52 protein-coding genes and 12 pseudogenes (1 of these 64 cut by a window edge) are annotated in these 55420 nt (G+C 68.1%); 34 read left to right on the top strand and 30 right to left on the bottom strand.

Annotated features, from left to right (window positions below):
* Nucleotides 1-835 precede the first annotated feature (835 nt).
* Nucleotides 836-1480, top strand: coding sequence for a carbonic anhydrase (locus ACIBBH_RS31245; RefSeq protein WP_399410375.1), 645 nt, complete (start codon nucleotides 836-838; stop codon nucleotides 1478-1480).
* Between the two features lie 197 nt (nucleotides 1481-1677).
* Here ACIBBH_RS31245 and ACIBBH_RS31250 read toward each other — a convergent pair.
* A pseudogene (locus tag ACIBBH_RS31250) lies at nucleotides 1678-1830 on the bottom strand (IS5/IS1182 family transposase); the annotation flags it as partial.
* Nucleotides 1831-2605: 775 nt separating this feature from the next.
* Between ACIBBH_RS31250 and ACIBBH_RS31255 the strand changes: the two are divergent.
* Nucleotides 2606-3033: pseudogene (locus ACIBBH_RS31255) on the top strand (transposase); the annotation flags it as partial.
* 36 nt (nucleotides 3034-3069) lie between these two features.
* On the opposite strand, the gene ACIBBH_RS31260 reads toward ACIBBH_RS31255, so the two are convergent.
* Nucleotides 3070-4002 carry a VOC family protein gene (locus tag ACIBBH_RS31260; RefSeq protein WP_399410377.1) on the bottom strand — a complete coding sequence of 311 codons (933 nt, stop codon included), beginning with the start codon at nucleotides 4000-4002 and terminating at the stop codon, nucleotides 3070-3072.
* A gap of 286 nt (nucleotides 4003-4288) precedes the next feature.
* Nucleotides 4289-5284, bottom strand: coding sequence for a fumarylacetoacetate hydrolase family protein (locus ACIBBH_RS31265; RefSeq protein ID WP_399410379.1), 996 nt, complete (start codon nucleotides 5282-5284; stop codon nucleotides 4289-4291).
* A 121-nt stretch (nucleotides 5285-5405) separates the two neighbouring features.
* On the opposite strand from ACIBBH_RS31265, the gene ACIBBH_RS31270 reads away from it, so the two are divergent.
* Together ACIBBH_RS31270 and ACIBBH_RS31275 are read left to right on the top strand one after the other, a co-directional pair.
* Nucleotides 5406-6311, top strand: coding sequence for a LysR family transcriptional regulator (locus ACIBBH_RS31270; RefSeq protein ID WP_399410381.1), 906 nt, complete (start codon nucleotides 5406-5408; stop codon nucleotides 6309-6311).
* Nucleotides 6312-6361: 50 nt separating this feature from the next.
* Complete coding sequence (locus ACIBBH_RS31275; protein ID WP_399410383.1) at nucleotides 6362-6868, top strand: MarR family winged helix-turn-helix transcriptional regulator; 507 nt, start codon at nucleotides 6362-6364, stop codon at nucleotides 6866-6868.
* Here ACIBBH_RS31275 and ACIBBH_RS31280 read toward each other — a convergent pair.
* Both ACIBBH_RS31280 and ACIBBH_RS31285 read right to left on the bottom strand, forming a co-directional pair.
* Complete coding sequence (locus ACIBBH_RS31280; protein ID WP_399410385.1) at nucleotides 6857-7708, bottom strand: NAD-dependent epimerase/dehydratase family protein; 852 nt, start codon at nucleotides 7706-7708, stop codon at nucleotides 6857-6859. The genes ACIBBH_RS31275 and ACIBBH_RS31280 overlap by 12 nt on opposite strands.
* Before the next feature lie 391 nt (nucleotides 7709-8099).
* A complete protein-coding gene (locus tag ACIBBH_RS31285; RefSeq protein WP_399410591.1) occupies nucleotides 8100-8810 on the bottom strand; it encodes a DUF6192 family protein in 711 nt (236 codons plus the stop codon).
* A 529-nt stretch (nucleotides 8811-9339) separates the two neighbouring features.
* Here ACIBBH_RS31285 and ACIBBH_RS31290 point away from each other — a divergent pair.
* From ACIBBH_RS31290 to ACIBBH_RS31300, 3 genes and pseudogenes are all read left to right on the top strand, one after another.
* Nucleotides 9340-9786, top strand: coding sequence for a PaaI family thioesterase (locus ACIBBH_RS31290; protein ID WP_399410387.1), 447 nt, complete (start codon nucleotides 9340-9342; stop codon nucleotides 9784-9786).
* 56 nt (nucleotides 9787-9842) lie between these two features.
* Nucleotides 9843-10181, top strand: a pseudogene (locus ACIBBH_RS31295) (zeta toxin family protein); the annotation flags it as partial.
* Between the two features lie 201 nt (nucleotides 10182-10382).
* Entirely contained in the window at nucleotides 10383-10619 is a 237-nt protein-coding gene (locus ACIBBH_RS31300) for a hypothetical protein (protein WP_399410610.1), read from the top strand.
* Nucleotides 10620-10699: 80 nt separating this feature from the next.
* Here ACIBBH_RS31300 and ACIBBH_RS31305 read toward each other — a convergent pair whose 3' ends face one another.
* The 3 genes from ACIBBH_RS31305 to ACIBBH_RS31315 all read right to left on the bottom strand — a co-directional run bounded on the left by ACIBBH_RS31305 (nucleotide 10700) and on the right by ACIBBH_RS31315 (nucleotide 12101).
* Nucleotides 10700-11074 (bottom strand): PIN domain-containing protein, encoded by a 375-nt coding sequence (locus ACIBBH_RS31305; protein WP_399410389.1) that lies wholly within the window; start codon nucleotides 11072-11074, stop codon nucleotides 10700-10702.
* The gene (locus tag ACIBBH_RS31310) at nucleotides 11071-11322 is read right to left on the bottom strand and encodes a hypothetical protein (RefSeq protein WP_399410391.1); all 252 of its coding nucleotides are present in this window, start codon (nucleotides 11320-11322) and stop codon (nucleotides 11071-11073) included. The genes ACIBBH_RS31305 and ACIBBH_RS31310 overlap by 4 nt, the downstream gene beginning before the upstream one ends.
* Nucleotides 11323-11879: 557 nt before the next feature.
* On the bottom strand, nucleotides 11880-12101 hold the full coding sequence (locus ACIBBH_RS31315; protein ID WP_399410393.1) for a zinc ribbon domain-containing protein: 222 nt from the start codon (nucleotides 12099-12101) through the stop codon (nucleotides 11880-11882).
* A gap of 55 nt (nucleotides 12102-12156) precedes the next feature.
* On the opposite strand from ACIBBH_RS31315, the pseudogene ACIBBH_RS31320 reads away from it, so the two are divergent.
* Nucleotides 12157-12343, top strand: a pseudogene (locus ACIBBH_RS31320) (IS5/IS1182 family transposase); the annotation flags it as partial.
* A 288-nt stretch (nucleotides 12344-12631) separates the two neighbouring features.
* On the opposite strand, the gene ACIBBH_RS31325 reads toward ACIBBH_RS31320, so the two are convergent.
* Nucleotides 12632-12991, bottom strand: coding sequence for a DoxX family protein (locus ACIBBH_RS31325; protein ID WP_399410395.1), 360 nt, complete (start codon nucleotides 12989-12991; stop codon nucleotides 12632-12634).
* Nucleotides 12988-13602: a TetR/AcrR family transcriptional regulator gene (locus tag ACIBBH_RS31330; protein ID WP_399410397.1), complete on the bottom strand. Its 615-nt coding sequence runs from the start codon at nucleotides 13600-13602 to the stop codon at nucleotides 12988-12990. Before ACIBBH_RS31330 ends, ACIBBH_RS31325 begins: the two co-directional genes overlap by 4 nt.
* 125 nt (nucleotides 13603-13727) lie before the next feature.
* On the opposite strand from ACIBBH_RS31330, the pseudogene ACIBBH_RS31335 reads away from it, so the two are divergent.
* The 4 genes and pseudogenes from ACIBBH_RS31335 to ACIBBH_RS31350 all read left to right on the top strand — a co-directional run bounded on the left by ACIBBH_RS31335 (nucleotide 13728) and on the right by ACIBBH_RS31350 (nucleotide 15793).
* A pseudogene (locus tag ACIBBH_RS31335) lies at nucleotides 13728-14263 on the top strand (winged helix-turn-helix domain-containing protein).
* Nucleotides 14260-14748 carry an IS630 family transposase gene (locus ACIBBH_RS31340; RefSeq protein ID WP_399410593.1) on the top strand — a complete coding sequence of 163 codons (489 nt, stop codon included), beginning with the start codon at nucleotides 14260-14262 and terminating at the stop codon, nucleotides 14746-14748. Before ACIBBH_RS31335 ends, ACIBBH_RS31340 begins: the two are co-directional and overlap by 4 nt.
* Nucleotides 14745-15518, top strand: coding sequence for a PspA/IM30 family protein (locus ACIBBH_RS31345; RefSeq protein WP_399410399.1), 774 nt, complete (start codon nucleotides 14745-14747; stop codon nucleotides 15516-15518). Before ACIBBH_RS31340 ends, ACIBBH_RS31345 begins: the two co-directional genes overlap by 4 nt.
* Nucleotides 15515-15793 carry a hypothetical protein gene (locus ACIBBH_RS31350; protein WP_399410401.1) on the top strand — a complete coding sequence of 93 codons (279 nt, stop codon included), beginning with the start codon at nucleotides 15515-15517 and terminating at the stop codon, nucleotides 15791-15793. The genes ACIBBH_RS31345 and ACIBBH_RS31350 overlap by 4 nt, the downstream gene beginning before the upstream one ends.
* A gap of 297 nt (nucleotides 15794-16090) precedes the next feature.
* On the opposite strand, the pseudogene ACIBBH_RS31355 reads toward ACIBBH_RS31350, so the two are convergent.
* The 4 genes and pseudogenes from ACIBBH_RS31355 to ACIBBH_RS31370 all read right to left on the bottom strand — a co-directional run.
* Nucleotides 16091-16912 (bottom strand): annotated as a pseudogene (locus tag ACIBBH_RS31355) (hypothetical protein); the annotation flags it as partial.
* Between the two features lie 145 nt (nucleotides 16913-17057).
* On the bottom strand, nucleotides 17058-17813 hold the full coding sequence (locus ACIBBH_RS31360; protein ID WP_399410403.1) for a hypothetical protein: 756 nt from the start codon (nucleotides 17811-17813) through the stop codon (nucleotides 17058-17060).
* Nucleotides 17814-17900: 87 nt separating this feature from the next.
* Nucleotides 17901-18149: a hypothetical protein gene (locus ACIBBH_RS31365; protein ID WP_399410405.1), complete on the bottom strand. Its 249-nt coding sequence runs from the start codon at nucleotides 18147-18149 to the stop codon at nucleotides 17901-17903.
* Between the two features lie 16 nt (nucleotides 18150-18165).
* A complete protein-coding gene (locus ACIBBH_RS31370) occupies nucleotides 18166-18297 on the bottom strand; it encodes a hypothetical protein (RefSeq protein ID WP_399410407.1) in 132 nt (43 codons plus the stop codon).
* A 1087-nt stretch (nucleotides 18298-19384) separates the two neighbouring features.
* Here ACIBBH_RS31370 and ACIBBH_RS31375 point away from each other — a divergent pair.
* Nucleotides 19385-20029 carry a CBS domain-containing protein gene (locus ACIBBH_RS31375; RefSeq protein WP_399410408.1) on the top strand — a complete coding sequence of 215 codons (645 nt, stop codon included), beginning with the start codon at nucleotides 19385-19387 and terminating at the stop codon, nucleotides 20027-20029.
* A 503-nt stretch (nucleotides 20030-20532) separates the two neighbouring features.
* On the opposite strand, the gene ACIBBH_RS31380 is transcribed toward ACIBBH_RS31375, so the two are convergent.
* Nucleotides 20533-21231, bottom strand: coding sequence for a hypothetical protein (locus tag ACIBBH_RS31380; RefSeq protein ID WP_399410410.1), 699 nt, complete (start codon nucleotides 21229-21231; stop codon nucleotides 20533-20535).
* A gap of 5 nt (nucleotides 21232-21236) precedes the next feature.
* Entirely contained in the window at nucleotides 21237-21398 is a 162-nt protein-coding gene (locus ACIBBH_RS31385; RefSeq protein ID WP_399410412.1) for a CHAT domain-containing protein, read from the bottom strand.
* A gap of 392 nt (nucleotides 21399-21790) precedes the next feature.
* Here ACIBBH_RS31385 and ACIBBH_RS31390 point away from each other — a divergent pair, with 392 nt between their 5' ends.
* Nucleotides 21791-22765 (top strand): L-threonylcarbamoyladenylate synthase, encoded by a 975-nt coding sequence (locus ACIBBH_RS31390; RefSeq protein ID WP_399410414.1) that lies wholly within the window; start codon nucleotides 21791-21793, stop codon nucleotides 22763-22765.
* A 338-nt stretch (nucleotides 22766-23103) separates the two neighbouring features.
* On the opposite strand, the gene ACIBBH_RS31395 is transcribed toward ACIBBH_RS31390, so the two are convergent.
* Nucleotides 23104-23745 carry a carbonic anhydrase gene (locus ACIBBH_RS31395; protein ID WP_399410416.1) on the bottom strand — a complete coding sequence of 214 codons (642 nt, stop codon included), beginning with the start codon at nucleotides 23743-23745 and terminating at the stop codon, nucleotides 23104-23106.
* A 311-nt stretch (nucleotides 23746-24056) separates the two neighbouring features.
* On the opposite strand from ACIBBH_RS31395, the gene ACIBBH_RS31400 reads away from it, so the two are divergent.
* Nucleotides 24057-24611 carry a hypothetical protein gene (locus tag ACIBBH_RS31400; protein ID WP_399410418.1) on the top strand — a complete coding sequence of 185 codons (555 nt, stop codon included), beginning with the start codon at nucleotides 24057-24059 and terminating at the stop codon, nucleotides 24609-24611.
* Nucleotides 24612-24795: 184 nt separating this feature from the next.
* Here ACIBBH_RS31400 and ACIBBH_RS31405 read toward each other — a convergent pair whose 3' ends face one another.
* Nucleotides 24796-25593, bottom strand: a complete 798-nt coding sequence (locus tag ACIBBH_RS31405; RefSeq protein WP_399410420.1) for an SAM-dependent methyltransferase — start codon at nucleotides 25591-25593, stop codon at nucleotides 24796-24798.
* Nucleotides 25594-26584: 991 nt separating this feature from the next.
* Here ACIBBH_RS31405 and ACIBBH_RS31410 point away from each other — a divergent pair.
* From ACIBBH_RS31410 to ACIBBH_RS31435, 6 genes are all read left to right on the top strand, one after another.
* Entirely contained in the window at nucleotides 26585-27385 is an 801-nt protein-coding gene (locus tag ACIBBH_RS31410) for a helix-turn-helix domain-containing protein (protein WP_399410422.1), read from the top strand.
* Between the two features lie 171 nt (nucleotides 27386-27556).
* Nucleotides 27557-28096, top strand: coding sequence for a ParH-like protein (locus ACIBBH_RS31415; protein ID WP_399410424.1), 540 nt, complete (start codon nucleotides 27557-27559; stop codon nucleotides 28094-28096).
* A complete protein-coding gene (locus ACIBBH_RS31420; RefSeq protein ID WP_399410426.1) occupies nucleotides 28097-29428 on the top strand; it encodes an MAB_1171c family putative transporter in 1332 nt (443 codons plus the stop codon).
* Entirely contained in the window at nucleotides 29425-30603 is a 1179-nt protein-coding gene (locus ACIBBH_RS31425; protein ID WP_399410428.1) for a cytochrome P450, read from the top strand. The genes ACIBBH_RS31420 and ACIBBH_RS31425 overlap by 4 nt, the downstream gene beginning before the upstream one ends.
* A 159-nt stretch (nucleotides 30604-30762) precedes the next feature.
* On the top strand, nucleotides 30763-31020 hold the full coding sequence (locus ACIBBH_RS31430; RefSeq protein ID WP_399410430.1) for a DUF664 domain-containing protein: 258 nt from the start codon (nucleotides 30763-30765) through the stop codon (nucleotides 31018-31020).
* Nucleotides 31017-31268, top strand: a complete 252-nt coding sequence (locus ACIBBH_RS31435) for a DUF664 domain-containing protein (protein WP_399410432.1) — start codon at nucleotides 31017-31019, stop codon at nucleotides 31266-31268. The genes ACIBBH_RS31430 and ACIBBH_RS31435 overlap by 4 nt, the downstream gene beginning before the upstream one ends.
* An 84-nt stretch (nucleotides 31269-31352) precedes the next feature.
* On the opposite strand, the gene ACIBBH_RS31440 is transcribed toward ACIBBH_RS31435, so the two are convergent.
* The gene (locus ACIBBH_RS31440; RefSeq protein ID WP_399410434.1) at nucleotides 31353-31760 is read right to left on the bottom strand and encodes a group II intron maturase-specific domain-containing protein; all 408 of its coding nucleotides are present in this window, start codon (nucleotides 31758-31760) and stop codon (nucleotides 31353-31355) included.
* Nucleotides 31761-31903: 143 nt separating this feature from the next.
* Between ACIBBH_RS31440 and ACIBBH_RS31445 the strand changes: the two genes are divergently transcribed.
* Nucleotides 31904-32218, top strand: coding sequence for a transposase family protein (locus ACIBBH_RS31445; RefSeq protein WP_399410595.1), 315 nt, complete (start codon nucleotides 31904-31906; stop codon nucleotides 32216-32218).
* 158 nt (nucleotides 32219-32376) lie between these two features.
* On the opposite strand, the gene ACIBBH_RS31450 is transcribed toward ACIBBH_RS31445, so the two are convergent.
* On the bottom strand, nucleotides 32377-36117 hold the full coding sequence (locus ACIBBH_RS31450) for a S8 family serine peptidase (RefSeq protein ID WP_399410436.1): 3741 nt from the start codon (nucleotides 36115-36117) through the stop codon (nucleotides 32377-32379).
* A 584-nt stretch (nucleotides 36118-36701) separates the two neighbouring features.
* Here ACIBBH_RS31450 and ACIBBH_RS31455 point away from each other — a divergent pair.
* The 4 genes and pseudogenes from ACIBBH_RS31455 to ACIBBH_RS31470 all read left to right on the top strand — a co-directional run bounded on the left by ACIBBH_RS31455 (nucleotide 36702) and on the right by ACIBBH_RS31470 (nucleotide 41192).
* Entirely contained in the window at nucleotides 36702-40055 is a 3354-nt protein-coding gene (locus tag ACIBBH_RS31455; protein WP_399410438.1) for a S8 family serine peptidase, read from the top strand.
* A gap of 91 nt (nucleotides 40056-40146) precedes the next feature.
* A pseudogene (locus ACIBBH_RS31460) lies at nucleotides 40147-40299 on the top strand (helix-turn-helix domain-containing protein); the annotation flags it as partial.
* Nucleotides 40300-40377: 78 nt separating this feature from the next.
* Nucleotides 40378-40665: a winged helix-turn-helix domain-containing protein gene (locus ACIBBH_RS31465; RefSeq protein WP_399410597.1), complete on the top strand. Its 288-nt coding sequence runs from the start codon at nucleotides 40378-40380 to the stop codon at nucleotides 40663-40665.
* A complete protein-coding gene (locus ACIBBH_RS31470; protein ID WP_399410599.1) occupies nucleotides 40662-41192 on the top strand; it encodes a transposase in 531 nt (176 codons plus the stop codon). Before ACIBBH_RS31465 ends, ACIBBH_RS31470 begins: the two co-directional genes overlap by 4 nt.
* A gap of 2 nt (nucleotides 41193-41194) precedes the next feature.
* On the opposite strand, the gene ACIBBH_RS31475 is transcribed toward ACIBBH_RS31470, so the two are convergent.
* On the bottom strand, nucleotides 41195-41803 hold the full coding sequence (locus ACIBBH_RS31475) for a hypothetical protein (RefSeq protein ID WP_399410440.1): 609 nt from the start codon (nucleotides 41801-41803) through the stop codon (nucleotides 41195-41197).
* Nucleotides 41804-42339: 536 nt separating this feature from the next.
* Complete coding sequence (locus tag ACIBBH_RS31480; protein WP_399410601.1) at nucleotides 42340-42915, bottom strand: M15 family metallopeptidase; 576 nt, start codon at nucleotides 42913-42915, stop codon at nucleotides 42340-42342.
* Between ACIBBH_RS31480 and ACIBBH_RS31485 the strand changes: the two are divergent.
* Nucleotides 42895-43101 (top strand): annotated as a pseudogene (locus ACIBBH_RS31485) (transposase); the annotation flags it as partial. The gene ACIBBH_RS31480 and the pseudogene ACIBBH_RS31485 overlap by 21 nt on opposite strands.
* A gap of 707 nt (nucleotides 43102-43808) precedes the next feature.
* On the opposite strand, the gene ACIBBH_RS31490 reads toward ACIBBH_RS31485, so the two are convergent.
* Complete coding sequence (locus ACIBBH_RS31490) at nucleotides 43809-44357, bottom strand: dihydrofolate reductase family protein (protein ID WP_399410442.1); 549 nt, start codon at nucleotides 44355-44357, stop codon at nucleotides 43809-43811.
* A 177-nt stretch (nucleotides 44358-44534) separates the two neighbouring features.
* Between ACIBBH_RS31490 and ACIBBH_RS31495 the strand changes: the two genes are divergently transcribed.
* Together ACIBBH_RS31495 and ACIBBH_RS31500 are read left to right on the top strand one after the other, a co-directional pair.
* Nucleotides 44535-45449 carry a LysR family transcriptional regulator gene (locus tag ACIBBH_RS31495; protein WP_399410444.1) on the top strand — a complete coding sequence of 305 codons (915 nt, stop codon included), beginning with the start codon at nucleotides 44535-44537 and terminating at the stop codon, nucleotides 45447-45449.
* A gap of 608 nt (nucleotides 45450-46057) precedes the next feature.
* On the top strand, nucleotides 46058-46696 hold the full coding sequence (locus tag ACIBBH_RS31500; RefSeq protein ID WP_399410446.1) for a Tn3 family transposase: 639 nt from the start codon (nucleotides 46058-46060) through the stop codon (nucleotides 46694-46696).
* A gap of 371 nt (nucleotides 46697-47067) precedes the next feature.
* Here the strand turns inward: ACIBBH_RS31500 and ACIBBH_RS31505 are convergent.
* A pseudogene (locus tag ACIBBH_RS31505) lies at nucleotides 47068-47184 on the bottom strand (IS630 family transposase); the annotation flags it as partial.
* 113 nt (nucleotides 47185-47297) lie between these two features.
* Complete coding sequence (locus ACIBBH_RS31510) at nucleotides 47298-47705, bottom strand: winged helix-turn-helix transcriptional regulator (RefSeq protein ID WP_399410448.1); 408 nt, start codon at nucleotides 47703-47705, stop codon at nucleotides 47298-47300.
* 100 nt (nucleotides 47706-47805) lie between these two features.
* On the opposite strand from ACIBBH_RS31510, the gene ACIBBH_RS31515 reads away from it, so the two are divergent.
* Entirely contained in the window at nucleotides 47806-48714 is a 909-nt protein-coding gene (locus tag ACIBBH_RS31515; protein WP_399410450.1) for an alpha/beta fold hydrolase, read from the top strand.
* A gap of 122 nt (nucleotides 48715-48836) precedes the next feature.
* Here ACIBBH_RS31515 and ACIBBH_RS31520 read toward each other — a convergent pair.
* The 5 genes and pseudogenes from ACIBBH_RS31520 to ACIBBH_RS31540 form a co-directional block, all read right to left on the bottom strand.
* A pseudogene (locus tag ACIBBH_RS31520) lies at nucleotides 48837-49286 on the bottom strand (alpha/beta fold hydrolase); the annotation flags it as partial.
* Nucleotides 49287-49311: 25 nt separating this feature from the next.
* Nucleotides 49312-49802 (bottom strand): annotated as a pseudogene (locus ACIBBH_RS31525) (transposase); the annotation flags it as partial.
* Between the two features lie 163 nt (nucleotides 49803-49965).
* Nucleotides 49966-50406 (bottom strand): SRPBCC family protein, encoded by a 441-nt coding sequence (locus tag ACIBBH_RS31530; RefSeq protein WP_399410452.1) that lies wholly within the window; start codon nucleotides 50404-50406, stop codon nucleotides 49966-49968.
* Nucleotides 50407-50480: 74 nt separating this feature from the next.
* Complete coding sequence (locus tag ACIBBH_RS31535) at nucleotides 50481-50645, bottom strand: hypothetical protein (RefSeq protein ID WP_399410454.1); 165 nt, start codon at nucleotides 50643-50645, stop codon at nucleotides 50481-50483.
* 279 nt (nucleotides 50646-50924) lie between these two features.
* Nucleotides 50925-52190 (bottom strand): IS701 family transposase, encoded by a 1266-nt coding sequence (locus tag ACIBBH_RS31540; protein ID WP_399410456.1) that lies wholly within the window; start codon nucleotides 52188-52190, stop codon nucleotides 50925-50927.
* 304 nt (nucleotides 52191-52494) lie between these two features.
* On the opposite strand from ACIBBH_RS31540, the gene ACIBBH_RS31545 reads away from it, so the two are divergent.
* The 4 genes and pseudogenes from ACIBBH_RS31545 to ACIBBH_RS31560 form a co-directional block, all read left to right on the top strand.
* Nucleotides 52495-53073: a hypothetical protein gene (locus tag ACIBBH_RS31545; protein WP_399410458.1), complete on the top strand. Its 579-nt coding sequence runs from the start codon at nucleotides 52495-52497 to the stop codon at nucleotides 53071-53073.
* Between the two features lie 31 nt (nucleotides 53074-53104).
* The gene (locus tag ACIBBH_RS31550) at nucleotides 53105-53551 is read left to right on the top strand and encodes a hypothetical protein (RefSeq protein ID WP_399410460.1); all 447 of its coding nucleotides are present in this window, start codon (nucleotides 53105-53107) and stop codon (nucleotides 53549-53551) included.
* Between the two features lie 14 nt (nucleotides 53552-53565).
* Nucleotides 53566-54156: a hypothetical protein gene (locus ACIBBH_RS31555; RefSeq protein WP_399410462.1), complete on the top strand. Its 591-nt coding sequence runs from the start codon at nucleotides 53566-53568 to the stop codon at nucleotides 54154-54156.
* A gap of 120 nt (nucleotides 54157-54276) precedes the next feature.
* A pseudogene (locus ACIBBH_RS31560) lies at nucleotides 54277-55420 on the top strand (IS1380 family transposase) (it continues 263 nt past the right edge of the window).

Here is a 55420-nt window from a genome sequence, read left to right on the forward strand (position 1 = left end):
GGTCCGGGAGCAACGGCTCGATCCGCGCCCACTGCGCATCAGTCAACGGCACACCCGGACCAACGACCGACTGATCCAAACGAAACTGCCTAGTCGCTCCCCGGGAGCGACTCCGTGCACAAGCTCACTCCTATGTCGGCCAGCTGCGTGCTGTTGCCGACGCGCTTGAAGCACAGTCGGAGTCGCAAGGTGATCCGCTTGCCCCCATCCGGACACCTGAAGGTCATCAATAGTCGGCACACCAAGCGCGGGCAGCTGAACTACGCCGTCCCTGATTCCTTCAGCTACAACGGCGTATCCGTCGCTGCAATGCCGACACCGAGATACCCCACGGCGACATCGTCGCCCTGGCCCTCGACGCCTGGCTCCGGGCCAAGGGTTACCCGCCTGATCCCAAGCACCTCGGTAACAATGCGCCATGACGGAACACACCGGTCAACCCTGGCTTTGTTCGCGAGTTTCGACAGCGGTTGTTCATCGTTTCGGGAGGCACCCGGATCGCGTCGAGGTTGATGTTCACGAAGATGGACAGCACCCCGCCGTCGAGATTCCAGTCGGGCAGGGCGGGTCTCGGCATCAGGGGTTCACGCCGCCGCCCGAGCCGGTTCTGTGGGCTGTCCGGGGCAATGTAGCCCGCTCCCGCTTGTGCCTGCTGCGAGGGCACCCACACCGCGCTGGACCATTGGTCTCGTCAAGACGCAGGAAGCGTGGCTGAGTGCTGAGTGGTATCGAGGGGAACCGACCGATGGACAGAGCCGGACGTCCGGATCGTAGATCGCTGCTTACCGGCGGACTTGCGGTCGCCACGGTCGCGCTCGCGGGGTGCTCATCGACGATGGCCGCCTCGTCGGCGACCAGCGCCTCGCCGGAAGCGCGGCCCACCACGCCCGCCACGGCATTCGCGCGGCTGATGGAAGGCAACAAGCGCTGGGTTACCGGAAACCTTCAACACCCAGACCGGGATCCGAACCGGCGACAGCTCGTGGCCCAGGAGCAGGAGCCTTTTGGGGCGGTCCTCTCGTGTATCGACTCCCGAGTGCCGCCCGAGCTCCTCTTCGATACCGGCCTGGGTGACCTTTACGTGATGCGCACGGGCGGGGAGGCGGTCGGCCCGGTGGTCACTGGCTCTGTCGAGTACGGGCCTATGACGAGTGGCACCCCTCTCATCGTGGTCCTCGGGCATCAGCGCTGCGGCGCCGTCAAGGCGGCGTACAAGTCCCTCCGTGACGGCAAACCACTGCCCGGCAACCTGCAGGCGATCGTCAAGGCCCTGCAGCCGGCGTACGAGCAGGCAGCCCGGGAGGGTGGCGCCGACCCGGTCGAGACCATGGCCCGCGCCCAGGTCAAGTTGACCGCGGCCGATCTGCGCTCCAACCAGGACCTGGCCCCACTCGTGAGAAAGGGCGCCCTTGCCGTCGTCGGCGCCTACTACTCGCTCGACACCGGCAAGGTGGAAGTCGTGGGCGGCGCGCCCTCCTGACCGGTCGGACGAGTCGAACGGCCGACGAGGCACTGACGGACGCGGACTGCGAGTACGGCACGATGCTGTCGAAACTCATGAACACTCCGTCCCGCTGGCGGCGGCCGAGTGCCTCCCGAGCCGCTGTTGAAGTGCGGTCCGTTCTCGTGGACAAAGCCAGGTCAACTCCCGCTGCCGGACATCGGCGAGGGCCGACCGACTGCGCCGAATACGTCGCGCAGGTCGACCTTGGCCGGCTGCCCGGTTGGTCTGCGGTCGAGCCGGGCCTTTCTCCAGGCTGTCAACGTCGGCTCGATTAAGGCCCATCGGGCGTCGGACAGGTCGCTGGGGTACGGCTTCCGCTGGCTCACGCCGTAGCGTGATCATGGATGCGGCGGACGGTGCTGTTCCGCTACCGCTGGGCGTTTCTGTCTGATCTTCAAACCAGACGGACTTCGTGCACGAGAACCGGAGCAAACGGGCGGCCAAGTTCGCAGCCTGATGGACGCAAGGGTGCAGGTATAGGGCAAACGCCTCAAGCCTGACGTTCATGAAAGTTACTTACCGACGTAGACCATCCCTAAATGCCCACTTAGAGGTCGTTTTCACCTGATTTGCATCGCTTCAGTGGCCACAAGGAGATGCTCACGCCTCTTGGGTATCGGGTTGCTAAGCGACGCGGCGAGAGGAATCGCCGATACGAACACCCTTTGGATCGAAACGGGCTTCAGGGGATGAGAGTGTCAATTCGGACTCCCGTCGAACCTCACCGGTCATGTGGGTGCACCAGCGCCTCAGGGGGACCTCTTGACGCTGGGGCGTGTTGGGATCAAACAGACTTCATCGATGAAAACGACCTCTTAGAGGGCGTTTATGCAGGTCCGTACCCATATGCGACTCTCGCCCCTGTCCTGCCCTGAGAGCTTTTATCCCGTAGGCGTCGAAGGACGCTCCCTGGGACGGAGGCTTGGTCATCCGTCTCGTTCGCTTCAACACCTGGAAGTCTGTCTGGTCTGAAGATGCGACGGAATCGCCTGATGGGCAGCGGAACCGTGCCCTCCGGCTCATCGTGATCACGCTACGCCGTGAGCGAGCGCAAGCCGTACCCCAGCGACCTGTCCGACGCCCGAAGGGCTTTGATCGAGCGGGAGGAAGCGCGGCATCCTCACCGACACGATCGGCCTCACCCTTGCCGTGACCGTCACCGCCGCCCGGCCTATCAGAGAACGCCCTGGGAATACGCCTCCTCGACCAGGCGAAGGAGAAGTACCCGACCATCTCCAAGAGTTGGGTCGACACCGGTTTCAAGAACGCCGTAGTCGAGCACGGCGCCCGCCTCGGAATCGATGTCGAAGTCGCCAACAGGAACCCGGGTACCCGCGGGTTTCACGTCGTGAAAAGACGCTGGGTGGTCGAGCGGAGTATCGGTTGGATCATGATGCACCGCCGTCCGGTCCGCGACTACGAGACCCTCACCGCCAGCTCCGAAGCCCGTGATCCACATCGCTTCGGTCGACAACCTCACCAGGCGCATATCGGACGAGACCACCCCCACCTGGCGAGGCACGTACTAGGGCATCAAGGGCAATCTGCCTACTTCAAACGCCCTCTTAGGCCGGCGGAGCGACGAAGCAGCCGCGGTCGGGATCGTTGAACATCTCCTTGAAGATGTGTTCGCTCACCGGGGCGGCCGTGCCCCACTGGTCGGTGACATCCGGATTGGAGACGTCGTACACGTGGGGATGCCAGAGGTCCTCGTCGATGGTCTCCAGCTCCGTGGTGTACTCGACGACGTTGCCGTGCGGGTCCTGGAAGTACGTGAAGGTGTTGTCGCCCGCCGTGTGCCGTCCCGGGCCCCAGATCGAGCGGTGCCCGGCGCGGATCATCCGGCCCGAGCCGCGCAGGTACTCGTCGATGCCGCGCATCTCGAAGGAGATGTGGTTGACCGAGGTGTGCGGGCCCTGGGCGATGGCCATCGAATGGTGCAGATTGCTGATCCGCAAGAAATGCAGCGCCTCGCCCATACGCGGATGCATGAGCGTGTCGGACAGGCGGAAACCGAGGTGGCGCTCGTACCACCGCAGGGTCCGGTTGATATCCGGCGAGTTGAACACCACGTGCGACAGCTTGACTGGGATCGCCTCCTTTTCCTCGATCTTCCGGTGCTGCCGCACCGCGACGTCGGCGGAGACCTCGACGGTGCGGCCGTCGACGTCGAAGAAGCGGAAGCCGTAGCCCCCGCCAGGGGTGTCGACCTTGCCCGGCTGTGAGATCAACTGCACCCTGCTCGCGAGGAGTTGTTCGGCGAGCGCGTCGACGTCCGCCGCGCTCGCGGCGCCGTACGAGACCAGGTCGAGCCGCTTCGCGTGGGCCTTGCGCAACCGGACCACGTACTGCTCGGGCGAGCCCTCGGCGGCGAGAAAGGAGATGCCCGAGTCCTCGGCGACCTGGGTCAGGCCCCAGACGCCGGAGTAGAACTCGAGCTGCTTGTCGTAGTCGGGCACGGCGAGGTCGACGTGCCGCAGATGGGTGAGCAGGCGCATGGCGTTTCTTCTTTCGCAGGAGAGAGGAGGCGCAGCGGCCTCACCTGGTGTTGGGTTCGGCGTCGGAGGAGGGTGGCGCGCGGCATGCCCGCCATGTCCCCGATACCGACGAGGCGCCGATCTGGACCTGGGGCGTGGTCGAGCGCGGCAGAGGCGATACGACGAGGACGAGCAGTCGGGCCGCGCGCGGAGGCCGCCTGTGTTGCGCGCGTCTCCGTGCCGCCGGCACTCGTGCGCCCGGTCAGGTCGAGGCACCGTGAAGACGACGACCGGGCGTGCCGGCGGCTCAGGACGGGCGTTCCGCGACGCACCGGGTGCGCTGGACTCCGAGCCCACCGATCGTCGACTCCATGACGTCGCCGTCGCGCAGCAGGATGCCCCGCAGAACGCCGTTGCCGGTCGGGCTGCCCGTCAGAATCAGGTCACCGGGGACAAGTTGGGCGGTCTGGGAGATGTGCGACACGATCCGTGCGATGGTGAAGATCATGTCCTTGGTGGACTCGTCCTGCATGGTCTCGCCGTTCAACTTCAGCGTGAGATGCAGGTCCTGGGGGTCGGCTATCGACTCGGACGGGACGATCCACGGGCCCAGCGGGGTGAAGCCGGGCGCGTTCTTGCAGCGCAGCCAGTCGGTGCCGATCGCGGGTACGTCCTTGCGGAAGATGCCGGCGCGGTCGGTGAGGTCGTTCGCGATGGTGTACCCGGCGACGTAATCCAGGGCCTCCTCGGGGGACAGCCGGTGAGCCGGCCGTCCGATGACGGCGGCCAACTCCAGTTCCCAGTCCGGTTTTTCGGCCCAGGCAGGGAGTACGACGTCGTCGTACGGACCCGTCACGGCGCTGGGCAGACCGATAAAGACGTAGGGCTGCTCCTCGGCCGCCCGCCTGTCCATCTCGGCGGCGAGATCGGCCCGGGCCTGCTCGGCGGTGCGCGGGTCGTCGGCTGGACGGTAGATGATCTCCATCTCGATCGCGTGCTGCCGGTAGTTGGCACCGGCCTGGAAGACCTGGAGGGGGTCGATGGGGGCATGCACGCGCAGCCCTTCCAGCGGGAGCCACGACTCGGAGGCGTCCGTCGCCAGAGCGCGCAGCCGGGGCAGTACCTCGTCCCAGCGCTCGAAGAGGCCACGGGTGGTCAGGCGTGGTTCGCCGAGTGCGGTGCAAAGGTCCAGCACCTGTCCCGCGGGGACCACGAGGCCGGGGAAGGGCGCTTGGTCCGGGGCGGAGAGCGTGCCGAGGGCGAAGGTACCGGCGATGGTCACCGGCGGGGTCACAGGCTTCATTGGCGTGTCTTCCTGGTCTGCCATGTGACTAATCTGGCCCGACACATTCCCATCAGGGAAATCGATTCTTCATATAGGGTCCATTGGTTCAACCAATTCCTTCGGTGTCCAGGACCGTGCCATGAACCTCGCCAACCTCGACCTCAACCTCGTCGTCGCCCTGCGTGCCCTGCTGGAGGAACGCAACGTCACCCGTGCGGGACAGCGCATCGGCCTCAGTCAGCCCGCGATGAGCGGATCCCTGGCCCGGCTCCGGCGTCACTTCGACGACGAGCTGCTCGTCCGCGTCGGCGGCCAGTACGAACTGACCGCCCTCGGTCGAGTCCTCCTCGACCGCACGGCGGCGGTCTGCGACATGACGGAACGCCTCTTCAGCAGCAAGGTCGGATTCGACCCGGAGACCGAGTCCCGCGAATTCCACCTCGTGTGCTCCGACTACGCCGTGACCGTGCTTGGCACCGCACTCGTCCGCGCACTCCGCCAGGAGGCGCCGCGCGTTCGAGTGCGGTTCACGCAGACGCCGGCCGACATCGTCGGCACCGCCGCAACCGTGCTGAGCGCGGTCGATGGCGTGCTCATGCCGCACGGCATCATCAGCGGGTTCCCCGCCGTCGAACTCTACGAGGACGAGTGGGTCTTCGTCGTCGCCGAGGACAACACCGAGGTCGGCGACCATCTCACCCGGGACGACCTGGCACGGCTCCCCTGGGTGACGTATCAGCGTGTCTACGACGCTCCGCCCGTCCACCAACTCGGCCTGCTCGGGATCGAGCCGCAGGTCGAGATCTCGGTCGACAGCTTCCAGGTACTGCCGTTCCTGGTCGCGGGCACCCACCGTATCGCTCTTACTCAAAGGCGCCTGGTCGAACGCCTGCTCGCCAGTGCCCCCGTTCGGATCATGCCGGCCCCCTATGAGGCCGCACCCCTGCGGGAGGCGCTGTGGTGGCATCCGGTCCACAGTCATGACGCGGCACACACCTGGCTGCGTGAGACGGCCGCGCGGGTCGCACGCTCCGTGATGGGGTAAGGCCCGATGTATTGCACAGCACATATTCGCACCACACGTAACATCGCGGCATGGATGCTATCGAGGAGTTCGGACTGCTGCTCAAGGCGCTTACCCGCGAATCGGACCGACGGATCAACGAGCTGCTCCGGCCGCTGGAGATCACCGCGAGCCAAGCCGAGGCGCTGCAGCTGCTCGACCGGTACGGTCCGCTGTCCCTCGGCGAGTTGGGCACCCTCCTGATCGCCGAGGGCGGCCACCCGAGCCGGTTGGTCGACCGGATGGTCGCCTCAGGACTGCTCCGACGCGAATCCGCCAGCGACGACCGCCGCCGCGTCGAAATCTCCTGCACCGACCGCGGCAGCGAACTCGCCCAGGCCGCGCGCGAACGCAAAGAGATTTTCCGCTCCTGGGTGCGCGACCAGTTGTCCGGCCAGGACCTGGCCTCCACCACCGCACTGCTGGAGAGCTGCCTGCGCGGCACCCAGTTGGCGGAGACCGTACGTACCCGCCGCGAGCACGCTCTGGCCGAGGAGACGGCGGATCCGTCCCCCGGCCGGCAGGCGTCAGAGATCTGAGGGCTCGACGATCGGCCAGTTCGTCTCCGGACGGGTGAGGGAGAGGTCGAAGACCTTGGTCACGGCGTCGGGATCACCCGGCGTCATGGGGTGCGCGAGCAGGTCGACGACGGTCTGTGGCGGCCCCGGCACGGACGCGGGCCGCTGAACCGGCATGTGCTCGATCGGCACTCGATGCCCGTTGATCAGCTCGGGCAGGTCCGCGAGCGCGAACTCGCTGGGGCCGACCAGGTCGTAGGTGCCGGCCTCGCCGCGCCCCAGGGCGGCCTGGGTCAGTGCGTCGAGGATGTCGGCGGAGTGGGTGGGCCGGAAGCGCTGGGTACCGTCACCGACGACGCGCACCGGGGCGCCCGGCGCACTCTGGCGGAACATCAGCTCGAAGGGGGCGGGCGCCTGACGTCCGCCGACGACTGCGTGGATACGGAAGATCACATGGCCCGCGACGGTCCGCACCAGCTCTTCGGCCTGACCCTTGGCCTTGACGTACCAGTTGTCGTGCGCGGGGTCCGCGCCGACGTACGACAGGTAGACGAGCCGCGCCGCGGGGTTGACCGAGTCCAACACCCTGCGGGTGGTGGCGACGGTGCCGGCTTCGTAGCTGTCCCAGTCACCGGCCGCGAACACCCCGCAAAGGTGGACCACCGTCGACGCGTTCGCCAGTACGTCGACGGCTCGCTGGGACCGCATCCAGTCGTCGACGACCTCGCGGACGGGCAGGTCCTGCGCTCTCCGGACGAGCGCTACGACATCGGCGTCCTGCTCGGCCAAGCGCGACAACATCTCACGTCCGGTGCGGCTGTTGGCTCCGGTCACGACAACGGGGCCGGTGGATTTCGACACGGGCTACCCCTCTCGATCTTCGTCGGCGGAAATTATATTGTACAGCATATATTCGCACAGCACACATCGACCCGCTAGGCCAACCTGTCGTCCTGGCTCAGCCCAGCCCGAGGAGGTCGTCGGTGTCGGCGTGGGCGACGCGTGCGCGGACGTACGGTTCGACGGAAGGGGGTCGCTGCGGCCGCGACCTGGCGCAGATGGGCCGGCCCGGTGTGGATCTGCGCACGGGTGCGTTCGGTGGCGGCCATGAGCTGGGTGATGGTCAGTCCGGCGGGGCGGGCCTCCTGCAGGGCAGCAAGGATCGCTTCGGCGTGGACGTGAGCGGGGCAGCCCCACCCCTATCGCCTACTCACCCGATCCCTTCAGATGCTGCTGGAGCTGCTCGTCGAGGTCACCTCGCGCGGGTGACGGCGTTCTCGGTCAAGTCGGCCGTGGCGCTTACCCGGGCAAGTCCCCGGCCGATCGCGTCGCGTTCGGCGTCGTTGTAGTGCTCGCCGCGCCGGTTCGGCACGATCCTGCCGGCCGTCGTGACCAACTGCGCGCAGGCCGCGACGAGGTCCATGAACTGGGCACTGAGCTCCATGCGCTGCAACTGCGGGGCAGCCTCCTCCTGCACGAACTGGGCCTCGTTAACTGCGGGCCTGGCGGTGTCGTCGGCCATGGCCTTTGAGGCGACGGCCGAACGGCGCAGGAAGTCGGTAGTCACCGCCGTCACCGAGTCATCGGCGGCCAGGTCGTGGATCGCCTCCACCTCCTTCTGGACGCTTAGAGGGGCGTCGACCTTCCAGTCCACCATCCGCTTCACACCGTCGCGCGTCCACCGCGGCTGTCCGCCGCGCGGATTGGGCGGGGCGTTGGTGACCGTCTCGAAACGCTCCTGCTCATCGTGATGCTGGCCAGGAGCTTGTGGATCGTGTGCGAGACGTCCGCCCTCGGAGCTCCTTCGGCCGGTGCGATGACACCCACCGGTAACTGACGGACCGTCGTATAGGCAAGTCCCACACGACGCCCCGCACTCCGGGCACCTGGACCCATGCCGACCTGGACCCCCTTGGTCCTCGCCCCCGCCCGCCGCAGCCGGCGCCAGTGCCGCGAGCGCCACGCCGACGAGCAGAACACCCCCGTCGCCTTCGCCGACGGCATCAATGGACCGCCGCGCCCCGAGCAGAGCCGCGGCCCAGCGTTGCGGCCGCGCCAATACTTGAATATGACGTCAAGTTCAAGTATACAGGGCGTAGTGAACCGAGGTGCGAGGCGCAAACTGGCGGAGAAACCCAACTCCTCTTCGGATCCCGACATTTCTGCCACAGGGAGGTGTCATGGAACTGTTTCCGGTGCCCGACCGCGCCAAGCGTTATCAGGCGAATCCGTTCGGGTTCATTGACGGGTGCGTGTATCCCGCCGAGGACGTCTACGAGCGGCAGATGCCCGCCTCTGGGGCACTTCCACCCTCCGGTCATCGAGGACCTCATGCACGAGGCGCGCGCCCGAGGCCTGTGGAACCTCTTCCACCCGCGCTGCCAGGAAACGATACCTGAAGCCCGGGTTCAAGGTCTGGGAACCGGGGGAGCCCTCGGTCTCATGAGAGACCCGCCTGACAAATCGCCGATCAGCAGAGAGGTTCGAGATATATGACAGCATCGAGGGCAGCAAGCCCCGAATTCGCGCAGGCCGTGAAGAGCGCGGTGCTGAGCATGCCGGCCGCGCAGCACCTGGGCTTCGCATTCGGTCGGGTGGAACCAGGAGAGGTCGAGATCATTCAGCCGTATCGCAAGGAACTTACCGAGCACAGCGGCTTCTTCCAGGGCGGGGTGATCGGCTCACTGGCGGACTTCGCCGGAGGCTCGGCGGCTGGAACCTTGCTGCCGCCCGGGTGGGTGAACATGACCATCGATTACACCGTCAAGATCCTGGCTCCGGCGAAGGGCGAGAAGCTCGTCGCACGCGGCCGGGTGGTCAAGGCGGGCACCACCATCACGGTCGCTGCGGCCGATGTCTTCTCGGCCGACCAGGCCGAGGAGAAACTTTGCGCCACAGCCCTTGTGACCATGCGCAACATCAAACTGCGCAAGGGCTGACGCCCGGTGCCGGACGACGAACGCGCAGAACACACGGTGCTGATATGACGGGGTGAATGTCGCCGACCTCGTGCAGGCGGTCCTGGACCGCCGCGGGCGGCGCGGTGCGGGTCGGCCGGGACCTGTACAAGGCAGCGCACCGTAGCTACGCCGGTCTCCTTACAGACGACGTCCGAACGGCAGGTGCCCTGGTCCTCCCGGACACCGTCCGCTGGCAGGCCGCGGTCGAAGCGCACGTCCGGGCCCAGGGTTTCGACGCCGTCGTGGAGTCGGCACTCGCCGACCCAGACGGCTTCCGTACCTCCTCCCGCGCCTACCGGCGCTCCGGCCACCGCATTGAGATCGTCGTGGTCGCCACCCCGGAGGCCCTGAGTCAGCTCGGAATCGTGGACCGGTATCTCAACGAGGCCGCTGCCGGAGGCGGACGGTACGTGTCGTGGCAAACAGGCCGAAGGGTTTTCCCGGATGAAGGGCCGCTCGGTCAGCCGCAGTGCAGGGGCCTCGTGGGTGAGGCCGGCGGCCCGTGTTGCGAGCGGCACGGAGTTGCTCGGCCTCGATCGTGGCGAGTGTGCGCAGCACCCCTTCGCGTACGTGTCGTGGTTGCATCGGACACGGCCAGGAATCACGCCGCGGATACCAGCAGGTCGCCGACGGCAACGGCCGCCTGGCCCCCGCTGCCCGGCGCGGCCTCGCGCATCGTCCACTACATGGCCGACCTGCCCCTGTCACAGGTGTCCGGCGCCCAGTGGCTCGACGGCGAACCAGCCACCCGTCAGCGGTGGCGCGCCCTGGTCACCGCCCGCCGCAACCACCTGGGCATCGACCAGCCATGAACACGCGTCCCCGTCTCGTTTTCCACACCCGCCCTGACAACCGTCTGCGGTCGGCGCCGGGAGAACCGCCAGGCCGAAGGTCAGGACGGGTTCAGTGGAGTAATGCCGGTGCCCGCGTACAGCTCGGGTTCCAGCGACAGGACAGTGAGTGGTTCCCCCGCCTTCACCGCATGCCAGGCGATCGCTGCCGCGTGCGCCACCGGCCAGTCGACGTTTGTCCAGTCCATCGCATCCACCGCGTGCGCCGCGGTGAACGGCACGTTCTCCGCGAACCGCAGGGACGCCGCGTGCTTGCCGGCACCGGCGACCTGCCGTTCCGCGGCCAGCATGGACAGCGACGGGATGATGACCCGGCCAGTGCCACGCGAGGCCTCGATGTAGAGGCCGGTGACGAAGGGATCCGCACGATACAGGGCGGCCAGAGCGGTATGGTCCAGGACGGCCGTCAGGTTCATGCGGCGCCGCCCTGATGTGCGCGGATCTTCGCCCAGGCGTCCTGGCCGGCCTGCTGGACCTGCTCGGTGTACTCGATGCCGAGCTCCCGTGCAGCCTCCCGGGCGCGCTGCTCCCGCTCTGCAGCCGTGAGCTCGCGGGTAGCGAGGTCCTCCAGCAGCTCCGTGATGGTGGTGCCGCGCTCCTCTGCGAGGATGCGCAGCCGGTCGCGCACTTCCTCGCTGGTTTTGATGCTCGTCGGCTTGCTCATAGAGCCGATTCTACCGCCGGTAGACATGACGGGGATCATGTCTCCGAGCGCGCCGTCGGCGCAGCTGGGGCCCACCAGAGGCGGCTCTCGGATGGCGGGACGACCTGGCGACGGCATGGCTGCCCCACCGGCCTGGGGCGGGATGCGAAGGCTGACCGCCATGCGGCCGATTCCAGTCACAACCCTGTTGTCTGGCCGAATTCAGTGCCATCCTGTGACCGCGGTGATCCTCTTCCTCCCCCAGGCGGAGACCCCCTGGCCCCGTCCGTGTGCTGTCACCTGGGCGGGGCCGCGCCGTCCCTCCCGGCCTCCCCACGGGAGGGCCGACGGCTGCGCAGACCTCGCACCATGTGCGCCCTTTACACGCGGTCGCCCCCTACGTGCTTGGATCGGACACTGTCTGGCCTGCGGTTCTAGAGATGTTTTGCCGTTTTGTCCGATGTCGTTGAGGGTGAAGAGCGCCAGCGGATCGCTCCGCTGAGGTGGCACTGGCCCGGGTGGACCGGTGTCTTCCCGTTTCACTGCCTCCCGCCGCCCGGCCCGTGGGCTGGGCGGTCTTACGAGGGCTCCGCGGGCGTTTTGTGTCTCCCCTCTACCAGGGGCGACAGGCCGGTCGACGGGGACGGCATGGGTCGCGATGTTGTGCGCGGCGTTGAGTCCCGGTCGATCGTAAGGGTGCAGTTGGTGCAGTGGAACGTCCTGTCCGCGAGCGTGAGGCGTGGGTATTGCCACCCGCAGGCGGAGCAGGTCTTGCTGGAGGGCCTCCAGCGGTTACACAAGTCCGGCTGGAGTATTAGACCGTGTCCTATGTGGTGATCGCTCGGTGGTCTGTGTATGGGGCGGGGTACGTGGAGTTGGATTGTTCCGGACGGGCTGTGGGAGATCGCCGAGCCGCTGATCCCACCGTCGAAGGTGCGGCCACAGGGCGGCGGAACGCAGGACAGCAGTCCTGCACCAACTCGACGACGCAGGGCTCATCGACGTCTCCCGCGTCATCCTCGACTCCGCCCATGTACGGGCTACGACATTCCCTGCCTGTCACGCAGACACGGGGCGAGCTGATTCATGCGCCCGGACCTTCAGTCACCGGACGCTGATCGAAGCGATCGTCGCCGACGGCCCCCGAGGCGAGAAGGCGGCGCAGCGCTCTTCGTGCCAAAGCGGGGCGGCCACCGAGCGCACGGCCTGTCCGCCGTTTCGGTCAAGCAGTCATTCGATGCCGTGTCCTGCCCGCGTGGCGACCGCACCTGTCTGGTCGGTCTGCGCCCCGAGAATCACGCCCCAGCACCGCCATGGTCTGACAACTGCATCACACCGTGTAGCACACGATGAGCACAGCCACCGAGAAGGCCAGCATGCCCAGGCAGTTGAGCCAGAACTCCTGCTTGAGGAACCGCGCCCGGAAGTGCGCATACGCCGCACACATGAAGTACCCGATGACGGCGACGTTTGTGGTGAACGCGACACCGGGGTACTTGAGGCCGACTGCCAGTCCAACCGCCGCCAGGAGCTTGATCACGACGAGGATCCACCACCAGTCCCGCGGCAGCCGGACCCCGTCGAGACACCGCTGGATGAAGCCCGGCGGGCGCAACGACATCACGGCGTCGCCGAACAGGACGAGCGCCAGCAGTGCCGTGAGCCACCAGTAATGGGGTGTGTCGGTCATTCGTCTCCTCCTTCATGGGCGATCACGAATTCGATCACCTCATGGAGCTGGTCGATTGCGTCGTGCTCACTGATGGCACCGTTGGAGACGGTCATGAGGATGCCGAGATAGGAGAAGTAGCTGACGCGCGCCCCACGACCGGCATCGACGCCGGACAGACCCGCTTGCGTGAGCACTCCATCGATCTCGGCGATCAGAGACAGCGCGAGGTTCTGGAAGATCGCCGACTCGCGTTCTCCTCGCACGATGATCGCCGCGTACTCGCGTGAGAGTTCCTCGTCGCGTGCGAAGTACCGGATGAAAGGCTCGAAGAGAGCCATGACTGCGTCTACCGCGACGCCTGCGGTCAGTGGGCCGGAAGCTGGTCCGTCGGCGCCTTTTCTCTCTTGGTGTACGGCATCGATCCAGCGGTCGAAGATGGCGACCAGGAGTGCGTCCTTGTCACCGACCGACATCACAGTCCCGGTGCTGACTCCCGCATCGGCAGCGATCTGACGGACCGTTGTGGCGCCGAATCCTTGCGCGCGGAACAGCCGCTCGGCTGCAGCCAGCACCTTCTGTCGCGTCGCCTCCCGCTTCGCAGCGCGAGACTGAACAGGTTCAGTGAACATGTTCAGAAAGCTACATTGTCGAATCTCTGGGCGCAACACCCATCGGAAGCCGCCCACTACTGACCTTTGCGGCGTGATGTTGTTGGGGGCTGACGAGGTGTGATCGTCGCGGTATGCCTGGTTGTGTGAGGTATCCGCAGGGTGGTGGGCTGACGCCTGAACGGCAGGCGTTTCGCGAGCGGATCCGGCTGGAGGCCGCGAAGCGATTCGCTGCCGGTGCCTCCAACGCGGAGGTCGCCAAGGACTTACGGGTGAGTGTGCGCTCGGTGCAGCGCCGGCGCCGGGCCCGGCACGACGCCGGCACCGAGGGGCTGCGGTCTGCCGGGCCCGTCTCACGGCCCGAGCTGAGCGAGGCCCTGTTCACCGTGCTCGAGCAGGAGCTCGCCAAAGGGCCGGTCGCGCATGGCTGGCCGGACCAGACGTGGACGCCGGCGCGCATCAAGACGCTGATCGGGCGCCGGTTCCACAAGAGCATGACGCGGCGATCGCGGGGATGCTGCACCGGCACGGCTTCAGCCACCAGGTCCCGGCCCGCCGAGTCATCGAGCGCGACGAGGAGGCCGTGGCGGGCTGGGTGAAGGAGACCTGGCCGCAGGTGGAAGGTCCGTGGCGGCGCTCGAGGCCTGGCTGTGCTTCGAAGGCGAGGCCGGCTTCTCGATGACGCCGCCCACCGCACGGACCTGGGCCCGGCGCGGACGCACACCCGTCATCCGGGTCCGGGGACGCTCCCAGCGCCGCTTCTTAATCGCCGCTCTGGCCTGCTTCAAGCAGGGTGAACGCTCACGGCTGATCCACCGGCCCAAGCGGCATCTCGGTCACAAGCGCGGCGGCAGACGCAGTTTCACCTGGACCGACTACCGCGACCTGCTCATCGCCGCGCACCAGCAGCTCGGCGCACCCATCGTGCTCGTGTGGGACAACCTCAACGTCCACAAGGACCGCCGACTGCGGGAGTTCTCGGCTCCGGTGGTGGCCGACGACGCGCAGCCCGGCCTCCTCGCCCACCGGTGCCAGCGGCTTCAAAGGCAGGGACACCGCCCGGCCCGCTGCCCGAATCGCCGCAGCCGGGACGGTTTGCGGCACACCACCGCCGGGCGGAGCCTGAAGGTGTACGCCTCTGTCCGAGGAGAGGAGGCGGGGCTGTGAGCAGCATCGTGGACCGCGTCACCCTGTTGTTCCGGAGCAAGGCGAACAAGGCCCTGGATCGGGCCGAGGATCCCCGGGAGGTGCTGGACTACTCCTACGCCCAGCAGCTTGAGCTGCTGCGCAAGGTGCGGCGCGGGGTGGCGGATGTGGCCACCAGCCGCAAGCGGGTGGATCTGCAGTCGGTACAGCTGCAGCAGTACGCCGGGAAGCTGCAGACCCAAGCACAGCAGGCACTGGCCGCAGGCCGCGAGGACCTCGCCCGCGAGGCGCTGACCCGGCGCAGCGCAGTGACGTCCCAGCTCAACGATCTGCAGAGCCAGCAGGCAGCATTGCAGGCCGACGAGGACAAGCTCACCGTCGCCTCGCAGCGCCTGCAGGCCAAAGTGGACGCCTTCCGTACCCGCAAGGAGACCATGAAGGCCACTTACACCGCGGCCGAGGCCCAGACCCGCATCACCGAGGCCGTCACCGGCATCAGTGAAGAGCTGGGCGATGTCGGCCTGGCCATGCAGCGTGCCCAGGACAAGACCGAGCAGATGCAGGCGCGCGCCGGCGCCCTGGACGAGCTGATCGACTCCGGGGTCCTGGCGGACGCCACCCTTCCCGCCGGCCGCGACGACATCCAGGCAGAACTGGAGGCCCTCAGCTCCGGCACCGAAATCGAGCAGGAGCTGGCCTGGATGAAGGCCCAACTCCCCGCATCCGCAGCCCAACCGGCGGCCGTAGAAGGCGGCAGCCCGAACCGTCCGCCGGGCCAGGAGGCACCATGATCATCAGGATTCTCGGCGAGGGCCAGTACGACGTCACCGATACTCACCTCGACGAACTGAACAAGCCGGACTCGGCCCTGCAGTCCGCGGCTGACGCCGACGACGAGGCGGCATTCCACACCGCGCTTAACGCCCTCCTGGACACCGTGCGCCGCCTGGGCACACCGCTGTCCGACGAAGCAATCACGCCGTCCGACCTCGTGCTTCCCGACCAGGACGCCAGCCTGAACGACGTCCAAGTGCTGCTGTCGGACGAGGGCCTGATCCCGGGGTGAACACACCGGGTCGATCGGTACAGCGGCGTTCGACGAAGACGAACCTTGCATCGGCGGCCGGGGTGACGGCCAATACGCGATTACGGCCGATCGCGGTTCTCAATGGGCCCGAATTATGGCTGCCAAGTCGCTCGGGCGGTCCGCGATCGGCCGGAACGAGCGGGAAATACCCGTCATGTCACTGCGTACGAACCCCACTTGACTTGACGCCGGCGACGACACGAGCTCGCGCAGGAGAACCGCCCTGGAGAGCGCGAACCCACACGTTCGAGTCGGCACCGTCGGCTGGACTATCGGTCACCGATGCCGGTGCCGCCGCTCCTGGAGCTTCCTCATCTGCTCCTCGATGCGCTTACCGCGCCCTTGGTCCTTGTGCCGCGACTTGCTGCTCTGCCCGCCCTGGCTCATCTGGCGCAACTTGTCAGCCATGTCTTTGGCCCGCTGCCTCATCCCTTCAGCACCCATGACCACACCTCCCGCATTGCTTTTGGTCCTTCTGACCAGATTGTCATCCGGTTCGGGACCTCGCATCTGGCAGCACCACGGGGCTGACCGCAGTTGTGTTGCGTCAACCGGTGCGGGTCTGCCGCAGTGCCGGTGGACGGCACGCTCGACCTCCAGCCCGTCACCTCCGACACGACGGGCCCAGCCACACAGGATGCCGCTCCCTGAGCGGGCGCCCCCGCCATCCGACCGTTCAGGGGCTGTCCGCTTCAACACGCTGAAGTTGACAGCGAAGCGGATCGCCAGGCGCGGCTGGTAGCTGATGATGTTCGCGACCTGGGCGGCGTGGTCGCGACCGTAGCGCTGGTAGACGTACTGGATGACCTCCTCGCGGCGGCCGGGCTCGAAGTCGATGTCGATGTCGGGCGGACCGGCCTTCTCGAGCGACAGAAATCTCTCGAAGAGCAAGCCGTCGTGGTGCAGGACGTCGACCGAGGTGATCCGCAGGACGTAGCAGACGAGGGAACTGGCCGCCGAGCCGCGGCCTTGGCACCAGATGCCGCGGCCGATGGCGTACTGGCAGATGTCGTGGACGATCAAGAAATAGCCAGCCATCCCCAACTCAGCGATCACAGCCAGCTCGTGGTCGAGCTGCCGCCACGCGCGGGCGGCGGCCGGGTCGTCACGATCCCCGTACCGGGCGGTGCAGGCCCGCTCGGCGAGGTAGCGGAGCCAGGAGTCCTCGTCGTATCCGGCGGGGGTCGGAAAGCCCGGGGCCGCAGCTCGCCGACCTGCCCACGGCCGCCGCCGAGCTCCATCCTCACGACCGCCTGGTGGCCAAGCAGCGCCTGGACCCGGGCGGCGGCCCGCTCCACCTCTTCGGGGTGTCCCGCTCGCCGAACAGCGCGACCTGGCGGCCCCTCGCGGCGCTGAGCTGTTCGGGCCGCAGCACGAGGCGCACTACTCCAGGCTCCCCGGCACCGGTGAGGACACCAGTGTCCTGCCAGGCCTGCAGGACGCCGTGGACGCGCTCGGCCACCGCGAGGGTGGACAGCCGCCCCTCGTGGCGAATGAGGCGCGACAGGCGCCGGCCGTCGGCCAGCTCGATCGAGGCCTCGAGCCGGGCGCATACCGCACCGGCCGCCGCCGGCTGATCGTGCAGCTGCTGGGCGAGGGCCTTGGCCGCGAAGACCACCGGCTCCAGGAGCGTCTCGGCGGGCTCGAACGAGTACGCCGTCAGGTGCTCGTCGGCGCTGGTCCGCACGGACAGGGGGCGCGCCTCCAGGCCGTCGGCGGTGCGGTGCGCTGCCGCGCCCTCACCGCCGAAGCGGGCCAGGACCTTGTCCTCGGGCAAAGCGGCGAACTGGCCGACAGTGCGGATGCCGAGGCGTTCCAGCAGCCCCGCCAACCGTGGTGCACCGAGCACCCGCACCGGGAACGGGGCCAGCCAGGCGGCGGCCTTACCGGCCGGGACCAGCAGGCCAGCGCGCGGCGAGGGCTGCCGTGAAGAGAGTGTCCGCCATTCCGGCGCGCGCCGGGTGGCCCGGCTCACCGATCGCGGCGACAAGCTGCTCAAGGAACTGCTGCTCACCGCCCCAGTAGCGGGACGGGCCCTTTGCCGGCGCTGCGATCAGCCCGGGGCGGATGACCTCCAGGCGCGGCGTCACCACCTGCTCGAGATGGCGTACGACGGGTTCGAAGGCGCGCGTTCCGGCGGCCGGTCCCGCTCGACGATCAGCAAATCCGGGCAGCGGGACTGGGCCAGCCGCAGCCGCATACGCCGCCGCTCTCCGGCCGCCCGCGCGGCCGCCGAGCAGGCCACCACCGCCTCCCGGGCGATGACCGCGACGGGCTCTGAGGCTTCCGTCCCGCACGCGATGACCGGGAAGTCCGGAATCCAGCCGACGGCCACTCTGCCCACTCCGGTCTCAGCCCACCACGCGCAGCGCCGCCCGGCTCTCGCGCGCCGCAGCCACAGCCTGCGCGGGGACGGCGGGGACCTGACCACCGGTGAGGGTATGCAGCGGGGCGGCGGCGCCGTCGGGTCCGGGCAACCACATTTCGACATCCCGCGCTACGGCTGCGGCACCCCGCCCGGTGGCCTCCACCCTGACGCGGCGCGCGCAGCAGGCCGTGTCCGCTGCCGACGCCCTCCCAGGTGGCCGAAACCACGCGCATCTGGATCTCGGCGCCCGGCCATGATCCGGCGGTGAGCAGAAGCGATCCGCTACGGCGCATCACGGCGAACAGCCGCCGCGCGACCCGGTCCGGAACAGGGCCGAGCGGCCCCACCAAAACGACCGGGACCGCTTCCAGAAGCGTGGCCAGGACGTGCGCCCACTGCCGTCCGGGATCGTCGATGCGCATGCCGCACGCCAAATCAAGGCCTGCGGCATCGGCGGCCAGCGCGCCCAAGTGCGGCAGGCCCACCGCCGCCCAGCCCGGCGCCGCGGCAGACGCTTCGGTGGCAAGCCCGAGCAGCAGCGGCATGTCGAGCCCGGCGGAGACCACGATGCCGGGTCGCATGCGACCGGCGGGGAGCAGCGTGCACAGAGGCGAGGCGGCCGGCTCACCGGTACCGCCATCCGTCCGCCCACTCGCCACCGGCCGCGCATGCACCCCTCGATATTCGAACAAGTTGCGATCAATACGAGTCGAGTGCAGGGCAACTCACGGGGTCGAGTGCGACTTTTGTCCCTTCGCAGCGAAGGCTGAGCGTTCTCACCAAAGGTTGGACGGAGAGGCTTCTTCTCACCGAAGGTTGAGCGCGTGCCATCGCGGCCTGCGACGAGGCCGGTAGCCTGCTCGCTGACCGGCGAGCGCCTGTAGGAATCCGGGACTGGTGAGCTCGCATGTTGAGGTGTCGCGTATGCGCGGCTGAAGCCCGCAGCTCAATGACGCCGAGTGAGCGGTCAGGGGGGTGACCTGATCATCCCCATCGACAAGCGCAAGGGCCAGGCGCCCAGCGTCGCCAGCGTCTACCGCGCACTCGGTCGCACTCCTGGCCGTGGGACCGCCGGCCCTCCCCGCCAGGCCGAATGTCACTGGCCGCCGGAGCGGCGCGGTGCTGTCATGGGTAGGGAAGACGGCGTGGACGAGCCGGCAGGGGCGCGGCCGCCCCGTCGCACAGCGGAGGAGGCCGATGCCATGCTGTACCGCCGCACGGTCGGTGACGTGATGACCGAGGATGTCGTCACTCTCCGCCCCAGCACACCGTTCCAGGAGGTCGCCGCCCTGCTGGACGCGAACGACATCGTCGCGGCCCCGGTCGTCGACGACGACGGCGCTCCCGTCGGTGTCGTGTCCGCGTCCGACGTGCTGCGGCACGAGACCGGCATGCCCGAGCCGCAGAGTCAGGACGGGAACGACGAGCGTGCCTGGGGCAAGGCCCGGGCCCGGACCGCGGGCGCGCTCATGAGCAGCCCCGTCTTCACCGCCCGCGCCGACTGGACGATCCCCAGGGCCGCACGGGAACTCCGCAGGCGGCACGTTAAGCAGCTGCCGGTGGTCGGCGACGACGGGCTCCTCACCGGCATCGTCACCCGCAGTGACCTGCTCGACGCCTTCATCCGCTCCGACGTCGAGATCCGCGGCGAGGTCGAGCAGGACGTCCTGGGGCGCATCCTCGGCCTGGAGGAGGGCACCGTCGCGGTCGAGGTCCGGGACGGGGTCGTCACCCTTCGGGGTCACGTCCCGGAACCGCGACTCGTTCCGGTGGTCGTGGGCCTTTGCCAGGGCGTCGACGGTGTCGTCGCCGTGGACGCCCACCTCGCCTCCGCCCGGGCGGGCTAGGTGTTCTGGTCCCGGGAGTCCGGCCGCAGCAGCGGCAGGCCGACCACCAGGTGCAGTCGAGCAGATCCTGGCACGGGACCGTCCCCACCCACCCACGATCACTCTCCGTCTGTCGCATCTGGTGCGAGAATTTCGCATCAGATGCGACCCGGGGGCGTCTTCTCAGCTCAATCGCCCGTTGGAGTGACGCACCCGCAAAGGCGCCGCCGCGACGGCTATCGTGGTTTTTTGCGATGCCGAGGTCAACGCCCGAGGCGATGCGGGAGCGCCTGGGCGAGGCCGTCCCCGGTGCCGGGCACCGGGCGGATGGCGGCCGTCCTGGATGTGCTGGCCGCCCACGCGATGTTCGTGGACGTCACGGGTCGGGGGCACTGGCAAGTCGGCCGCCTCGGCGGCCGGTAACCGGAGAGCGCTGAGCCCTACCGCCAGAACCGGTTCCGATAGTCCCCGGACCCCCTGCCCCTCACTTGCACCACTGAGAGGTGATCGTTTGGTTCGACCCATCAACCCCGCTGAACGGTAAGCGGATGGCTTCTCAATCGAGACGGTGGGAGGCGTCGATGGCGCCCCCGCGTGCCAGTAGCGGGATCACCCCGGCCAACCCGTTCATCTTCACTTGCACGCGAAGACGAAAGCGGCTGAACAGGGGTGCCTTCTGGTGCCGTGATGAGAAGCCGCAACTCGCGATCGGAGTGCAGGTAGCTGTCGCTGTCGGCAAGGAAGTCCCAGTAGCCGCGGGCGAAGCCGATCCCAGAGGAGAGGATCTTCGGATAGTAGACGGTGCGCTGACGTGTCTGTTCAAGGCCCAACTCGGTGCCCAGGACATTGGCAACCAACGAGAACGTGCCTCCGGCGCGGGAGGCAGTGGTGATCTCTACCGGCCGGTCGTCGACGACCTCACGCGGCGCCATGTCCGCGATGATTGCTCCCGCAGTCGGGCTCAGGTCCACGCTCAGCCGCGACCACCGCACGCGGCACCGTGGGTGCGCGTGGATGACGCACGTCAACGGCACGTCGTAAACAGCGGCAGCGGCCTGGTCGGGCAGGCGCACCGTGGCGCCCTTGGCCAGCGCGATGCGACTCTCGCGCAGCAGCAGCCGGATGTCCTTGTCGCCCACGATGGCCGCAGCCTCGCCCGGGCCGCGTTCGTGGTGCAGTGCCGATTCTTCGAGGTCCAGACCAGCTTCCAGGAACGTCTCCATGATGCTCACTCCCAGGTTCCGACAAGAACGAACGGCGCCCAGTGATACAACGAGGGCCACCGGTCTCGGGTGTTCAGCATCGCGGCGCGCAGTGCGTGGGCCTTGGTCGCCGTGCCGTCCGCGCGCAGGTGCTCGTAGAAACCGCTGATCAGGTGTGCGGTAGACATGTCCGGCACCCGCCAGAGGCTGGCCAAATTGCTGGCCAAATTGCTGGCCGACGATCCGGTCGGGGACCTGGGCGGTCGCCTGGGCTGACGAAGCTGATCAGGATGGTGACGCGGCCGGTTGACGCCGCGGTGACCCGATCGGCCGTTGAGCGTTGGACTGGGCAGGACGCGTGCACCGGCGTCCGAGGTCCCCGGCTTGCTTCCCGCTGTCGCGCCGGGGCCATGGCAGACGTCCCTTGGCCTTCGACAGCCCGGTAACAGGCCAAGGGACGTCGCAAATCAGGCGGCTTGTTCGTACCCGTTCCAGCTGGGGCTGCCAGGACAGCCCGTTCAGGTCCATAGTCGGCGCAGCGGCACGACGTCGCCTGTGCGGTGGGAGGATTGCGCGGGTGATGGCAACAACCAGCGACATCGAGAAGGCGGCAGAGGTGCTGCGCGCCGGCGGCCTGGTGGCCCTGCCGACCGAAACCGTCTACGGTCTGGGCGCCAACGCAGAGGACCCCGCCGCTGTCGGGCGTATCTTCCAGGTCAAAGGGCGCCCTCCCTCTCACCCGCTGATCGTCCACATCGGCAGCGCGGAGCATCTGGACGACTGGGTCCAGGACGTGCCCGCAACCGCGCGTCTGCTGGCCGAACACTTCTGGCCCGGGCCTCTCACGCTGGTCCTGCGGCGCGGTCGCCGGGTGCCGCTCGAAGCGACCGGTGGCCTTCAGACGGTGGCCGTGCGCGTGCCCGACCACCCCGTCGCCCTCGCGCTGCTGTCGGCCTTCGGTGGCGGTGTCACGGCCCCGTCCGCCAATCGCTTCGGCTCGGTCAGCCCCACCACCGCCGACCACGTGCGAGCGGAGCTCGGTGAGGCCGTCGACTTCGTCCTGGACGGCGGCCCCTGCAAGGTCGGCGTCGAGTCGACCATCGTCGACGCCACCGGCGACATCCCGAGCATCCTGCGGCCCGGCGGGGTTACACGCGAGGACATCGAAGCGGTACTGGGGTGCCCGATCGCGGTCCCGTCGACGAGCCGCGTCCGGGTGCCGGGCCAGCATCCGTCCCACTACGCCCCTCGGGCGCGGGTCGTCCTCGTCGAACCGGAGAAGGTCGTCACCGAAGCGGAACTCGCGCAGGGGCTGGGGCACCAGGTCGGCGTCTTCCTTCCCCCTTCCCTCGCCGACGTCCCGGTGAAGGCGCACGCCGTGGTGGCGGTCCCCGCTTCGACGGCTGCCTACGCGCGCGGGCTGTACGGGTTCCTGCGCGAGCTGGACCAGCGAGGCTGCGACCTCATCGTCGCGTCCTTGCCGGTGGAGGAGGGGCTGGGACTGGCGATCGCCAACCGGCTCCGCCGCGCCGCCGGGCCCCGACCGACGGCGTGACCAGCACCCGCGCCCTCACTGCTGCCGGACGCGGCTGTCGGACGCGGCTGTCGGACGGATTCGTGACGGATTCGGCTGGGCGTTCATCGGTCTGGCAGGCCGGGCACCGCTCGTGCCGCCAGTCGTCGGTGATGATCGTGCCCCATCCCCGGCACAGCTCGCAGACCGCGGCCCGCGCTGGGTCGGCGCGGGGGACGGCGCTAGGTGTGTGGTCGGCTCCGTGAGCCATCGGGGGCCCCTCCGTGCCGTGGCGGATCAGAATGGGCAGACCGGTCGGGCCTTCATCCACGTATACGGGTCCCTTCCGGCCGCGGCCGGGGCAGCCGTGGCCGGGGCGGTCAAGACGGGGTGGGGACCGCCGCATCAAGGCCGCGGGTGGCGACGAGCTGGGCGCTGCCGTCGGCCAGTCGGTAGGACAGCCCCACCACGGCGAGGCGGCCGGCGGCCACCCGCTCGGCCAGGACGCGGGAGCGTTCGAGCAGCAGGTCCACGGTGTGCTCGATGTGCTCGGCCAGGATCTCCTCGGCCGTCTCGCGTCCGGCGGCGCGGGCTGCCAGCACGCTCGGGGTCACTCGTTCGACCACGTCACGGACGAAGCCGCCCGGGGTCTGTCCGTTCTCCAAGGCGGAGCAGGCCGCGGCGACGGCGCCGCACGAGTCGTGGCCGAGTACGACGACCAGGGGCGCGTTGAGGACGCTCACGCCGAACTCTATGGATCCGAGCACTTCGGTACCGGCGACATGCCCGGCGGTGCGGACCACGAACAAGTCGCCCAGACCGCGGTCGAAGATGATCTCGGCGGCCAGCCGGGAGTCGGAGCACCCGAACAGCACGGCGAAGGGCTGCTGGCCCGGGGCGATCTCGGTGCGGCGGGTGGCGTCCTGATTCGGATGGTCGGGGGCGCCGGAGACGAAGCGCTGGTTACCGGCCAGCAGCAGCTCGAAGGCTTCCGAGGGCGTCGGAGTCTGGATCTCGGTCATGGCCCGCAGTCTACGAGCCGGCACCAGCCGTCGCACCGCCTGGTCGCCTCGGCCATCGCCGGGTCCGCCGATGCCGACGCCTCGGGCATCATCCCCAGGCGCCGGGCCAGGACGGCCTCGACTCGGTTTCTCGGCGCGCGACGCAGTGGCCGTGGAGTCGGTGAAGGCCCCGTTGCGCGGTGCCCCCCGGCCACGGAAGTTGCCCCGGGCAGACCCTTGCGGTCGTAGCCGAGGACACCGACGTCCCGCCACCTGCGGTAGGACTGCGCGGGCAGTCACTCGATGACCTCGCCACGGCATCGTGGGAGTACGTGGCCGGCACCGTCTCGACGCCGCTGCCCCCTCCGGACCGATTCCGCCTGCCCTTCCTCTGGCCGCTGCTTCCGTCACGCGGCAGCCGCTGCGGGATCGGCACCTCCGGCACCCAGCCGCACGACCGCCTTGCCGACACCGTGCGCATCCTGGCCAACCCCGAAGGCGTCAACCGCCTCCCGGACGCCGCTCGCGCCACCGGCCACCTCGAGACCACCCTGCGCACGATGATGATCGGCTACCGGCACTGCGGTCCAGCCGGCGCCCACGCCGCCCTTGCCCCGACCCCGACGCCGTCCAACGCACTGGAGCAAGCCCGAACCGCAATCCGCGCCTCCCGCGTGCTGTCTCTCGGAAACATCGACATCATCGACGGCACGCTCACCGACACAACCGCCGGCATCGAGCTCCGCCCGGGGCCCGACGGCCGCTGGTTCCCCTTCACCTCCTTCAACAATGAAGAATGGCGGCCGGCTCCAGGATGCTCAGCGAATCCCGCCGAGGCATACCAGGCAGCACGCCGGGCCCGAGCGGCACGACCGGCTGCAAGATGACGTCAACGCCTGTCCAGACGAGGGCGACGAAGGCGCCAGGTCGGCGGGCGAAACCCAGCACCCACCGCCGGAGTTCCTGACACGGCCTGATGGCGTCGTCAACGTCCCTAGGGCAGGCGGATGCCGACTGCGTCGGTCAGGACAAAAGGCCGGGTGAACGACACCGTCGAGCTGCAGAGCGTGTTCAGCTGATCTTGCGGGCCACACCACCGTAGACGCCGATCTTGCCGGATTTGGCTGGTGGCGGCGCGTCCGGTCGCCAAAACGGGACTTGGACGAGGCCAGGTTGGACCAGTTCGAAGCCGTCGAAGAACCGCTCAATCTCGGCGCGGGACCGAAGACTCAGACTGGCGGTGGCCCGGCTGTACACGGCCTCGGCCTTGGTGCAATCGGCGAAGTCACCCGTGGCGTGCGAGAGCACCAGGAAGCTGCCGGCCGGTAGCACGTCGCGCAGGGTGGCCATGACCTGCTCAGGCGCCTCCGTATGCGCGAGGAAGTGGAGGATGGAGACGAGAAGCAGGGCGACCGGCTCGTTGAAGTCGATGACCTTGCGGACGTCAGGGTGCTCCACGATGGCCTGCGGGTCGCGGAGATCGGCGAGCACGACGCTGATCGCGTCGGAGCTACGGAGCAGCGCGTCTGCATGCGCCGTCACAATCGGATCGTTGTCGACATACGCGACACGCACGACCGGCGCCATCTCGCGGGCGAGCTCGTGCACGTTCGGCGAGTGGGGCATCCCCGTGCCGATGTCGAGGATCTGGCGGAGGCCGCTGCCGACGACATAGCGGACGGCGCGCTCTAGGAAGGCGCGGTTGGCTCGTGCCTCGATTCGTACCTCGGGGGAGGCGGCGGCGAGTTCGTCACCGGCCTGCTCGTCCACCTGGTAGTTGTCCTTGCCTCCCAGCAGGTAGTCGTAGATCCTCGCAGGGTGAGGCCTGCTGGTGTCGATCTTCGGGGCAGGTAAGCCGTGCTGTCTCACGCGGCGCTCCTCTCGGCCATCGCCGCGGTCGGGGGGCGGATGTGTTTTCGATGCGAGGCGCCGTTGTTTGTGGGGCGGGACGCATCACGCGGCGGGGGTGGTGTCGTCGGCGCGGGCGACCAGGGCCAGGCCGACCAGATCGTTCGGGTCAGACCACCATTGCCTCAATTGCAGTCCTGAGGCCGCGAGTTCGCATGCTGATGAGGCGTCAGGTTGACTCCCGGGACACGCATTGAGACGTACCCCCCCACGGAGGCTGCTGGCTTCAGGTTTGGCGGTCGCCACGGGAACTCCTCCTATGGACTGGGGTGGGACACACGCAGCGGGAACGCGCAGCATTGAGGGCGTGATTGGACTTGAGGCGGACGGCAGCGAGGGGCAGGAGACGTGGGGGGTGGTGCGTCCGTGGGCCCATGAGCCTGTCAGCTTCCAGCCGTCCGTTGGTTGCAGGATCTGTCGCGCCCGGACGTCATCCCGCTTGCCAACCCGTTCGGCTCGCCTCTGCCTTCCAAGTCGTGGTGCCCTGGGGGCTGAGGGCGGCCATGCATCCGGTAGCGAACGAGGCTTCTCCGACGGGCCGTCGCTGCCTTCCTGGTCATGGCGGTTGCCGCTCCCGGGCGGGGCTGAGGGGCGCCTTTTGGCTTCGGGGCTGGCGTGGTTGCTGTCCCCGCCCCGGCGATGCGGCGCGCTCCAGTGGCTTTGGAGGGGGCGTGGCCGCGGGCCCGACGGCTCGCTCGGCTGCTCCAACCGGATGGGGAGCTCCTTGCCACCTGAATCGCACCCTTCGGTTCTCAACTGTGTTGGAGGCGTGTCCTGCCTGAAGGTGCCCCATCCAGTTCGTTGGATGAGGTGAGTTGACCCTATGCGCAGCCAGCATGATTCTGTCAAGTGCATTGGAAGCCATGCGGCGTTGATGATCGAATATCTAATCGGCTAGATTCATGGGGGACACAACGGCTGCTGTCCCTGGCTAGGAGTGTGATTCAAGGAGATGGGTGACGCGCCCACCAGCCGCGGGATCATCGCCGACCGGCTCACCTGGCTGATCGAGAACCGCCATCCGAGCGGCACCGGTCCCTCGAGCTACGAGGAGATCGCTCGGCGGAGCAGGCAGCTGCCACCCCTGGACAAGGGGGCCACGGACCAGGCGGCGGAGAAGGGGATCAGCACCCAAACCGTGCTGAACATCGCTTCTGGCGCCGTCAAGAACCCCGGTGTCAACACAGTGAGGGCGCTTGCACGCGTCTTCCGGGTGCGAGTCAGTTACCTCCTGGGCGAGACGGATGAGCTGACCATCGAGCCACTACCCGGCGAGCCCGAAGAGCCGGCGGCGCAGCCCGGCTCGGGCGAGCACGGGCAGCAGGGAGGGGAGGCCACGGCTCCCTCTGCATGCTCCATCGCTCGACAGCTCGACTACCTGTTCAAGGTGGTGATCCCGAAGGGGCGAGGCGCCTTCAGCGAGGCGGAAGTTGCCCGCGCGGTGACAGCGCAGGGCTGTCCGGTCACGGAATCAGAGATCTTCGCGCTGCGGACAGGGCAGGGCACGGCCACTCCGTCCCGCGATCTCCTGGAAGGCGTCGCCAACTTCTTCATGGTGCCGGTGGCCTACTTCAGCGACGCTGCAGTCGCCAAGAGGATGTCCGAGGACCTGGAAGTGTTGAGCGCGCTCAAGAGCGTTGGAGCGCGGGAAGTCGCCATGCGCGCCCTGTTCGGACTGGACGAGGAGGCATGCCAGGCACTCGTCCCAGTGATCCAACAGCTGGGACAGGCGGGGCGGCGTCAACGGATGTGACACGCTCAGTGCACGCCCGGCTGCCCCGAGCGACAGGGACGGTCATAGGCTCAAGTTCCCGCGCCGCCGGAAGCGCTCTAGACCGGAGCCACCAACTGCCGGACGACGAGGGGGACGCAAATGGAATTTGTTCGCTGGCAATGGCCGGCCACGCACCCGGGGGGAGCGGGGATGGACGACAGGGCACTTCTGCGTTACTGCGCTGAGGTGATCGAACGCGTCGACGTCCCTGCACCGTACGACGTGAACTCCTTGTGCGATGCGCTTGAGCAGAAACGGCAACGGGAGATCTCTCTCATACCGATGGCGATGCCGACCCGGCCAGGCAGCCCCTGCGGGCTATGGATAGCCACCGACGAGGTCGACTACATCCTTTATCAAAGGAACACCAGCAAAGCCCACGGCGCTCACATTGTCCGCCATGAAGTGGGCCACATGCTGCTCGGGCACTCTTCCACCCCAGCGGATAAAGACGAAGTCGCGCAGCTGCTCATGCCCAGTCTCAGCCCCGCTCTCGTGCGCACCGTTCTAGGGCGCACGGTCTACTCGAGTCACGAAGAACGGGCAGCGGAGATGGTTGCTTCGCAGCTCGCCATACGCGAAAGCCAGGCCCCCACGCAAACCAATCGCCGTCGCGATCTCGCCCCCGGAGTGGCCAATCTCGTGAGCCATCTGGAGCGCTCCCTCGAACGCAATGCAGGGGAGATATAGGTGCTGCTCCACAATGTTGTCTACGGCATCATGGCGGTTATCACGTGGAGCGCCTTCTTCTACAAGGCCAAGGACCTGGCCAAAGGCTGGCGGAACCCCGAATTGCGGCTGTTGTGCCTGGCTATCGCCACATTTGCCACCCCGTTCGTCCTCGCGGCCCCCTGGCTCTACGTCCGGCTCGACGCCCTGTTCGACTACCCGAACCTGACGACCCTCCCGGTCTACCTCTCTGTCGCGACCTGCCTTTCCTCGTTCCTGGCCCTGCTGGTCAGCTGGTCCTCAGCGCAGTCCAAGGTACGCCTGTGGCACCGGCTTATCGTCGGCTACGCCGTCCTCTCCGTCATCGCCATGATCGTTCTCTTCCTGCTGGGCGATGTCAGCGATGGCGAGCACCCCGTCGACTTCGACGCCTACTACGCGCATACGCCGTACATCTCCGAGTTCCTGCTCGTGTACGCGCTGCTCTTCGCGGTCAGCATGTCGGGGCTGGTGGTTCTGTGCGGGCGATACGCCAAGGCGGTGGACAAGCCCTGGCTGCGCCGCGGACTGCGCGTGGTCACCGTGGGAGCGGGTTTCGGCCTCGGCTACGCCGTGCCGAAGTTGATCTCGCTGAGGTGGGACACCCATCTCACGGACCTGGTCAACAGCTACGTAGCCCCCATGTCTGCCAGCGTCGCTGCGGGACTGTTCGCCGTCGGGTTCACGATGCCGGCGTGGGGGGCCGGACTGGACCGGGCACGCCAGTTCTCTGCCGACGCCAGGGCTTACCGCCGGCTCTACCCTCTGTGGAGCGAGGCGGCGGAGCGGTTCCCGCAGCTGGTGCTGATCAAGCCGCCGCCGCCGCGGACCAAGCACTGGACCGCCCGAAACTTCCACCAGCTCTTCCGGCGTCTGGTCATTGAAGTCCGCGACGGCCGTCTGGCACTGCGTCCCCATGACGATCCCGAGGTGGTGCACACTGCCAGTGACCTGAAAATGCTGGTATTTCGCCAGATCACTGAGATCCGCGACCTGCAGCTCCGGCTCCTTCCCTACTACGAGGAGCAGGTGGCGTCAGACGCCCGCGCTCGCGCGAAGACGGCTCGCCTCAAGGGTGACCAATTGGAAGCCGTCGTTGAGGCCGCGCAGATCGCGGCCGCCCTCCAGGCCCTGGCTGCCGGGCGAAAGATGCCCGAAGGCCCGTCCGGCACACCGCAAGACCCTGCTGATGGCAACATCGAGAAGGAACACGCCTGGGTCACCCGCGTCGCTGACGCCTACCATTCCTCCCCCATCGTCAAGGCATTCGCGCCCACGTCGGACGACCAGCCCTCCGACCCGGTCACAGCATGAGCGCAGACAACCTGTTCGGTGACGCGCTGATGGCGGATCCGCACACGGGATACCGCAAGCTGCGCGCGGCCGGTCCCGTCCACCGGGGCCTCACTCCCGACGGCGAGCCGGTGTGGGTGATCACCCGCTACGCCGAGGCCCGCGAGGCACTCACTGACCCGCGTTTCTCCCTGAACAAGGCGAATGCACGCACGAGCGGCGAGTACCAGTCCTCCATGCCGCCGGAGCTGGACGCTCACCTCCTCAACATGGACGCCCCCGATCACACCCGGCTCCGAGGCCTCGTTGCGAAAGCGTTCACTCCACGGCGCGTTGAGGACCTGCGCCCACGCATCCAGCACCGTGTCAACGAGCTCATCGACTCTGCCCCGGCCGCAGAGGCCGACCTCATGGCGGCGCTGGCGGAGCCGCTGCCGATGACCGTGATCTGCGAGCTTTTGGGGATCCCCGCCGCGGACAGACCGAACTTCCGGGCCTGGACCAACTCTCTGATGTCGCCACGGCCCGGAGCAGCTGCCGAGTCGCGAGCGGCCATGCGGAACATGTACCAGTTCCTGATCGATGTCCTCGCGAGCAAGCGTCGCCATCCCACGGACGACCTGCTCTCCGCCCTGCTGGCGTCCCACGACGAGCATGACAGGCTCACCGAGGCCGAGCTGGTCTCGCTGTCCTTCTTGCTCCTCTTCGCCGGCTACGACAACGCTGTTCACCTCATCGGCAACGCCATTGTCGGACTGCTGCTCCACCCGCAGCACATCACGTCACTCCGTAGCGGAGAGCTTTCTCCCCGGCTTGTCATCGAGGAGACCCTGCGCTGGAACCCGCCCTTCCCACTGGGCGTACGCCGCTTCGCCCTGGAGGACCTCACCATTGGCGGAGCTGCCATTCCCGCCGGGGGACGCGTCTGGATAGCCCTCATCTCCGCCAATCGCGATGAGGCACTGTTCGACAACCCTGACGACTTCAACCCGCACCGTGCCCCAGCACACCTCAGCTTCGGCCACGGCGCCCACTACTGCCTCGGTGCCCCACTGGCCCGCCTCGAAGCGGAGATCACCCTCACCACACTCGTGCGGCGCCGCACCGGCCTAGCCCTGGCTACCCAGCCCGAGGAGCTGACGTGGTGGCCGTCGTTCCACAAACGTGGCCTGCGAAGCCTCCCCGTTCGCTGGTAGTCGCTGGTTGTCGATGCTTCGAACGAGTCGATTGGCCCCACGGGAACGACTCCTCTGGCCCCAACTGGCGATCTTTGGGGTTCGTCGTGAACGAGCCGATTGGCCCCATCGCGCGAAAAGGGCGAGCTTCGGCAGCTGGGCCCCTGGCAGGATGCCCGGATGAGTGATCACCAGCGGACCGAACCTTCGCCGACAGCCGATGAGCGTGCCTCGCTGACCGGCTTCCTGCAGTATCAGCGCGAGACCCTGATGATGAAGTGCGCAGGGCTGACCGCCATGCAGCTGAAGGAAAGGGCGGTTCCGCCGTCGGGTCTGTCTCTGCTCGGGCTGGTCCGGCATGTGGCCGAGGTCGAGCGGAGCTGGTTCCAGGTGGTGTGGAACGGCGAAGATGCCGGGCTTACTGGCCGGAGACGGTGAATGGCACGTTCGCCGAGTTCGACATTGACTCGGCCGATCCCGACGAGGCGTTCAAGGTCTGGCAGGCGGCGTGCGCGCGATCCTGCGCGATCGTGGAAACGGCCGAGTCTCTGGACGCCACCGTGCAGTGGCGCGACGAGGTGTTCACCCTCCGTTATGTCCTCACCCACATGATCGAGGAATACGCGCGGCATAACGGTCACGCTGACCTGCTCCGTGAGCGGATCGACGGAGCCACCGGAGAGTAGTCACGACCCACCTTGCGTGAGGCCGGGCGGGGAACGGACACGGTCAGGGACGAGACGCCGTGCACTGTTTTGTGATCCGCTGGATCAGGCGAGGTATTCACTGACCTGGCCGACGAAGGCCACATCGTCGTGGTTCGTCCGGCGGAAACGTGCTCCATCGGGATCGACCTCGTCGATGTTGTACGGGGTGCTGATCTGCGCTCCACGAAACGTGTATCGCTGGACCCGCATCTTCGCCGGGTTGTAGAGGACGACCCCGCCCTCCGTGATGCGGTCCGCCCCGTAATAGCGGCGCCGCAGCTGTTTCCAGGCCAGATGGGGGTGCCTGTAACGGATCCAGAGAAGCAGTCTCCACCACCCGTACCAGCCGAGGTAGGAGAACGTTCTCTTGGACGCGCCGTAGCGGAAGTAGGCAGCCCAGCCTCGAAGGACCGGATTGACTGACCGCAGCACCTCCTCCTGTCGGCGTACGGACTTTTCTGGCTCTGGCAAGATTTTCGTAGGCGGAGATCACTTGATGCGATGGGCGATCCGCCCGCGCAGCGGGCAGTCTTTGGCTGTGTTCTGTTGAAGTGGCCGAGTTGCTACCGTAGTTGGCAGGCGTGCTCTCGATCGATGTCTCGGGTCTCGTTGTGGTGGTCTCGGCCCGTACGAGATCGGATTCTTCGGCGAGGTGCACGGGGTGCGGCACGCTGAGCAAGTGGGTGCACAGTCGCTACATACGGCACCTCGGCGATGTAGCACTCGGCGGTCGGCCAGTCCGTATCGACTTGAACGTGCGCCGTCTGCACTGCGAGAACTCGGCCTGCCCGAAGGTGACGTTCGCCGAGCAGGTGCCGGGGCTGACCGTGCGCTACCAGCGGCGCACTCCGCTGCTGCAGCACCTGGTCGAGTCGGTCGGCGTCGTGCGCCGCCGCTATGCGGACGCACCTCTCACGGCATCAAGATGATCTCCACATACGAAAATCTTGCCAGAGCCACGTTCGGGTGTACGTCGACATGGCCGGTGAGGGTCGAGCGGGCCGGTGTTGATGGCGCGATGCCGGCCGGTGGGCCGGGGTGGCTGCCCCCGGCCCACCGGCCGGTCCCGCTTTTCAACCGCTCCCTTCTACTTCAGCAGGTATGCGGCGTGGACGGTCTGCTCGAGCTTGCCGCCCTGCGCATCGGCCACGTACAGGCGCAGCGCGACCTTCCCGTCGGTGTCGGCCAGCTCGGGGTGGAGGATGGCAGCGCGGTAGCTGCCGTCCGGGAGCCCCACCGGCGTGGGGGTCTGCTGCCACGTCTTGCCGCTGTCGTAGGAGACCTCGATCCTGACGTCCTTGATCGGAACTTGCGGGGCGTCGAACTGGGTGGCGGGCTTGAGCTTGAGGACGAACGGCGCACCGGCCCGTGCCGCGTTGTTCCCGTCGAGCGGGAGGTCCCAGATGTTGTTGACCACCGGCAGCGGGGTCCAGTCGCCCTCGGGCGTACCAGCGGAGTCGAACGTCCAGACCGTGTGGCTGGTGGTGGACAGTTGCCAGTTGTCCACCTGTTCCTTGACATCGTGTTCAACCCGGTAGGTGGCCTTTTCTCCGCTGCCGACGGTGAACTCTCCCGACGGGTTTGGACGGGTCGCGATCAGTTCGCCGTTCTCGTACACGCGCGTCTCGCTGTCATTGGCGGGGTACGCAAAGGCGTGCTCGGGGTTCGAGTCGATGATCGACGACATGTTCAGCAGGATCGTGTTGCCTCGCCGGGAGGGCGGCACGTGGACCGTGGTGATGCCCGGCACCAGCGGGGCCTTGAACCATTCCTTGGTCTCCTGGTGGCCAGGTTTGCCGTACCTGTCCGGGAAGACGACCGAGGGGTACCGGCCGTAGGGCCACTGGTTGAAGCCGATCTGGCCGTACGAGTTCTCGCCGTCCGCGATGACGTGGTGCCGGGCTCGCTGCGGGAGCTTCGACTCGACGAAGTAGGTGAACGCGCCGAGCTGGTAAGGCCGGAGCGCGAGCAGGGTGTAGGCGCCGGCCTGATCGGGGTACTGGGCGTGGAATTTCGACGTGAACGACGCCAGCTCGTCGTCGGTGTACCGGTAGGTGAGCGAATCGGGGATGCGGTCCTTCTCCGGCAGCATGAGCTTGTAGTCGTACGGCACGGACGCGACCGCGTGGATGTCGAGCTGGACTCGGCCGGACTCCAGCAGGTCGAGCAGCTTGCGGCCCTCCTCGTGGCTGATCTCGAGCGGCGGGATCTTCGCGAGCCACACCGAGTCGTCGTGGAACACGCCCGGCTGGTCGCCGTAGATCAGCGTGGCCTTGGCCTTGCGCTCCGCTGCGGTGGCGATCAGATCGCTCGAGGGCACCTTAGGGTTGTAGGCGATGAGCGCGATCTTGCCGCTCACGTCCTTGCCCTCGTAGTCCTCGGGCCGTCCGGCTCCGACGTCGACGATCTCCAGGCGGCGCCTGCCGTCCAGGTGCGCGTTGGAGAATCCGCCGATCAGGCCCATGTAGGTCGGGTGCAGCGCGACGCCCGAGCCGACGGTGCGGACCCGCGGCAGCATCGGTGCGATCCGATGCTGGTGGGTGCTGTACTCGAACTCGCCGCCCGCAGCGGTTTCGGACGGTACGGCCGAGAGCCTGGTGGTCGTGTCGGAGGTGCCGCTGATGACGAGCAGGTTCACCTCGCCCTGCTTGCGGTACACGTTCTGGCTCTGCTGGTAGTGCTCGGTGCGCCTGTCGAGCCGCAGCTCGATCGGCTTCGCCTTGCGGGCGTCGAAGACCAACTCGCGGTCCTGGGCGACCTTGACGTCCGGGAGGGCGAAGGCGGTCTGCTCGATCTCGTACCGGTCGGGCTCGTCCTTGGTGGAGACGAAGGCCGACACCGAGAACGGGCCCTCATCCATGACCTTGACGGTGCCCTCGCCGGTCCCGCCGTCGATCCAGGCGTTGAACGTCTCACCGCTGGACTGGCTGGCCAGCACCACCCAGGCGGAGGCCGGGCGACCCTGACGGTCGATGGCCTTCAACGAGACCTCATGCGCCCGGAGTTTGGTGAAGGCGACGGTCGTGCGCAGAGGGGAGCCGTCGCCGGCGCTCGCCGTCAGGGCGCCCGCGAAGATGCCGAACGGGCCCTTGGCGAGGTCGAGGGTGACGGTGGCGTCCGAAGTGCCTCCGGCGGGCACGGTGAGGTTGGCCGGCTCGACCTTGAGCTGGTCGCCGCCCGCCGGGACGCCCTTGTCGTCGGCCGCGTCGGCCTTGAGGTCGAGGATGACGGGCTGGTCACCGGTGTTGCGGTAGGTGACCGTCTTGACCACCGGGTCCACATCGTCCTCGCCGGAGGTGAGCTCGAAATAGCCGAGGTTGAGGGTGCCCGTAGACGCGCTCACGGTGTGGCTGCTCGCCCTGGCCACGTCCACGCGCCCGGCGCCCTGCTGGTAGGGGGTCAGGTCGGGCAGTGCCTTGGCGGTGCTGGTGAGCGCGGCCTTGAGGCGGTCCGCCTTCCAGTCGGAGTGCTGCTGGAGGAGCAGCGCCGCGGTGCCGGAGACGTGCGGGGTGGCCATGGAGGTGCCGCTGGCCCGGGCGTAGTTGTCGTCGACGGGGTCGTCGTCACCGACGGGGGTGCCCTTTACCCGGGGGGCGGCGATGCCGACGCCGGGTGCGGTGACCTCGGGCTTGATCGCGTTGTCGCCGATGCGCGGCCCCCGGCTGGAGAATCCGGCCAGTTCGTCCTGCTTGCTGACGGCGCCCACGGTCAGGGCGGCGTCGGCGGCGGCGGGCGAGCCGATGGTGCGCGCTCGGGGTCCGGAGTTGCCCGCGGCCACGACGAACAGCGCACCGGTGGACTTGGTGAGGTTGTCGATCGCCTCGGAGGACGGGTCGGTGCCGTCGCTGGCCTGGTCGGATCCCAGGCTCAGGTTGACGACCTGGGCCTTGCTCGCGGCCCACTCCATCCCGGAGATGACCCACGACTCCATGCCGGATCCGTCGTCGCCGAGCACCTTGCCGTTGAGGATGGCGGCGTCCGGGGCCACGCCCTTGTACTTGCCGCCGGACGCGGCACCGGTGCCGGCTATGGTCCCCGCCACATGGGTGCCGTGGCCGGTCCGGTCGTCGGTCCCGGTGTCGCTGCCGCTGAAGTCCTGCTCCGCGATCACCTTGCCTTCGAGGTCCGGGTGCTTGGCGATCCCGGTGTCGAGGACGGCGACGGTGACGCCCTTGCCGGTGTACCCGGACTTCCACACCTCGGGCGCGCCGATCCGCGGAACACTGACGTCCAAGCAGGCCTCGACCTTGCGGTCCAGCCAGACCTTGGTAATGCCGTCCGCGAGCTTCAACGAGCCAGGCGATGTAGCCCGCTTGGCCAGTGCGCCCGGGGCGGTCCCGGTGAGGTCCCGCCAGAAGTCGGCGGCCTTCTTCTTGTTCGCCCGCACCGCGGTTGCGTTGATGCTCCGCAGTTCCCGGGCCTTGACGCTGCCGTCGAGTGCGGGCCGGTCCCTCCAGCCGCGGGCCGTCCGCTTCTCGTAGGACAGGATCAGCGGCAGCGTTGTCAGCTTGCGGTCGTCGTAGCCGTCCTTGATCAGCCGGGTGATGTTGAACAGCTCCCGGTCGACGAGGCCCGCCGTGACGTAGGGCGCGGCCTGTTTGGGCAGGAAGTAGGTCTCCTTGCCCTTCGTCCACGAGAGGTGGCCGGCGCCAGCGGAGGCTTGCACGGACGCCGCGATCCGCCCGTCGGGCTGGACGGCGGCGGAGATGACGTCACCGGTGACCAGGGTCAGGGTGTGGGGCTTGGCCTTGCCTGCGTCGAATCTGGGGCTTTCTAACGATGTGATGGGGGGTGGCGTCGGACTCGGGTCGGCGACGGCCGGAGGCATTCCTCCGACCATGAACGCCAAGCCGATACCGGTTGCCAAGACCCTCGAGCGCGTGCGCATCGGGTGCTCCCTTCAGATGGTGCTGTAGGAGGGTCTGTGCACGAGCGATTGTGAAGGTGTAGACCAATGCGCACCAGCATGCAGATCGGGGTTTCTGGTTCCATCCAGGTCAGAGACTTAAATTCATCTGGGTGAGCTGACGACCCGTCGGAAATGGGTAGTTTGCGCCAACCGCGTTTGTCCCTCACCGGTACAGCGAGCGCGCGGGCAAGTCGATGGGAGCGTTGGCCGGAGGTCGCTGCCTCTTGACCACAAATGCGGCTCACCGGGAATTGGTCGAACCTTTCACAGTTGGTCTGTACCTTGACAGTCAAAGAGGTCTAGTCCAGCCTCTGTTGGCGATGGAGTAGCAAGCGCCATTGGAATTCGTGCACCGATCACGCCCGGGCCTTTGCTCCAGCGCACAATCGATCGCCTTCCGGTCCGGGTGCCGTGCCACGCAGCGCTCTCCAAAGGAGTCGATCATGCGTTGGACCAGGACATTCGTCGCTTTATCAGCGGTAGCTGCCGTGCTTGTGCCCACCATGCCCGCACAGGGCGCGGTGTCGGACACGGCCGACCGGGCGCCGGCCGCCGGCCGTGAGTGGAACCCGGTGACCCACTCTGCGACGCTGATCACCGGAGATCGAGTCATCGTCACCCAACTCCCCGACCGGCGGTACGAGCTCAGGGTGCTCCCGGGTCCGGGCCGCAAGGACATCGGATTCATCAGACACATCAGCAGAGACCAGGACGGCGTTGACCGTATCGTGGTGATTCCCGACGACGCACGGTCACTAGTGTCGTCCGGCGCGCTCGACGGCAACCTATTCGACGTGGCGGAACTGGTGCGCCAGCACCGGGACGACAAGTCCCGCAGCACGTTGCCATTGCTCGTCTCCTCCCAGTCCGACAAAACCCCAGCCAAGGTCGGGATCGCCAAGGTGACCCGCCGACTGCCCAGCCTTGGCGGCTCGTCGGTCGTCGCCGACAAGAACACACTCGGCAAGCTCTGGGCCTCGCTGATCACCCACGACGCCGGAAAGCAAAGCAGGTTCAAGGACGGAGTCACCAGGATCTGGCTCGACGGCGAGGCGCGCCTCACCGACGACCAGAGCAACACCCAGATCGGCGCACCGGCCGCGTGGGAGGCGGGGTACACCGGCAAGGGCGTGACCATCGCTGTCCTCGACGGCGGCTACGACGCCACCCATCCCGACTTCGGCTCCGCCGTCGCCGAGGGTAAGGACTTCACCAACAGCCCGGACGGAGTCAAGGACACCTTCGGGCACGGCACCCACGTCGCCTCCATCATCGCGGGATCAGGAGCCGCGTCCGGCGGCAAGCACAAGGGAGTTGCCCCCGACGCCCGGCTGCTGGTCGGCAAGGTGTGCGGCGCGCAGTCGTGCGACTTCTCGGCCATCCTCGCCGGGATGGAGTGGGCCGCGCAGCGGGCGAAGATAGTCAACATGAGCCTCGGCGGCCGTGCCACCGACGGAACCGACCCGCTCTCCGCCGCAGTGAACCGGCTCTCCGCCCAGTACGGCACCCTCTTCGTCGTCGCCGCGGGCAACAGCGGCAGCGCGTCGGGCACGGTTGCCACCCCGGCCGCCGCCGACGCCGCCCTCGCCGTCGGCAGCGTGTCCAAGACCGATCACGTAAGCGGGTTCTCCTCACGCGGGCCGCGGTTCCGCGACTTCGCGGTCAAGCCCGATATCGCCGCGCCCGGTGAGTCGATCATCGCGGCGCGCGCCGCGGGCACGTCCATGGGCACGCCCGTCGACGACCACTACACCACCGCCAGCGGCACCTCGATGGCCGGCCCGCATGTGGCGGCCAGCGCCGCGATCCTGGCCCAGCAGCACCCCGACTGGTCGGGCAAGACGCTCAAGGCGGCGCTGACCAGCACCGCCAAGCCCGTCACAGGCGCAAGCGTCTTCGACCAGGGCAGCGGCCGGGTCGACCTCGCCCGCGCCGTCCGGCAGACCGTCCGCGCCACCACCACCGCCGTGGACTTCGGGCTGCTGAAGTACCCGCAGACCGATCTCCCGCCCATCACCAAGGCCGTGACGTACACCAACGACGGCGACGCTCCGATCACCCTGTCCCTCCAGGTCACTGGGGCGGGACCGGGCGGAGCCGGGCTGCCTGACGGTGCGTTCGCCGTTGCAGACAACGACGTCACCGTGCCCGCGCACGGCACGGCCACCGTCGACCTGACGGTCACGCCCAAGGCTCTGCTCGCGGGCACCCTCGGCAGCTTCGGCGGGCGCGTCACCGCGACCGGGCCCGACGGCGCCACCGTCACCACGCCGTTCGCCGCGACCACCGAGCCCGAGTCGTACGAGCTGACGGTCAAGGCCCTCGACCGCGCGGGCAATCCGGCCAGCCCGGACCTCGACCACTACTTCAATCTGGTCAACCTCGACAACGGCGACTCCCCCCAGCTGCCGCCGCTGACTAACGGCGCGCTGACCGTACGCCTCCCCAAGGCGACGTACGGCCTGAACGCGCTCGTCGACACGCCGAAGCCAGGGGAGCCGGCGCAGACGGCCAGCAGGACGTGGGCGAGCGTCCCGCAGATCGTCCTCGACCAACCCACGATGATCACCCTGGACGCCCGTGAGGGCGCGAAGATCGAGGTGAAGGCCGACAAGCCGGACGCCATACGCCACGTCGCGGACATCGACCAGATCTACGTGGTCGGTCAGGCCGGCGACGGCATCCCCGTTCATACCAACTACCGCAGCTACCGCGGTGAGGAGCTCTACGCCATCCCGGTGAAGGCCGACCCCGCCAGGTTCGACTTCGGCATCTTCCAGACCCTCCTGCCGTCCCCGGGTAGCCGCGAGAGGTACGCGTACTACGTCGCCCAGCCGTCGTCGGGCGGGATCCCGAACTCGCTCAGCTACCGGGTGCGCGACCATGAGCTAGGGCAGGAGCGCGCGCTGTACCGCGCGCAGGGCATCGACGCCCTCGGCACCCGCTCCTCCACTCCGGCCTACCTGCCGAACCAGTTCGTCGTGAATGCGGCCTTCGACGACATCCCCCTGCCGTCGAGGCGTACGGAGTTCTACTCGGCGAGGGAGGACATCCGGTGGAGCCACTACCTGTGGCAGCGCCCGACCGACGTACCGGAGATCAGCGACTTCGACGGGCACGTCGAGGCCGGGTACTACGGCTACAAGCCGGGTGAGCGGCGTACGCACACCTGGAACTCCGCGGTGATCGGCTCCGACATCTCCATGCACCCGTGGAACCGGGTGGTCAGGCTCGGCGACAACCTGCTCGCCCAGGTCTGGCCGTACTCGCCGGGCGATCCCGGCCACTCCGCCGCCTCCGCGCTCAGCGCGCAGTACATCACCGCGCAGACCACGCTCGCCAAGAAGGACGGCACGGTGATCGGCACCGCGCCGAAGCCGTGGGGCTTTTGGGCAGTGCCAGCGGAGAAGGGCCGGTACACCCTGGAGGTGAAGTCGAACCGCAGCCCCAAGTGGGCGTCCCTGGCGCCTGAGACCACCACCACGTGGTCGTTCCTCTCCGAGAACGTGGCCGAGGCGACGTACCAGCCGCTGCTCACGCTCAGCATGACCGGACCGTTTGACACCTACAACCGGGTACCCGACCAGCCCTGGTTCCCCCTGAAGATCACCGTCGGCGCGCAGGCGGAGTCCACGGGGACCGGCCAGGTGGAGAAGGTCACGGTCGAGCAGTCCGCCGACGATGGCAAGACCTGGCAGCGCGCCAAGGTGAAGCACATCGACGGCGACACCTGGGGCGCGCTGCTCGCCAGGCCATCGGACGGAGCGCAGTTCGACTCCCTGCGCGTCAAGGCGGAGGCAGCCAATGGCGACTCGATAGAGCAGACCACGATCCGCGCCTACGGCCTGAAAGGCTAGGAGATATTTAACGGTCCGGGTTACGCGGGGGCGTGACGGCTGTCGTGGGTCGCGCTATGCCGGGAGGACGAGGTATCCCGATGGCGGCGGCTTGACGGCTGAGGAACGGGCTCGGCGTGAGCAAGTCCGGCTCGCGGCCGCCGATCTGATCGAGGCCGGGGCCAGTGACCGGGAAGTGGCCCGGCGGTTCAGGGTGACCCGGATGTCGGCGAACCGCTGGCGGCGGGCCTTGGCCTCAGGAGGTCGGCAGGCCCTGGCCTCCAAGGGCCCCGGCGGTGCTCGCTGCAGGCTTGACTCAGGCCGACTTCGCGTACTGCAGACGGTGTTGGATGCCGGCCCGGCCGCCTCCGGCTGGCCTGACCAGTGCTGGACACTGGCGCGGATCGCCGAGGTCGTGCGCCGCCGGTTCGGTGTCGAGTACACCCTGGCGGGGCTGGACCTGCTGCTGCACCGCATCGGCTGGAGCGTGCAGGTCCCCTCCCGTAAGGCCACCGAGCGCAACGAGGCGGAGATCGCCGCCTGGAGGGACGAGCAGTGGCCCGTCATAAAAAGAGGGCGGCGGACTTGGGCGCCTGGCTCTGCTTCGAGGACGAAGCCGGCCAGGGCCTGAGGCCGCCCAAGGGCCGCACCTGGGGCCGACGGGGTCACACCCCGGTGGTGCGGGTCACCGCTGCGGGCACCAAACGTGTCTCCATGGCGGCGCTGATCTGCGCCGAAGCCGGCCACCGGCCACGGCTGATCTACCGCATCCACCTCGACCGCGGCCCCTCCAAAGGCCGCCGCAAGGGCTTCACCGAGACCGACTATGCCCGCCTGCTCGATGCCGCCCACCAGCAGCTCGGCGGCCCCATCGTTCTGGTCTGGGACCACTTGAACACGCACGTCAGCCGCACCATGTGCGAGCTGATCGCCGCCCGATTATGGCTGACCGTCTACCAGCTGCCGCCGTACGCTCCCGAGCTCAACCCCGTCGAGGGCGTGTGGTCACACCTGAAGAGGTCGCTGGCCAACCTCACAAAACACAGCCTCGACCAGCTCACCACGCTGGTGAAGACGCGGCTGAAACGCATGCAGTACCGGCCCCGCATCAACGACGGCCTCATCGCCAAGACCGGGCTCGACTTCCAACCGCCGTAACCTCAGCCGTTAAAGATATCTAGGCGCAGGCCGACGGCGATGCCTATGGCGGTGGGCGCATACGTGGTGAAGCCGTGCAGGTCGAGCTTGAGGCAGGCCAGCACGATGAACGCGGTCAGCAGCAGCACGGCCACGTATCCGTTGCGCTCGCCGTATTTGGCCGTGCGGATGGGAGAGCGTTCCCGCAGGCGTTTGACCAGGAGGTAGGCCGCCGTCACGACGCCGGCGGAGGTGGCGGCGCTGATGGCGATGGCCGGGGCGACGTCCTCGTGCAGGGTCAGCGCGAGGACGGTCGAGAAGGACACGGTCGCGGCCAGCGAGGAGAGCAGGACCTGCGCGAACGTCGGCATGATCAGCCCGCCGAGGCAGCGACTGACGGTCATCGCCACCACCGAGCTGGGGGTGGCGAGGAACACCGCGGCGATCGCCGCCGTACTCGTACTGCCCGCGTCCGACCAGGCCACCAGGGCCGCGAAAGCGATCGGCAGGGGGAGGTAGCGCAGGGCGACGGACCGGAGCGTGCCGCGGTCGGTGACGAACGTGCGCGCGTTCTCCAGCTCGATGCGGCACATGGTGATGACGCTGGCCAGCACCAGGAGCATCAGCAGCACGTACCCACTGGCAGCCGGTCCGGTTCTGGTACCGCAGCGCATTGTGGGTGAGCGCAAGCCGTACAGGACCGACCTGACCGATGCCGAGTGGACGGTGATCGAGCCGTTGACCGCCGCGTGGAAGGCGCCAGCATCCGTCGGTCAGCGGCCATCAGGGGCGTTACGAGTTGCGCGAGATCCTCCACTTCCCCGAACCCTCCGTCGTCGGCGCCGGCCCCGAGCGCGGGTCGGCCATGCGGCTGCTGCGGCAGCGGTGTGAGACCGGGATGGTCGCCCGAGACCTGGACACGAACGAGCGTGCCGTGCGACAGCTGCGCTACGAGCTGGAGGTCATCGGCCGGTTGGGCTTTGAGGGGTACTTCTTCTTGGCCGCATCCAGGCCCGTCGTCGACCTCGGCACCCCGGCCGCCGCGCGCTCCGACTGCGAATCGAGCACCACCAGGCACCACACCAGCCCACCACGGCCAACCCCGCCGACGAGCCAAAACCCACCAACCCCACATGTTCTGGCTAACCCATAACGATGTAAGACTCGCTTATTGCCCTCTAAGTTCCCGCGGCCCGTACATCGCGCTGCCAGCTTCGGTAGCAAGGGCCCAGTAGCGGTCACCGTAGGACCAGTGCCACCACTCGGTCGGGTAGTTCACCAGGCCCGCGGCGGACAGCGCGTCACCGAGCACCCGCCGGTTGGCCCGCGCTGCGCAGTCGACGTTATCGGCGTCCGTGTAACAGGCGCCGTCACTCTCTTCCGGGCTGGCATTCACCCGAGTTCCCATGTGGAGTTCCCGTCCGTCGGCGGAGATGAGCGTGAGGTCAACCGCGGCGCCGGCGCTGTGAGGCGCGATCTCCGGTGGCGATACGTACCGGCTCGCGGCCTTGCGAACCTGCGTCGGCGACCAGCTTGGGTTTCCGGCCCGCAGTTCGTCGGCATAGCACTCGAAGTAGTAGCGCTGCAGCGAGGGCGGCCGGTACCCCTCGACGAACAGGAGACGGATGCCATCCGGGAGCAGCTGCTGAGCCTTAAGAAGACGAGCCAGGACCCCTCCTCGCAGATACGCGAACGCCCCTGCATCGTCGACCTTGCGAGAGTACGCAGGGCCGACGTCGTGCAGGTCTTTCCCAACCCTGCGGCCCTGGACCGGCTCGCAGCCGCGGTCCTGGCCGAACTCCACGACGAGTGGCAGGTATTCGACCGTCGCTACCTCTCCGAAGGCTCCATGGCCGAACTGTTCACCGCCGGCCCCACCGAGGACGACCGGCAGCTTCCCCCGCCCGAACCGAACCAGCTCGGCCAGTGACTACAGGGGCCCGAGCAGGAACGGACCAGGAAACCGGTGTTGCTGTCAGAAGTTTTGACAGGTGGTGATCCGGGCCGCGTTACCAGGATGGATGCGATTCCGTCGCACCGCCTCTGCCCGAAGTGTGACGCACAGCCGGGCTCGCCGTGCCGCTCGCGCTCTGGGGCGGTCGCCTCCGCCTACCACACCGGCCGCTTCACCAAGGTGCCCCGGCTCGCCAAGCTTCTGCGGGTGCCCACCCCGGCCGACCGTGGGCCCGGACAGCCGTCGGGCAAGCACGGCGGCCGGCCGCCGGTCATCACCGACGACATGCTCCACACCGTGCTCCGCCGCCGCGCGCTCGGCGAGTCCGTCGAGCAGATCCGGCCCGACCTGATCATCCCCACCGGCAAACGCAAGGGACAGAACCCGTCCGTGGCCAGCGTCTACCGGGCCCTGGCCGAGCACACCAAGCGCGAGGGGTATCCCGAAGCCGTCGAGCAGGCGCACACCGACTCTCGGACCGAGTCCCCTGAAGGCCCGGTTCGTGAGGACCTGGCTCCGTTGCCGTGCGGGCCGCGGTGGGTATCGAGCAGTCTGCCGGAGCAACAGTCAGTAGGCGTGGGTCGGGAACTGCCCGTGGCGGGACGGCAGTCGGGCGGCGGCCGTGTGTGGGGCGCCGGGATGGGGTCGGTTCCTCCGTCCTCATCCCGGCGGAGCCCGTGCCGCTACTTCTGTTCGGCGGGCCGGAGGTCCAGGACCACGGTGCCGGAGCTGAAGTTCGTGGTGCTGGCGAGCGTCCACGAGGTGCCGGGGGTGCCATCGGGGAAGAGGCGCTTGCCCTTGCCGACGATGACGGGGTGGATCCAGAGCTTGAGCTCGTCGACGAGCCCGAGTTCGATCAGAGCGTTCGTCAGGTCACCGCTGGCGTAGATCAGGATGTCGCCCGTGCACTGGTCCTTGATCTTGGCGATCTCGGTGGCCAGGTCGCCGCGGACCACGGTGGCGTTCCACTCCGCCTGCTGGAGGGTGGTGGAGACGACGTACTTGGGGAGGGTGTTCATCCGAACGGCGAACTCGCCCTCGGAGTCTTCCATCTGCGGCCAGGCGGCGGCCATGCCCTCGTAGGTGACCCGGCCCAGCAGTAGGGCCTCGGCGGCGAACAGCTGGCCGTGTGCGTACTTGGCGTGGTCGCTGTTGAAGTACGGGCCCGTCCAGGCCGGGTTCTCCATGACGCCGTCGAGCGACAGGTAGGTCAGGGCGACGATCTTGCCCACAGAATTCTCCTTGGTTCGAGACAGAACTGAGCAAAGTGATGCGGCGCCTCGGCTGCGCAATCGTGCCGCGTGCGCCGTCCCGATCAGACTGCTCGGCAAGATCCGCTCGAACAACGCCCGATACTGGAACCCACGTTTAGCCGGGCTCAACACCGGATCCACAACCGAGGGGGCCTTGTGCTCGAACGCCTGGAGCTCGAAGCGTTTCTCACCCTGGCCGAGGAGCTGCACTTCGGACGCACCGCTGAGCGCCTGCACGTCACCACCGGCCGGATCAGCCAGACCATCAAGAAGCTGGAGCGGCACATCGGCGCGCCGCTGTTCGAGCGCACCAACCGCAGCGTCCGCCTGACCCCGCTCGGCCACCGACTGCACGAGGACCTCCGACCGGGCTACGAGCAGATCCAGGCCGGCCTCGACTACGCGATCGACAGTGTCCGGCAGACCCGCAGCGCACTGCGCGTCGGCTTCGTCGGCGCCGCCGCGGGACAGGTAGCCCATCAAGCCCGTGACCTGTTTCCCGAACGCGAGCCGGACTGCCCCGTCCACGTCCGGGAGGCACAGATCATCGACGCCGTCGCCCGGCTGCGCGAAGGCGACGTGGACGTCCTCGTCCTGAGCCTGCCGCTCCCCGGACCCGACCTGGTCATCGGCCCGGTACTGATCTCCGAACCCCGGATGCTGGCCGTCCCCGCCGGCCATCCGCTGGCCCGCCGCAAGAGCGTGACCATGGAAGACCTCGCCGACATCCCGCTCCTGCGGCTGGCCGGCGCACTGCCCGGTGACTGGCCATCAGACCGCTGGCCCGAGCGCACGCCCCGTGACCGGGCAATTCCCGGCGGCCCGTCGTTCGAGACCTTCCAGGAGGTCCTGCAACTCATCGGCGCGGGACGTGGCGGATACATCGTCGGCGCACAGGTGGTCCGCTTCTACACCCGCCCCGACGTCGCGTTCATCCCGTTCTGCGACGCCCCGCCGATCGACTGGGCCCCCGTCTGGCTGAAGTCCAACAACACCCCGCGCATCCGCGCCTTCGCCCGCACTGCCCAAGAGGTCGCCAACCGCATCTACCTGGCCGCCACCCACCAATGACCTCTGACCAGGTCTATAGGCCCATACCTGCATCCCTATGAGCGAACGCCACCGAGGTGACGGGGGCGCATGCGAACTCGTCCAGGCGCAGCAGGTCGACCTTGGTGCAGCGGGCGAGGGCGGCGGTGAGGTTCTTGTGCGCCTCGGCCCGCGTGTCCCGGCTTCCCTCGTACCGCAGAGCCGGTTGTCGGCCCGAGACCGACGAATGAACACGATGATCCCTCCGGATCCTCTCGAACAGCCACTCGTGCGACACTGCGGCGAGCGGTGCCGGCTGTCCGACCGCTTCCGAATGGTGCTGGACGCGCTGGCCTTCGTGAAGTCCCTCAAGGGCCGTCGCCGCCCCATCCAGGCGTGGGAGGTCCCGGCAAAGTTCCTCACCTCCGCCTGGCGACGCCTGGTCTTCCCGCCCCCGCCGATGCCCGTGGCCAGCGTCGAGAAGCGCGCCCTGATCGTCGCCTCCACCGAGGCCCTGCGCACCGCCCTGCACCGGCACGAGGTGGTACCTGGAGGGCCTGCGCAAGTGGGGCAACCCCAACACCCGGCTGCTGAACGACACCGCGTGGGAGGCGGCCCGCTCCCGCGTCTGCGAGGAACTCGACCTCGACGTGAAGCCGGACAAGATCCTGGCGGGCTGGACCGACCGTCTCGATTCGGCCCACCAGGAGTTCGCCGACGGCCTGGCCGCCAACCCCGCCGTGCGGATCGAGCAGCAGGGCGGCCGCGACCGCATCATCCTCACCGGCCTGGACCGCCTGGACGAACCCGCCTCCCTGCGCGAACTCCACAAGGAAGTCGAGGGCCGCCTGCCCGCCGTCGACCTGCCCGAGATGGTGCTGGAGGTCGACTCGTGGGTGCCCTACCTCGGCGACTTCACCCACGTCTCGGAAGCCAACTCCCGGATGGACGACCTGGAACTGTCCGTGGCCGCGGTCCTCACGGCGGAGGCCACGAACGTCGGGGTCGAGCCGATCGTCCACGACGGCGTCGACGCACCGCGAGCTCCAGCCCGGCCGCCCCGGTCACCCGTGGACCGGGTGGACCTTCTCGGCCGGGTGGGGCGCACGGCAGGAGCTCCAGGTCCAGCTGGTGGAACCGGTCATCGTCGCGGAAGCCGCCGTCGACGTGTCCTTGGATGCGTCGGGGCGGTGGAGGCACCCGGTCCGGCTCATGCGCGTGCGCACCGATCTCGCGCCGTCCGAGATCCCCCTGTTCGGGGAGGAACGCTGATAGGAGTCCCCGCGTGAATGCCCTGGCACAGGCGCTGACGTTGATGCCAGAGCGCATGAATGTCCGGCTGGCCGAAGGGTGAAGGATGTGGACCTGCAGGTCCGCTACGGCCTCTGTGCCAGGGCAGCTGCGTTGCCCAGCGTTCCCCAAGGTAGGGCGGCCCCGGACAATCGGCACGATGGTCCTACCGCGCGGCGGCGCCGGGCAGCCCGTGCGACTGGCGGTGTGGTCCGCCTGCCGTACCTGGCGCGCAGGGAGACGAGCAGTGTCAGCGTGGAGTTCACACGCGCCTTCACTGGGTGCGCCCGCTGGGCAGACGGGACGGAGTGGGCGGTCATGGCAGGCGCGATCTGGACAGGTGTGATCACGTGCGGGGCGCAGCGTACAGCTCAGCAAGCTCCTCGCCGTCGGCGATCGCGTAGAGGTGTTCGACGCGAGCCTTCTTGGCTGCGTAGTCCGGGTCGCGGGAGGTCTTCCACGTGGAGACGCCTTCCTCGCGGAGGACAGGAGTCCGGGACCGCCGTCCCGTCGCACGGCGACCGCGGCGGCCACCGGCACGTCGAAACCGATCCGGTACTGCGATGCCCGCCACTTCCGCCTGCCGGCTTCCGGTTGTGATCAGCCGTCGGCCGTGTGTTCTTGGCTGCGCTGGTTTGCGCGGTCGACCTCGACCATGTGTTCCTCGGCCCACGTACGAAGCATGGCCAGCGGTTCTTCCAGTGTCAGGCCGAGTGGGGTGAGCCGGTAGTACACGCGCGGTGGCACTGACGCTTCCACCCGACGGCTGACCAGGCCGTCACGGGTCAGCCCTTGAAGGGTGACCGACAGCATCTTCTGCGAGACGCCGGTCATCCTGCGCTGCAGTTCCGCAAAGCGCACCTCCTCCGGGGACGCCTCCGCCAGCACTTTGATGGCCATGGACGTCCACTTCGTGCCGATCCGGTCGAGCAGACGGCGGGTCGGACACTGCGGATCGAATAGATCTCCACGATTCCCGTGAGGCGGGCGCCGCGTCGAGGAGGTCACCTGGAGCTCACCACCTGTGGCAGAAGTGCGGTCTTGGCTCTCTCACTTTAGTTACCTATCGTTTTGTTGTCACTATTCGTAACCACCGTGGGAGATCCCCGTGCCTGTCGCACCGCGCCGCATACCCGGCCATCGCCCGTCGGGCGTCGAACTCCGGCGGGTCACGGCCAACGGCGTCGACCTCAATGTGGCTCTTGCCGGCGAGGGGCCGGCCGTCCTGCTGCTGCACGGCTTCCCGCACACCTGGGAACTGTGGACCGATGTCCTGGACGGGCTCGTCGGGCAATACCGAGTGATCGCACCGGACCTGCGAGGAACAGGCGCGAGCACGCACGCAATGGACGGCTACGACGCCGGCACGCTCGCGACCGACGCCGAAGCCCTCCTCGACGCTCTCGGGGAGAGTTCGGCGGCCGTGGTCGGCATCGACGCCGGCACCCCACCGGCCTTTCTACTTGCCATGCGCCGCCCCGACCTCGTCCGGCAACTCGTGGTCATGGAGTCGCTTCTGGGCAGATTGCCGGGCGCCGAGGGATTCCTCGCCCACGGAGCACCGTGGTGGTTCGGCTTCCACGCGGTGCCCGGCCTCGCGGAAACCGTACTCACCGGCCACGAAGCCCAGTACATCGACTGGTTCCTCAGTGCGGGCTCTCTCGGGGAGGGTGTAGATCCCGCTGTCCGAGACGCCTTCGTCCGCGCGTACACCGGGACCGAGGCCCTGCGCTGCGCCTTCTCGTACTACCGCGCACTGCCCGCAAGCGCCGAGCAGATCCGGGAAGCCGCCGGTACGGGCCGGTTGACTGTACCCACCATGGCCATCGGTGCCCGCCCTGTGGGCAGAGCCCTCGAACAGCAACTTCGGCCGGTCACCGATCATCTCGTCGGCCACATCATCGAAGACTGCGGCCACATCATCCCGCTGCACCGCCCCGAGAGGCTGCTCAGCCTTCTGGAACCGTTCCTCGCCTCGGCGGGGCCAACCGTCGATCCTCGCGCGGGCCACTTGTGAATCCTCGAAGCGCGCGGGCCTGTGGCGGCTTGCCGGCAGCGGGACCAAGTGCCGCTCTTCGTCGCGCCAACGTCTGCCCAGGTCAGCATCTGTCCGACGACTAACTTCGTTGAGAACGGACACTCGGCCCGGCCGGGCTCCTGGATTTAAGGAGACGTAGAACTCCTCGTCTCCGCCCGTCTGCGCGAACACATCACTGGGGCGTGGCCCACCGGGCGGCGCGTAGGGGACGCTCAGCAGTCCGACCGCGCGGAAGACGATCCGGCCTGACGAAGGCGGAGACCGCGGCGATGGTCGAGGATCGTGCCCGACGATCACTGCGGTCTGTTCACCGAGCGCGTGCGCCACGGCGACGTGGTCCTCGACGAGGTCGAGCATCCGGTACGCGGCCGCGTCGTGGAAGAGCGCCCGTAGCCGCGAAGGTCGATGGCGACCGCGCGGTACCGGCCGCGGCAGTATCGACAGTTGGTGGCGCCAGGAGTACCAGGACTCGAGGAAGCCGTGGACCGGCAGGACCAGTGGTCCGGTGCCCTGCTCCACCAGGTGCATCCGTCCTCAGGTGAGGAAACCAGACGGTGCGTGTAGAGACCACGGTATTAGTGATTGTTTGACCGGCTGTCCGGTCTTGTCGTTGTGCCAGATCGCCGCCGTGAGCGCGAGGATCCGGCACCAGACCCGGGCCGCCACCCCTGCCGGGCTTTTGCCGCCGTGTCGTTCCAGGTCAAGCTGCCCTTTGAAGGTCTGATTGATCGACTCGATGACCTGTCGCAGCGGCTTCAACAGGTGCGCCTCGCCCGCTCGGCCTCCCCCTTGCGGGCCGGCCGCAGCAACTCCAGGTGACGCTCGGCAAGGTTGCACTCGAACTCGCGGCCGTAGTAGTTCTTGTCCCCGATGATCGTCTGCCCGGGGTGGGCGGCTTCGACGTCGGGCGCGGCATCAAGCATGTCGCGCAGCGTTTCGCGTTCGTCCGCCTTGGCCCCGGTGAGCGCGAAGAGGACCGGCAGTCCGCCGAGCGGGCACACCAGGTGCAGCCGCAGCCCCTAGAAGTACCGTGAGTGCGACGCGCAGTAGCCGTACTGGGCCCAGCCCGTGCCGCATCAGGCAACGTTTGCCCTGTCGACGAGGGGGTGGCCCTCATGCTTCCAGCGTCGGCCGCCGCGACTCCCCGCGCATCCGGGAAGGGCCGCGGCAGACATCCAGCTGCCACAGCAATCCGGCCGTGCTGACCTCCGGCAGGACTGCGGCCGGCGATCACGGTGCGGAGCAGTGATCGGCCAGGCCGCGCAGTCCCACTGTGAAGATGTCGGTCCGGAAGGCTTTCGTCAGTTCGTCGGTGTCGGCGCGGTCGCAGTCGAAGATCACCGACCAGCCGACGAACGTCTCATCGGTGGAGGTGAGAGGCAAAAACCGCATGATGGCTCGGTAGGACTGCACTGGGTACGGAGAGCTGACGATGCCATAGGTCAGAGACCGTGCGTGGTCGTTCAGTGCCACGAGGGATTCCACTACGGTCCCCCCGTCGGCCATGGACAGAGTGCGGACGCAACCGACGCAGTCGGGGGCTTCTGCGTCCGCCAGGACGCAGCGTGCGACGGCCGGCTGCCAGATGGCCAGGCCACCGAAGTCACGGACGACGCGCCACACTGTGGTGACCCGGGCCGGGATGACGGCGCTGGCGAATGCTTCGGGCATGAAAAGACTCCGGTTCTGAGAGGGAGGGGCGTTACGGCGGCCGGGCGGATTGGTTCTGTGCGTCGCAACCCTGATCAGGGTTCTGCCGCGGGCTCCGGGGCGGTGACGTGCGCGACGAGTGCATCGAGGCGGCCGGTCTGCCGGGCCACGGAGGCCACGCTCGCGTCGGCGGCCGCCAGGAGGAGTGCGGTGTTCGCGCCGGCACCGCTGCCGTCGCCGTTCTCCGGGGGCCGTGACACCCAGCGGCCGGCGGACGGCCGCCGGGGCCGCTGCCTCGACCTGCCCGAGAGAGGACGGCAGGGGGCGCCGGTGTGCGGTCGGCAGCGCGGTGACTGGCCGTAGCGCCGACGCTACGAGCGCGGCCGCAGGCGTGGGAGGGTGTGCTGCGGCTACAGCTGGAGTACTAGTAGGGCTTGGTCAGGTCGGTATCGCCGTGGGTATGTCGCGGTGACAGGTGGGGCAGGCGCCGGTCCAGACCGCGAGGAGTAACTGCATCTCGCGGACGACCTGGTAGAGGCTCAGGCCGGCGCCGTCTCTTTTGGGGTCCGGGCCAGTCGCTGGAGCGTGCAGAAGGCGTGGGCGGCGGAGACGAGCGTGACATGGTGGTGCCAGCCGTTCCAGGTGCGGCCCTCGAAGTGGGCCAGGCCCAGGGCCTGTTTCATCTCGCGGTAGTCGTGCTCGATGCGCCAGCGGAGCTTGGCCAGCCGCACCAGCGTGGTGAGCGGAGTGTCCTCGGGCAGGTTGGAGAGCCAGAACTGCACCGGCTCCGGCTCGGTGGCGGGCCATTCGGCCAACAGCCAGCATTCGGGCAGTTCCGGGCCGTCGACGGCTTTGCGGATCTCGCGTCCGGCGGGCCGGATCCGCAGCGCCACGAACCGCGAGTACATGCGCTTGAACCCGCTGCGGCCGCTGCCCGGGCGGGAGCCCTCCCGCCACTGCACCGGCCGGGCCTCCCGTTTCCCCGCAGCGATGACCAGCTCCTTCACACTCCTGGGCGCCTCGGGATAAGCCGGCTGGGGCGGACGTCCGCGGCCGCTGTGGGGCGGGGTGTGCGGCCTGGCGTCGTGCGGGTGGGCCGTGACGGTGGTCGAGCTGCCCACCACGTAGTGCAGCCCGCGTTCTTCCAGGCCCAGCCGGAAGGCTGCGGTGTCCCCGTAGCCGCCGTCGGCCACGGCCAGGGGGACATCGATGCCCCAGGACCTACTCTCGTCGATCATGTCCAGGGCCAGTTGCCACTTCTCGACATGGCCCACGTCCGCCGGGATGCCGCACCGCTCGCGGCGGGCCGCCTTGCCCGGGTCGGCCTGCGGCGAGGCGGGATCCCAGCTCTTGGGCAGGAACAAGCGCCAGTCGATCGCCGTCGAGGCGGTGTCCGAGGCCAGATGCAAGGACACACCCGCCTGGCAGTTGGTGACCTTGCCGGCGGTGCCGGTGTATTGCCGCGACACACACGCCGACGCGTCGCCGTCCTTGATAAAGCCCGTGTCATCGATGATCAACGCGGTCGGTTCGATGGCCGTGGTCATCTTCCACGCGAGGCGGGCCCGCACATGCGCCGGATCCCACGGGCTGGTGGTGATGAAGCGGGCCAGGGCCTGCCGGTTGCCGTCCTCACCCAGCCGGGCGGCCATCGGCTCCACCGATTTGCGCTGCCCGTCCAGCAGCAGACCCCGCAGATACACCCCGCCCCACCGACGCTGATCCGCCCGCGCGAACGGCTCGAACACATCCGCCGCGAAGTCCTCCAGACGGCACCGGACTTCATCCAACTCCTCAGGCGTCATACCCGGTCAACGACACCGCTCCTCAAACGGACACGCCACCGATGAACGCACCTGACCAGGCCCTACTAGGGTCCAGGTCGTCGCATGAAAGAAGCACTCTCCAGGTGAAGAAGCGTATCGGGTCCTACCCGCGTGTTCGTACCGAAGGCGGTGGTCGCGGGGTGGTCTCCTAGGCTGGCGGTGTGCTTGGGGTAGGGCACTCTCTCTCATTGTCTCCCCTTTACGATGTCTGTTCGCGTCGGGTGAGCCTTGGGTGCCACCTGTGCGCGGTCAAGCCGGCGGGGGACAGGAGGGCATCAGGCGCATGAGCGGGGTTACCTTCGACCTTCAGCGTGCGGCATCCGGCAGGGGCTCCCGCGGGGAGGTCCACGCGTTGGTGGGGTACATCGACGGGCTCGGGCGGATCGAGTTGGCCTTTCCCACGGAGCACAGTGACTATCCGGCGGAGTACTGCGAGGTCGCGGTCAGCGGGGACAGTTTTCCGCTCACCACCTACCTCGGGCTGCGCTATCTGCGGCGTCCGCTGCTGGCCAGGGGCGAGCTGCGGGTGGAGTGGGATCCCGCCGAGCTCTCCCGGCACGCCTGGTGGCCCGGGCGGAAGGGGCGGGCCCTGCGGATTCACGTCAAGGGGCGGTCGTACACGTACGCCCAGCGGGGCGGCAAGTGCGGTCACGAGCTCGTCCGGCCCGGTGCCGCGGTGCACATGCGGCGTTCGAGCTGGCGGAACCCGCACACCATCTCCGGGACCTGCCTCGACCAGGCCGACGCCCTCGACATCGGCATCGCCGTCGTACTCGAGGGCGTGTACACGCGCAATCTGACGACGGGCGGGGCGCTCGTGTCGCTGCCCGGGCGGTTCGTCAATCGGTTCAACGATCTCTGATCACACTTGATCTCGGGGGGACAGAAGAGAGATGCCTTCCATAGATGCGGCCCGGCGCCGACTGCGGTTGGCCGACGCCCACCTCGGCGTGCTGGGTATTCTCGTGCACGACGGGCAGATTCCGGAGGAACTCGCCGCGGCGAGGGGTGAGTTGCGCGAGGCAGCGATTCTCGACGCCGACGACAAGATATCGGCCGACCCCTACCCGCTCGTCGCCACGCTGATGGAGCCGAAGGTCATCGTCCGGGTCGAGATGACGGGCCCGCAGGGCGCCACGCAAAGCGGCCCCGTCATCGGCGACGACTTCATCTTCACCCATGAGAACTGGCCGGGAGACGCCGAGTCCGAGTACGTCCCCACAGAGCCCGAGACGCTCGTGTGGGCACTGACCAGGATGGTGGACCCGCACCGAGACTTCACCGACGAGGCCGACGGGGCCAAACGCCTGGGCAAGAAGCTCGGCGGCCTTTTCGGCTAGGGAGCTGATCAGCCGTGCGCGCGTTCTCCTTCGAACTCCAGCGGTTCACCAACACCGTGACCTCGAGGAACCAGCACCACCTGACCTTCTGGCGCGGCGACGTCGGTCGGCTGGGGCCGGTGGAGCTCGTCGTGCCCGCCCTGGAGGCGGTGCCCGTCACCGACCGCACCTCCCGCATGGGCGCGATGGTGACCGGTGAGAACATCCCGGTGTCCGTCTTCACGGGGCTGCCCTACGGCGGGCGGCCCCGGCTGGCCCGGGGACGGCTGAGCGTCGCCGGGCAGGACGCCGCGTTCTCCCGCAGGGCGCTGCGGGCCAGCCGGAGCGGGCGCGCGCTGAGGATCTGGGCCGTGGGGCGGCAGTACCGGTACGAAGAGGTCAGCAACCGGCGCCATCACGTGCTGGTGCGTCCCGAGTCGCGGATCGTCATGGACCGCTCCAGCGCGAACAACCCGCAGCGCATCTCGGGTGCCGCGCACGGTGCCGCGGACTCGGTCGACATCAGCCTCGCCATCCTGTTCGAGGGCGTGTACACCCGCAATCTGTCGCTGCGCGGTGCGCTGATCTCGGCACCGGGGAGGGTGATGGACCGGCTCGGGGATTAACCTCGCCGTCTCGCTCGGGTGTGGCGGCTTTCGAGGCAAAAATGCGAAAGTACCTTCCTGACCTGGGACGATGAACCTTGCTGAGGGGTTCTGTCGGTCCAGGTGGAGGGCACTTTCTACGTGCAGGCTATCGGGTTGCGTCCAAAGGTTCAGGTCAGTGCCGATGGTTCGGGGCTGGTTGGGCATGCTGGGGCACGGTTGCTGGCGGATCTCGCTGATGCCACCGGGCTGACCGCCGCGTACTCCGCCGCTCTCAGACCGCTTCGACCGCGCGGGACCGGACATGATCCGGGCCGGGTCGCCTCCGATCTCGCGGTGATGCTCGCCGACGGCGGTGAGGCGATCGCGGATCTGGCGGTGCTGCGGGACCAGGGCGAGGTGTTCGGCCCGGTCGCCTCCACGCCCACGGCTTGGCGGTTGCTCGCCGACACCGACGAGGCTGCACTCGCTTCGCTGCGAGCGGCCCGCGCTTCAGCCCGGGAAGTCGCCTGGATGCAGGCCGCCGAGACCGGCGAGGGCATACCTGCTGCCCGGGCCGGCGGACGAGAACTTCCCGGCCTGGTTCTGGATCTCGACGCCACGCTGGTCGCCTGCCACTCCGAGAAGGAGCAGGCCGCCCCGACCTGTAAGGGCGGCTTCGGCTTCCATCCGCTGCTGTGTTTCCTCGCGAACACCGGCGAGGCCGTGTCGGGGCGGCTTCGGCCCGGGAACTCCGGAGCCAACACTGCCGCCGATCACATCGCGGTGCTCGACCAGGCGCTCGCGCGGATCCCCGACGCCCACCGGCACGGCACCGACATCCTGGTCCGCGGCCGACAGCGCCGGATCCGCGAAAGCCTTCCACGCCCACGTCCGCGACGTGCGGAAACAAGGAATCCGCACCTTCTCCTCGGTCGGATACGCCATCACCGAGCCGGTCCGCCGCGCCATTCGGGCCATGCCCGACCGCCTCTGGCATCCGCCCTGGACCAGGACGGGACACTGCGTGGTGGCGCCCAGGTCGCCGAGCTGACCGGCATGGTCGATCTGGACGGCTACCCGAACGCCACCCGCATCATCGTGCGCCGGGAGCGGCCGCACCCCGGCGCCCAGCTGTCCCTGTTCGATCAGGACGAGGGCCTGCGCCATCAGGTGTTCCTCACCGACACCCCGTACTCCGGTGGCGGTGCGGCCCAGTTCCTGGAGGTCCGTCACCGCGGGCATGCATGCGTCGAGGACCACATCCGGTGCGGCAAGACCACCGGATTCGGTCGCTTCCCCTCCC

This window comes from Streptomyces sp. NPDC051636, assembly GCF_044453765.1.
GTDB lineage: Bacteria > Actinomycetota > Actinomycetes > Streptomycetales > Streptomycetaceae > Streptomyces.

Excerpts from the sequence above, each read along its gene's own strand:
- ACIBBH_RS31270 (WP_399410381.1), top strand. The coding sequence starts at position 5,406 with ATGAACCTCGCCAACCTCGACCTCAACCTCGTCGTCGCCCTGCGTGCC.
- ACIBBH_RS31290 (WP_399410387.1), top strand. The coding sequence starts at position 9,340 with ATGACAGCATCGAGGGCAGCAAGCCCCGAATTCGCGCAGGCCGTGAAG.
- ACIBBH_RS31375 (WP_399410408.1), top strand. The coding sequence starts at position 19,385 with ATGCTGTACCGCCGCACGGTCGGTGACGTGATGACCGAGGATGTCGTC.
- ACIBBH_RS31305 (WP_399410389.1), bottom strand. The coding sequence starts at position 11,074 with ATGAACCTGACGGCCGTCCTGGACCATACCGCTCTGGCCGCCCTGTAT.
- ACIBBH_RS31310 (WP_399410391.1), bottom strand. The coding sequence starts at position 11,322 with ATGAGCAAGCCGACGAGCATCAAAACCAGCGAGGAAGTGCGCGACCGG.
- ACIBBH_RS31350 (WP_399410401.1), top strand. The coding sequence starts at position 15,515 with ATGATCATCAGGATTCTCGGCGAGGGCCAGTACGACGTCACCGATACT.
- ACIBBH_RS31385 (WP_399410412.1), bottom strand. The coding sequence starts at position 21,398 with ATGTCTACCGCACACCTGATCAGCGGTTTCTACGAGCACCTGCGCGCG.
- ACIBBH_RS31410 (WP_399410422.1), top strand. The coding sequence starts at position 26,585 with ATGGGTGACGCGCCCACCAGCCGCGGGATCATCGCCGACCGGCTCACC.
- ACIBBH_RS31340 (WP_399410593.1), top strand. The coding sequence starts at position 14,260 with ATGACGCCGCCCACCGCACGGACCTGGGCCCGGCGCGGACGCACACCC.
- ACIBBH_RS31430 (WP_399410430.1), top strand. The coding sequence starts at position 30,763 with ATGAGTGATCACCAGCGGACCGAACCTTCGCCGACAGCCGATGAGCGT.
- ACIBBH_RS31245 (WP_399410375.1), top strand. The coding sequence starts at position 836 with ATGGCCGCCTCGTCGGCGACCAGCGCCTCGCCGGAAGCGCGGCCCACC.
- ACIBBH_RS31540 (WP_399410456.1), bottom strand. The coding sequence starts at position 52,190 with ATGACGCCTGAGGAGTTGGATGAAGTCCGGTGCCGTCTGGAGGACTTC.
- ACIBBH_RS31265 (WP_399410379.1), bottom strand. The coding sequence starts at position 5,284 with ATGAAGCCTGTGACCCCGCCGGTGACCATCGCCGGTACCTTCGCCCTC.
- ACIBBH_RS31450 (WP_399410436.1), bottom strand. The coding sequence starts at position 36,117 with ATGCCTCCGGCCGTCGCCGACCCGAGTCCGACGCCACCCCCCATCACA.
- ACIBBH_RS31530 (WP_399410452.1), bottom strand. The coding sequence starts at position 50,406 with ATGCCCGAAGCATTCGCCAGCGCCGTCATCCCGGCCCGGGTCACCACA.
- ACIBBH_RS31425 (WP_399410428.1), top strand. The coding sequence starts at position 29,425 with ATGAGCGCAGACAACCTGTTCGGTGACGCGCTGATGGCGGATCCGCAC.
- ACIBBH_RS31415 (WP_399410424.1), top strand. The coding sequence starts at position 27,557 with ATGGACGACAGGGCACTTCTGCGTTACTGCGCTGAGGTGATCGAACGC.
- ACIBBH_RS31395 (WP_399410416.1), bottom strand. The coding sequence starts at position 23,745 with ATGACCGAGATCCAGACTCCGACGCCCTCGGAAGCCTTCGAGCTGCTG.
- ACIBBH_RS31370 (WP_399410407.1), bottom strand. The coding sequence starts at position 18,297 with ATGTGGTTGCCCGGACCCGACGGCGCCGCCGCCCCGCTGCATACCCTC.
- ACIBBH_RS31325 (WP_399410395.1), bottom strand. The coding sequence starts at position 12,991 with ATGACCGACACACCCCATTACTGGTGGCTCACGGCACTGCTGGCGCTC.
- ACIBBH_RS31550 (WP_399410460.1), top strand. The coding sequence starts at position 53,105 with ATGCCTTCCATAGATGCGGCCCGGCGCCGACTGCGGTTGGCCGACGCC.
- ACIBBH_RS31455 (WP_399410438.1), top strand. The coding sequence starts at position 36,702 with ATGCCCGCACAGGGCGCGGTGTCGGACACGGCCGACCGGGCGCCGGCC.
- ACIBBH_RS31260 (WP_399410377.1), bottom strand. The coding sequence starts at position 4,002 with ATGCGCCTGCTCACCCATCTGCGGCACGTCGACCTCGCCGTGCCCGAC.
- ACIBBH_RS31545 (WP_399410458.1), top strand. The coding sequence starts at position 52,495 with ATGAGCGGGGTTACCTTCGACCTTCAGCGTGCGGCATCCGGCAGGGGC.
- ACIBBH_RS31380 (WP_399410410.1), bottom strand. The coding sequence starts at position 21,231 with ATGGAGACGTTCCTGGAAGCTGGTCTGGACCTCGAAGAATCGGCACTG.
- ACIBBH_RS31330 (WP_399410397.1), bottom strand. The coding sequence starts at position 13,602 with ATGTTCACTGAACCTGTTCAGTCTCGCGCTGCGAAGCGGGAGGCGACG.
- ACIBBH_RS31390 (WP_399410414.1), top strand. The coding sequence starts at position 21,791 with ATGGCAACAACCAGCGACATCGAGAAGGCGGCAGAGGTGCTGCGCGCC.
- ACIBBH_RS31275 (WP_399410383.1), top strand. The coding sequence starts at position 6,362 with ATGGATGCTATCGAGGAGTTCGGACTGCTGCTCAAGGCGCTTACCCGC.